Origin of the sequence: Rhizobium brockwellii (assembly GCF_000769405.2) — a bacterium.
Taxonomy (GTDB): Bacteria; Pseudomonadota; Alphaproteobacteria; order Rhizobiales; family Rhizobiaceae; genus Rhizobium; species Rhizobium brockwellii.
In genome coordinates, this window is the sequence record NZ_CP053443.1 from 115,344 (window position 1) to 172,653 (window position 57,310).

Consider the following 57,310-nt stretch of genomic DNA (forward strand, 5'->3'; position numbering starts at 1 on the left):
CAAATAAAGAAAATCCCTCTACGGCCGCCTCTGCCAAGCTGGCGGCAAAGGTTCTGCCATTTTCCGGCAAGCACGGATCGCGGATCGATTTTCGTCGAGCGGCACTGACCGCACTTCGCAACGTCGTTCCGCCAGTCGTCGTGCTGGCACTCATCCTGCTCGTCTGGCAGGTGCTCTGTTCGTCGGCGGATGCGTCTTTGCCCTCGCCGCATCGGGTCTGGCAGGATAGTTATGACCTGATCGCCTATCCGTTTTTCAACTACGGCTCCCAGGATATCGGGCTCGGCTGGCGCGTGCTCATTTCGCTGCAGCGCGTTCTCTACGGCTTTGGTCTTGCCGCGGTCACCGGCGTCATCATCGGGGCGATCATCGGCCAGTCGGTCTGGGCGATGCGTGGCCTCGATCCGATCTTCCAGGTGCTGCGCACGGTTCCGCCGCTCGCCTGGCTGCCGCTGTCGCTCGCAGCCTTCCAGGATTCCAACCCCTCGGCGATCTTCGTGATCTTCATCACTTCGATCTGGCCGGTGATCATCAACACCGCCGTCGGCGTCCGCAATATTCCGCAGGATTACCGCAATGTCGCCGAGGTGCTGCGCCTCAACCAGTTCGAGTTTTTCTGGAAGATCATGCTGCCCTCGGCAGCGCCTTACATCTTCACCGGCCTCAGGATCGGCGTCGGCCTCTCCTGGCTCGCCATCGTCGCGGCCGAAATGCTGACGGGCGGCGTCGGCATCGGCTTCTTCATCTGGGACGCATGGAACTCGTCGCGCCTTCCAGACATCATCGTCGCGCTCGCCTATATCGGCATCGTCGGCTTCGCCCTCGACAAGCTGGTGGCCGCACTCGGCAAACTCATCACCCGCGGCGCCATGGCTAACTGAGGAACGCACCTATGAACGCCTATCTGAAGCTCGACCATATCGACAAACATTTCGATCGGGGTGGCGTGCGCGCTGAGGTCCTGAAGGACATCAACCTGACGATTTCCGCGGGCGAATTCGTCTCGATCATCGGCCATTCGGGCTGCGGCAAGTCCACCCTGCTCAACCTCATCGCCGGCCTGACGCCGGTTTCGGCAGGCGCCGTGCTCCTTGAAAACCGTGAGGTCAACGGGCCTGGTCCGGAGCGTGCCGTCGTCTTCCAGAACCACTCGCTGCTGCCCTGGCTGACGGTCTACGAGAACGTCAATCTCGCCGTCTCCAAACTCTTCAACCGAACGAAGACCAAGGCCGAGCGGCACGACTGGGTCATGGCCAACCTCGACCTCGTGCAGATGGCGCATGCCAGGGATAAGCGGCCTTCGGAAATTTCAGGCGGCATGAAACAGCGCGTCGGCATTGCCCGCGCGCTTGCAATGGAACCGAAGATCCTGCTGCTCGACGAACCCTTCGGCGCGCTCGATGCGCTGACCCGCGCTCATCTGCAGGACGCGGTGATGGAGATCCACGCTCGCCTCGGCAACACGATGGTGATTATCACCCATGATGTCGATGAGGCGGTGCTGCTGTCCGATCGCATCGTGATGATGACCAACGGCCCGGCGGCCCGCATCGGCGAAGTGCTCGATGTGACCATGTCCCGTCCCCGCAATCGCATCGAACTCGCCTCTGATCGGACATATCTCAAATGCCGTGAAGCCGTGCTGAAGTTCCTCTATGAACGCCACCGCTTCATCGAAGCGGCGGAGTAGAGGCTGGGAAATAACCTCGGCGTTTGCCCGGTCGTGGTTTTCTCGCCTTCGTAGCGGGTCCGGCAGCGCCTGATTTTAGGCGTTGCGCCCTCTTTACTCCCCGGGCGTTGCAAAGACCGCGCTAGCATCGCTGACAATTTCCACATGGGAATATGCCGCCTGCCCTGCGGCCGCGGCATCCGCGCGCATGATTGCGGTCACGATCCGGCCGTGCTCCTCATAGGATTTTGCCAGGCGCCCGGGCAGACGGAACTGCGCCCGCCGAAAAGGCGCGAGCCGCGCCCGTGTCTGGGTCACCATCTCAAAGACATGATCATTATGCGCGCCGCGATAAAGCCGGGTATGGAATTCGGTGTTGTGAGCCGAATATTCCTCTTCCGCGCCGGCGTGCACGAGCCTCACCGATGCCCGATGCTCCAACTCCAGCGCGCGCCGCTCGTCGACCGTCATACGCTCGGCCGAGAGCCTGGCGCAGATCGCTTCGAGTTCGGCCATCGCTTCGAACATCGAATGCAGATAAGCCTCGGTGACATTGGTCACGACGGCACTGCGGTTCGGCTCGCGTGCAATCAATCCCATAGCGCCCAACTCACGCAGAGCCTCGCGTACCGGCGTGCGCGAAACGTCGAAACGAACGGCGAGCGACACCTCGTCCAACTTCGCGCCCGGCAGGATTTCACCTGTGACGATCATGTCGGCAATCGCTCGCACCATCTGTTCGACGGTGGTTCCGGTACGGATCACTTCTCTGCGCCTAGTCTGCTTCACGATACGAATCTGCTCACGTCAACATTCTGCATACAGATGCGGTTCGAGACTCGATAAGTCAAATCTAGTGGCGAAGATATTGTTAAATTTTCGCTTTCTGATGCACGAGCACCTCAGGCAATCCGACTTTATGCCAACTGCGCAGCAGCAATGAACAAGAAATATCTATTGATTACTTTCTGTGCAAGGATTCGATCAATCTGCATGCACTTTGCAATACACAAATCTTATCGCGACGAATAAATTATAAAAAACAATAGATTAATTTCTGGCACGTACATTGCATGCACTTTTCTGTACCTGTTCACAACCGGCCCAGCGCCGCAAGGAGCATTCCGATGACCAAACTCCTTTCCATGAACCGCCGCAATTTTCTCCAGGCTTCCGCTGCCGGTGCGCTCGCCGGCGCCATGCCGGGCCTGATCGGCTCCTCCGCCGCAGCCCAAACCGCGCTGACCGTCGGCTTCATCTATGTCGGCCCCAAGGACGACTACGGCTATAACCAGGCGCATGCGGAAGGTGCGGCCGTTATCAAGGCGCTACCGGGCGTGACGCTGGTCGAAGAAGAGAATGTGCCGGAAACCGTCGACGTCCAGAAGACGATGGAATCCATGATCAACCTGGACGGCGCGACCCTGCTCTTTCCGACCTCCTTCGGCTACTTCGACCCACACATGCTGGCCGTGGCCGTCAAACATCCCGACATCCAGTTCCGGCACTGCGGCGGCCTCTGGCAGGAAGGCAAGAACCCGGCCAACACGGGCTCCTATTTCGGCTATATCTTCCAGGGCCAGTATCTGAACGGCATCGCTGCCGGCCATGCGACGAAGAGCAAGAAGATCGGCTTCGTCGCCGCCAAGCCGATCCCGCAGGTTCTACAGAATATCAACGCCTTCCTGCTCGGCGCGCGCACGGTCGATCCTGGTATCACCTGCCAGGTGATCTTCACCGGCGAATGGTCGCTCGCCGTCAAGGAGGCCGAGGCTACTAACGCGCTGGTCGACCAGGGCGCCGACGTCATCACCTGCCACGTCGACAGCCCCAAAGTGGTTGTCGAGACAGCCGCCGGCCGCGGCGCCTTCGTCTGCGGCTATCACGCCAACCAGAGCCCGCTTGCTCCTGAAAAGTACCTTACCGGCGCCGAATGGGCCTGGGGTAACGTCTACAGCGACTTCGTCAAGAAGGCGCAAGCCGGCGAAAAGCTCGGCAACTTCGTGCGCGGCGGCCTGAAGGACGGCTTCGTGAAGATGAGCGCGCTCGGCCCCGCCGTGTCCGCGGAGGGCCGCAAGGCCTTCGAAACCACGCAGGCGGAGATGATGAAGGGCGGCTTCTCGGTCTTCAAGGGACCGTTGAAGGACAATAAGGGCGACACCGTCGTGGCTGCCGACAAGAGCTACGCCGAAGACGCGATCGAACTCGAAAGCATGAATTATCTGGTCGAGGGCGTGGTCGGGTCCACGGCGTAAACCGCGAAGGGAGAAGCGCCATGACCATAGAGGCCAATGATCCCGCAATAGCCATCGTGGAAAAACCGGCTTCGCTGCGCCCCGTCCTCGAATGGATCGCGCGGCGAGCCGAGCCTGTCGTCATCGGCCTTGCGGCCATCCTGATCGGTCTTGCGCTCTTCTCCCTCTTCATCCTGGCGGTCGGCAAGTCGCCGGCCACCCTCTTCCAACTGATGTATACCGGCGGCTTCGGCAGCTGGTTTTCGGTGCAGAACAGCTTAAGTCGTGCCGCACCCCTTCTCCTGACGGCACTCTGCGTCGCCCTGCCCGCCCGTCTCGGCCTCGTCATCATCGGCGGGGAAGGAGCGGTCGTGCTGGGCGGCGTTGCCGCCGCAGCCATGGCTCTGCCGCTCGCCGGCACCGCGCCTGTTTTCCTCACCCTCATTCTGATGGCAATCGCTGCCATGGTGGTCGGCGGCATCTGGATCGGCCTTGCCGGTTTCCTGCGCCACTATCGCGGCGTCAACGAAACCATCTCGTCGCTGCTGCTCTCCTATATCGCCATCGCCCTGATGAATCAGTTCGTCGAAGGGGTGCTGCGCGATCCTGCAAGCCTCAACAAGCCGTCGACCAGGCCGCTGCCGGCGGAATACATGCTCGGCAATATTCCTGGCATGGACGTGCATTGGGGCCTCGTCATCGGCATCCTCGCCTGCATGATCTCCTGGATCGTGATCGAGGCGACGAGCTATGGTTTTGCCGCCCGCATCGCCGGCGGCAATGTGCGCGCCGCGCAGATCCAGGGACTGCCGGTCGGCAGGCTGATTGCCGGATTTACCGCGCTTGCAGGCAGCTTTGCCGGTCTGGCGGGCATGATCGAAGTGGCAGCGGTGCAGGGAAGTGCCAACGCCTCGCTTGCCGCCGGCTACGGTTATACCGGTATCCTCGTCGCTTTCCTCGCCAGGCACAATCCGCTGGCGATCATTCCGGTCGCGATCCTGCTCGGTGGCATCGACGCCTCGGGCGGCCTCATCCAGCGGCGCATGGGCCTGCCGGATGCGACCGTTCTGGTGCTGCAGGGGACGCTCTTCATCGTCATTCTCTTCTGCGAGACCTTCTACGGCCGCTTCAAGATCTTCAATCCCGACCTCTGGAAAAGGAGCCTCTGATGGAAGAGACAGGCATCGGCATCTGGGGCGTGCCGCTGGCGATCTTCGCCGGCGCCATCCGCGTTTCCACCCCCTTCATCTTCGTCAGCCTCGGCGAGACGATCACCGAACGCTCCGGCCGCATCAATCTTGGCCTCGAAGGCACGCTCGTCTTCGGCGCCATGACGGCCTATGCGGTGGCCGTCATGACTGGCTCCCCGACCCTCGGCGTGCTGGCCGCAATGGTGGCGGGCGCGATCTTCGGCCTCATTCACGGCTGGATCTGCAAATTCCCCAAGGTCAACGACATCGCCATCGGCATTGCCATGATGCAGTTCGGTCTCGGCATGGCGTTTTTCCTCGGCAAATCCTTCATCCAGCCGGTGGCGCCGAAACTGCCCTCGATCCCGCTCGGCGGCTGGTCGAGCACTCCGCAGATCCAGGCGGCGCTCAATATCAACGTGCTGTTCTTCATCGGCGCGGCACTTGCCCTCTTTCTGTTCTGGGCCTTCAAGAACACCCGCATCGGCCTGATCCTGCGCGTCGTCGGCGACAGCACCGACGCGGCCCGGGCCATGGGCATCCATCCGGACCGGGTTCGCTTGCTGGCGACGGCAGTGGGCGGTTCGCTGGCGGCAATCGGCGGCGCCTATCTCTCGCTCTACTATCCGGGCTCATGGAACGAAGGCATTTCGTCGGGCCAGGGCCTGATGGCGGTGGCCCTCGTCATCTTCGCCCGCTGGAACCCGATCGGCTGCTTCCTCGCTGCCCTGCTTTTCGGCGGTGCCGGCGCGCTCGGCCCGGCGCTGCAATCGGTCGGCGTCACGCAAGGCTACTACCTCTTTTACGCCGCGCCTTACGTGCTCACCCTCGTCATCCTGATCGCCACCTCCTCGCCCACCCGCTCGCTCGCCGGTGCGCCGGGTGCGCTGTCGCTCACGAAATAACGGAGCCTTCCGATGAACGGACTTGGCGGTCTCAACAAATCCGAACACGGCGTCGGTATCGGCCTGGTGCAGCTCCAGCTGCCGGTGACCGCCACCAAAGCGGACTTGGCAAAACAGACGCAGGTGATCGTCGATCTGGTGGCCAAAGCGCGGCGCAACCAGCCGGGCATGGACCTCGTCGTCTTTCCCGAATACGCGCTGCATGGCCTTTCCATGGACATCAATCCGGAGATCATGTGCACGCTCGACGGCCCGGAGGTCGCGGCCTTCAGGCAGGCCTGCAGGGACAATCGGATCTGGGGCTGCTTCTCGATCATGGAGCTGAACCCTGGCGGCATGCCCTACAATTCCGGCATTGTCATCGACGATCAGGGCGAGTTGAAGCTCTATTACCGCAAGATGCATCCCTGGATCCCCGTCGAGCCGTGGGAGCCCGGCGATCTTGGCATCCCTGTCATCGAGGGCCCGCGGGGCGCCAAGCTTGCGCTGATTATCTGCCATGACGGCATGTTCCCGGAGATGGCGCGCGAATGCGCTTATAAGGGCGCCGAAATCATGATCCGCACAGCCGGCTACACGGCGCCGATCCGCGACGCCTGGCGCTTCACCAACCAGGCCAATGCCTTCTGCAACCTGATGGTTACCGCGAATGTCTGCATGTGCGGTTCGGACGGCACGTTCGATTCCATGGGTGAAGGCATGATCTGCAATTTCGACGGCACGATCATCGCCCACGGCACCTCCGGCCGCGTCAACGAGATCATCACAGCCGAGGTGCGTCCTGACCTGGTGCGCGAGGCCCGGCTCGGCTGGGGGGTGGAGAACAATATCTACCAGTTCGGCCATCGCGGCTATGTCGCCGTCGCCGGCGGCGCCCAGGATGCACCCTACACCTACATGCACGACCTCGTCGCCGGCAAATACCGCCTGCCATGGGAAGACGAGATAAAGGTCAAGGACGGTACGTCCTGCGGATTTGACAAGCCGATGCGCCGCTACGGCGAACCCCTCAAACCTGCCGCGGAATAGGAGAGAGAATGATGGACGCGATGGTCGAAACCAACGGGCATTTTATCGACGCCGATCCGTATCCGTGGCCCTATAACGGCGCGCTGAGGCCTGATAACACCGCCCTCATCATCATCGACATGCAGACGGATTTCTGCGGCAAGGGCGGCTATGTCGACCATATGGGCTACGACCTGTCGCTGGTGCAGGCGCCGATCGAACCGATCAAGAAGGTACTCGCGGCAATGCGCGCCAAGGGCTACCACATCATCCATACCCGCGAGGGCCACCGCCCGGACCTCGCCGATCTGCCGGCCAACAAACGCTGGCGCTCGCAGCGGATCGGCGCCGGCATCGGCGATCCCGGCCCCTGCGGCCGAATCCTGACGCGTGGCGAACCCGGCTGGGACATCATCCCCGAACTCTACCCGATCGAAGGCGAGACGATCATCGACAAGCCCGGCAAGGGTTCGTTCTGCGCCACCGACCTCGAACTCATCCTCAACCAGAAGCGCATCGAGAACATTATCCTCACCGGAATCACCACCGATGTCTGCGTTTCGACGACGATGCGCGAGGCAAACGACCGCGGCTACGAATGCCTGCTTCTGGAGGACTGCTGCGGTGCGACCGACTATGGAAACCACCTCGCCGCCATCAAGATGGTGAAGATGCAGGGCGGCGTCTTCGGCTCGGTCTCCAATTCCGCGGCTCTAGTCGAGGCGCTGCCCTGATGCCGTCATTGCGTGCCCATGTCTTTCGCGTGCCAGCCGACGGCCCCGATGACGTTGCCGGCGTCGAGGCGCTCTTTGCCAGCGGCCTTCAGGCGAACGACGTCGTCGCCGTTCTCGGCAAGACGGAAGGCAACGGCTGCGTCAATGATTTTACCCGCGGTTATGCCACCCGCAGCTTCGAGACATTGTTCAGTAGATATGGCGTCGACGGCGTCTCGATCATCATGTCCGGCGGCACCGAGGGGGCGCTCTCGCCGCATTGGACGGTTTTTGCGCGTGAAACCGTAGAAACCCCGGGCGAACGGGCGCTGGCCATTGGTGTGTCGCGTACCGCCGCGCTGCCCCCCCAACATCTCGGGCGCCGGGAACAGATCCTGCTCGTTGCCGAAGGCGTGAAGTCCGCGATGAGGGATGCCGGCATCGATGATCCCGCCGATGTCCATTTCGTGCAGATCAAGTGTCCGCTGCTCACCTCGCGCCGGATTGCCGAGGCCGAGGCAGCAGGCAGGACGGTCGTAACCCACGACACGCTGAAATCCATGGGCCTCTCGCGCGGCGCTTCGGCTCTCGGCGTCGCCGTGGCACTCGGCGAGATAGATGCGACATCGATCAACGATGCCGACATCTGCACACGTTTCGATCTCTTTTCCCGCTGCGCCTCAACCTCGTCCGGGGTCGAACTCACCGATCACGAAATCATCGTCCTCGGCATGAGCGCAAAATGGTCCGGTCCGCTGTCGATCGACCACGCGGTCATGCGGGATGCGATCGACGCGCATTCCGTCAGGAAAGCCCGCGAACGCCTGCCGGAAAACAGCCGGCTGGCGGCGGTTCTCGCCAAGGCCGAGCCGGACCCGTCCGGCAGGATCGGCGGCAGGCGCCACACGATGCTCGATGACTCGGATATTGCAGGCACCCGCCATGCCCGTGCCTTCGTCGGCGGCGTTCTCGCCGGCATCTTCGGCATTACCGATCTGTATGTGTCCGGCGGCGCCGAACACCAGGGTCCGTCCGGCGGCGGTCCCGTCGCCATCATCGTCGAAAAGGAGCAATGAAGTGAGCACAGTCCGCGACACGCCCCTTCCGCAAGCCGGCAAGGCCGTCGGCATCGAGACGCTCGATATGACCATGCGTTTCGGCAGCTTCACCGCGCTCGACAACGTCTCGATCGCCGTTCCGGCCGGGTCTTTTCACGCGCTTCTCGGCGAAAACGGCGCCGGCAAGTCGACACTCGTCAAATGCATCATGGGCTTCTATCACGCAACGTCAGGCTCGTTGTCGGTCGACAGCCGCGAGGTGGCGGTGGCCTCACCCAAGGATGCCGCGGCCTATGGGCTCGGCATGGTCTACCAGCATTTCACACTGGTTCCCTCGCTCACCGGTGCTGAAAACCTGGTCATCAGCCGTACCGAAGTACCCGCGGTGATCAACTGGGCCAGGGAACGCAAGGATCTGGCGGGTTTCATGGAACGCATGCCGTTCAAGATCCCGCTCGACAGGCCGGTGAGCGAGCTTGCGGCCGGCGAAAAACAGAAACTCGAAATCGTCAAGCAGCTCTATCTCGGTCGCTCCTTCCTCGTGCTCGACGAGCCGACCTCGGTGCTGACGCCGGCCGAAGCCGATGAGATGCTCGGCATTGTGCGCGGGATGACCGAGCGCGGCGAGCTCACCGTGCTGATGATCTCCCACAAGTTCCACGAGGTGACGAAGTTCGCTGATGCCGTCTCGATCCTGCGGCGCGGCAAGCTGGTCGGTACCGGCAAGGTCGGCGAGCTCTCCACCGCCGAGATGGCGGGGATGATGATCGGCGACGTCAAGCTCGCCGAGCTCGACAGCCGTCTGCCGGTGGCGGAAGCGGCCAAATCCGTGCTCACTGTAACCCAGGTGAAAGCTCCGGATCGCTCCGGCCTGAAGACGATCGAGATCGACGCGCTGACGGTCCGCTCCGGCGAGATCGTCGGCATTGCCGGCATATCCGGCAACGGCCAGAAGGAGCTGACGGAAATTCTGGCCGGCCAGCGCCCGACCGATAGCGGCCAGGTCATGGTCAATGGCGAGGCTTACCGCGCTACCCGCGATGAGACCCGCAAGAACAGGGTGCGTTTCATCCCCGAAGAGCCGTTGCAGAATGCCTGCGCCCCCAAGATGACCGTGAGCGAAAACCTTGCGTTTCGCACCTTCGACTTGAAGCTGGACGGCAAGGACGCGATCTGGCTGAACAAGGGCAGCATGAAGAAGCGTGCCTCAGCGCTGATCTCCGACTTCAAGGTCAAGACGGCCTCTTCCTCCTCGCCGATCGCAGCGCTTTCGGGCGGCAACGTGCAGCGGGCGGTGCTCGCCCGCGAACTGACAGGTGAGGTCGATCTGCTGATCGTCTCGAACCCCTGTTTCGGTCTCGATTTCTCGGCGGTCGCCGAAATCCGCGCCCGCATCATGAAGGCACGCAATTTGGGCGCCGCCGTGCTGCTGCTTTCCGAAGACCTCGACGAACTGCTCGAGATGTCCGACCGCATCATGGTCATTTCGGAAGGCAAGCTGGTTTACGAGACACCGGCGCTCTCGGCCGATATCGGCGTGATCGGCGCCCACATGGCGGGGCATCATTGATGGCGAAGCTCAAAGCCGAACCTTTCGCCTTTCCGGTGAAGTACGATGAACTTGCCCTCATCGTCATCGACATGCAGCGCGATTTCGCCGAGCCCGGCGGCTTCGGTGCAAGCCTCGGCAATGATGTCAGCCGCATCACCAGGATCGTGCCTGATGTCAAACGCCTGATCGAGGGCTTCCGCAATGCCGGCCTGCCCGTGATCCATACGATGGAGTGCCACCGGCCGGACCTTTCCGACCTGCCGCCGGCCAAACGCAATCGCGGCGATCCTTCGCTCAGGATCGGTGACGAAGGCCCGATGGGCCGCATCCTGATCTCGGGCGAACCCGGCACGGCAATCCTTCCGGAACTCGCTCCTGTGAAGGGCGAAGTCGTCATCGAAAAACCCGGCAAGGGCGCTTTCTACGCCACCGAACTCGGCACCGTGTTGCAAGAGAAGGGCATTCGTCAGCTCGTCTTTGCCGGTGTCACCACCGAAGTCTGCGTGCAGACGACGATGCGCGAAGCAAACGACCGCGGCTATGAATGCCTGCTCGCCGAGGAGGCGACGGAAAGCTATTTCCCCGAATTCAAAGCCGCAGCCATCGCCATGATCCGCGCCCAGGGCGCGATCGTCGGCTGGACGGCGCATGTCGACGACATTCTGGAAAGTATCGCCCATGCCTGAAACGACCCGCGAACGCCTGACGTCAGGCGGCTGGAACGAGCTGGAATTCGGCCCTTTCCGCGATGCCGTCACCATTCACTGGATCCGCCCCTTCGAGGGCGATCAGCCGGGCGTGGCGCTGCTGAAATATGAGCCCGGCGCCTCCGTCCCCCGTCATCGCCACGAGGGGCTCGAGACCATTCTGGTGCTCGATGGCGTTCAATCCGACGAGACGGGCGATTACATCAGCGGCAGTTATATCGTCAATGCGCCGGGCAGCGAACACTCGGTCTGGAGCGATACCGGCTGTGTCGTGCTCATCCAGTGGGACCGGCCCGTGAAAATACTTGAAGAGGAAATTGCGTAAAGCCGACACCGGCCTTGGAGGTCTGCCCGACGATCCGGAAGGACATGAACGTCACAGCAGCATCGAGGCACCGCGATCGATATAGGTGTCCAGGAATTGTTCGAGCCGGGGGTTTCTCGGTCGTTTGAAGACGTCCTGCGGCGGGCCGGTGAACAGCACCTTGCCGTGATCGAGAAAGATGATCTGCTGGCCGACCGTGGCTGCAAATCCGATCTCGTGGGAGACGACGACCATCGTCATGCCCTCGGCGGCGAGATCGCGCATGACGTTGAGCACCTCGCCGGTCAGCTCGGGATCGAGTGACGAGGTCGGCTCGTCAAACAGCATGATCTTCGGGTTGAGGGCGAGCGCCCGGGCAATAGCGACGCGCTGCTGCTGCCCTCCCGAGAGCTGCGACGGATAGTGCCCAGCCCTTCCCTCGAGGCCGACCTTGACGAGCTGGGCCATGGCCCGCTCCTCGGCATCCTTGCGGCTCATCTTGTGAACGGTCTTCAGCGCCTCGCTGACATTGCCGAGCGCCGTCATATGCGGCCAGAGATTGAACTGTTGAAAGACCATCCCGATCTGCGATCGAATCTGCCGGTTCACCGCCGCCGGCACCCGCTCACGGACACCCTTGGTATTTTCCGCAAAGCCAAGCACCTCGCCGTTGACGGCAATCGTCCCCTTCGTCGATTCCTCCAGAAACGCCATGCAGCGCAGCAGCGTACTCTTGCCGGATCCCGACGGGCCGATGACACAGGAAACTTGTCCCTGCTCGATTTCGAGGTCGATGCCGTGCAGCACGGTGGAACCGCCGAACGTCTTGACGAGATTTTTGACTGCGATCGCAGGAACGCTCATATGTTGAAAAACCTGAATCTGGTGAGTTTCGTTTCGGCGAGATGGCCGAGCCAGCCGGTGATTTCGACCAGTACCCAATAAAATAGCGCAAGGACGAAGAGCGCCTCGACGAAAGCATATTGCTGCGAGCCGATAGCGCTGAGTGTCGCCGTCAACTCCGGCACGGTGATGATGGACAGAACGGCCGTCTCCTTCATCAGGATGATCGTCATGTTGACCGAAGGCGGCAACACCAGCATGGTCATCTCCGGCAGCAATATGCGCCGGATGATCTGCCCTTGTGTCAGGCCAACGCACAGGCCGGCCTCGATATGTCCCTTGGGGACGGCGGCAAAGCCCGAGCGGAATATCTCACTGAAATAAGCCGCACCGTAGATGGAAAGGCCGACGATGCCGGCCGGGATCGGATCGAGCGACAATCCGACGAAGGGGCCGCCATAATAGACGAGGAATATCTGAATCAGGAAGGGCGTGCCGCGCAGCACTGCGATGACAACGCCGAACGCCCTGTCCAGCAGCACGCCGCCAAAACGTCGCGCGACAGCGACAAGGAAACCCAATACGGCAGCTGCAAGAGTGGTGACGATCCAGATGAGGATGGTGACCCACGCACCGTTGAGGATCTCCGGCAAGTTGTTGAAAATCACATTGGTATCGAAGGTCATCGCGGCACTCCTGGCAGGGAGCGTTCGATCAGGCCGCCCGCAAGGGCAACGATCCAATTGATGACGAGATAGATCAGACCCGCGGAAGCGAAAATCTCGAGCGGCAGGAAGGTGCTGCCGGCAAGGTCCTGAGCCATGCGTGTCAGCTCGACGATTCCGACGACGGAGACGAGCGAAGACGCTTTCAGAATAAGGATCGCTTCATTGACGAGCGCCTGGAAAGTCAGGCGCAGGGCGATCGGCGCCCTGATGCGGCGGAAGATCTGAATGGGAGTCATGCCAACCATTTCGGCAGATTCGACTAGGCCTGCGGGAACGCTGGCAAAACCACCGCGCAGATTTTCAGCCTGATAGGCCGCAGTACACAAGGACAGGCCAACGACGGCCGCAACGATGCTCGGCACGTTGATGCCGATCACCGGCAGCAGATTATAGATCAGCAACAGCTGGACCAGCAGCGGTGCACCACGAAAGAAACTGATGAAAATCTGCGCCGGCAGCACGAAAAGCCGTTGCCGTGAAAGCAGCATGGCGGAAATGACGATCGCGATCGCAAAGCCGATCAGGATGGACACCACGCTGATTGTCACCGTGTAGATCGAGGCTTGCAGAAGCAGTTCGAAAAGCTTGATGGACATGAGCGATGTTTGCCTGGGCGCTGCGGCCGTGAACTCTGATCCCACGGCAGATTGCGCCCCGACCACTGGCGGGGCGCGTTCGTTTCACCGGCGGCTAATCAGAATGCCGGGTCCTTGACAGCATCAGGCGTATCGAAAGATGCACCAAACCACTTCTTCTGCAGCTCTGCCATACGCCCGTCTGCCTTGATCTTGAGCATCGCGGCATCGATCGCATCCATCAGGGGTGCATGGTCGGCATCCTTGAGGCCGATGAAGCCGAAATAGGACTTCTTGCCGAATGGCGGCAGAACGACTTCGAACGTACCCTTTCGCTGGCTGGCGACGAAGGCGATATTCGGCAGCGAATTGGCAACGCCGGCAATGCGGCCGGCGGCGAGATCGGCGTAGGATTCGGTAAAGGCTGGATATTCGCGCACGTCGACCTTGGTCGGCAGCGTGGCGGAGAATTCCTTCAACTGGTCGAGCTGCGCAGTTGCCTTGCCGACGCCGATCGTCTTGCCGGCAATATCTTCCGGCTTGCTGATCGTCGTGTCGCCAGCCTTCTTCAGAATGGCAATCGTCGCTTCGGCGATCGGCGGCGTGAAGCGATAGCGCTCCATGCGCTTCTTGGTGATCGTTGCAGGTCCTGCGACGACATCGAACTTGCCGGCCTCGAGCGCGGGGAAGACGCCGTCCCAGGGAAGCGCCACCCACTCGATCTTGACGCCGAGTTCCTTGCCGATCTCGGCAAAGAGGTCGACGTTCAAGCCGGTATGTTCACCAGCATCGATATAGTCGAACGGTGCGAAAGCCGTTTCGGTGCCAACCTTGAGGGTGCCGGCTGCTTTGACGGCGGCCAGCGTGTCGGCTGCATGGGCGGAAACGGCTGCTCCGAGCAGGAACGCAGCGCCGACCAGACCCTTCAGCAGTGAATTTGCCTTCATGATCATCTCTCCAGTTTTATTCCCCCGGCGGAGGAGTTTTGGTTCCCGACTTCGATTTCCTCTGCGCGGATTTCTACGCTCCGCTTTTGACTATACAAATAGATATAGGCGGGCCTAGAGTGTCAATGTAAAAGACGAGGAACGCAAAATTTGTGCCGGATGGCGTCGATCTCGCCGGCATAACCGTTCCGGATCTATGGTCGCTGACGCCGGATGAGGTGCGGGCTTGGTGTCGATTTATCAACGTATTTTCACCGATGTCGAGGCGAAGATCATCAGCGGCGATTGGCGGCCCGGTGACCGTATTCCCGTCGAACACGAACTCGCAGCGGAATATCGGTGCTCGCGGATGACCGTCAGCAAGGCGCTGTCGGCGCTCGCCGAGCGCGGCATGATCGTCAGACGGCGCAAGACAGGTTCGTTTGTCGCATCGCCCCAGATCGACCGCACGGTGATGGATATCCAGGATATCAGCACCGAAGCGGAACTGGCCGGGCACGAACACCGCTTCGAAATCCTCGCCCGCAAGATCGAGCGCCTTGGAGAGGCGGAGGCGCAGCAGCTGTCGGAACCTGCCGATGCGGAAATCCTCAGGCTTCAATGCCTGCATATCGTCGATGGCAGACCGAATGCCATCGAGCGGCGGATCATCATGCTCGATGCTGTCCCACGGGCGAGAGAGGAGAGCTTTGCTTCAATTCCGCCCGGCAAATGGCTGCTTGACGAGGTTCCCTGGTCCAAGGCGAAACATGTCATTCGCGCCGTCTCGGCCGACACCACGACGGCGCGGATCCTGCAGACGGAACGCGGCGAGGCCTGCCTTAGCCTCATCCGCCAGACCTGGCAGAACGGCCGCACCGTGACCTATGTCGAGTTTACCCATCCAGGCGACCGGTTCCAGTTTGCGGGGACGTTTCATCCGGCAGCAAATTGAGTTCGACGCAAATCACGAGAGGTTCTGCAAGTGACCGATGAGCGCCTCAAGGCGATCCCGCTGAAAAGTTTGCAAGCCTTCGAGGCGGTGGGGCGCTGCGGCGGCGTGACGGCCGCGGCACTGGAGCTAAGGGTTTCTCCGGGGGCCATCAGCCAGCAGATTCGCAAGATCGAAAGCTTTCTTGGAATTTCGCTTCTGGAGCGTAGCGGGCGAACCGTCGAGCTGACCGCCTGGGGCCGGCTCTACCATCAGGAGATATCGAAGGGGTTCGAGCAATTTGCGCTCGCCCAGCAACTGTTGGAAAAGGCGCGCAACGAGACGGCACTGGTCCTCAGTGCGCTTTCCTCCGTCGTCAACAAATGGATCGGCAGGCGCATCTTCGACTGGCAGGCGCTTCATCCCGAAGTTCCAGTGAGGATTATCGGACGCGACAAGGAGCCCCGGATCGGCTTCGACGATGTCGATTTCCGCGTCAGTTACGGGTCGGACGTGCTGCAGCACGAACATTATACCGAACTGTTCCGCGATTGGGTGGTGCCTGCCTGCTCGCCTGCGCTGATGCAGGATCGCGCGCATGCGGCTCGCGATCTCTTCGACCAGCCTCTCCTTCATGTCGAGTGGGAACGGCACTTCACGCCCTACCCCAGCTGGGCGGAGTTTGCCGCCAAGGCCGGGGTCTCCTTCGATGCGTCGACGCCCGGCCTTTCCTTCACCCTATCGAGCAGTGCGATTGACGCAGCTGTCAACAAGCGCGGCATCGTTCTCGCGCAGATGTCGATGATATCAGATGAGCTTGCGGCGCAAACGCTCGTCATTCCCGTCGACCTGCGCATTGCACTGCGTGAAAGCTATTTTCTCGCCTGGGACCGTGCGGCCTTGCAGAAGCCCCACGGGCGCGAATTCCGCGATTGGCTCATTACCATTTCCCGTCAGCAGGCTTCGGCATCGGCTCCTGCTGCATAATTTCTCAAATCGGAATCGATTTGAGAAATTATGCATCGATCCAAAAATGTTACAGCGTCCTTTGCGCGTCAGAAAAGACGCGCGGCGCTGTAAGTCAACACTTTAGAAAAACTAAAACGGAACTCAGCTACGCGATATTGATGAAAATTTGCGCCTGGCGATAATTTGCGCAGTCGCCCTCCACCGTTGGCGGCGTGACCGACATAGCAGGAGAGCTCGATGGCGCGAACCGACAAGATGAAACTCGGGACTTTCGTCTATACGTTTGGCTTTCATCCCGCCTCCTGGCTGCATCCGGCAAGCGACGTCAACGGCGCCAACGACTTCGCTCATCTGCTCGATGTCGCCAAACGATCCGAGGCGGCCAAATTCGATTTCATGTTCATGGCGGATTCTCCTGCCGCTGCCGTCGGCGATCCGAAAGCGCTTGCCCGCATTCCGACCAAGATGAATCGTTTCGAACCGCTGTCGCTGCTTTCGGCTCTGGCGGTCACCACCAATGATCTCGGTCTCGTGGCGACGGTATCGACGAGTTATTACGAGCCATACAATGTCGCGCGCCTGTTCGCCTCGATCGACCATCTGAGCAAGGGTCGCGTCTGCTGGAACGTCGTCACCTCCGATCACGACGAAACCGGCTACAACTTCAATCGCGAGGGGCTCGACCCGCATGCGCTGCGTTACGAACGTGGCAACGAATTCGTCGATGTCGTGTTCGGGCTCTGGGACAGCTTCGAGGACGGTGCGCTGCTTCTCGACCGCGAAAACGGCATCTACTACGACAAGGACAAACACCACACGCTCAATCACAAAGGCAAACACTTCCAGGTTCGCGGGCCGCTCAACATTGCGCGAACGCCCCAGGGCCGCCCTGTCATCGCCCAGGCGGGCGGTTCGGAGCCCGGAATGGACATGGCGGCACGCACGGCGGAGATCGTCTTCAGCCTCGCATCGAATATCGACCGCAACCGGGCCTTCTATGAAAACGTCAAGCGCCGGATGCCGGCCCTTGGGCGCGATCCGGACGACCTGAAAATCATGCCGGGCATCGTGATCAACGTCGGTGAAACCGAAGCCGAGGCAAAGGCGAAGGTGGATTATCTGATCGACAAGATGCATCCGGATGTCGGTCGGCTGATGCTCTCTGAATTCCTCGAGGCGGACTTGCGCGACGTCGCTCTCGACAAGCCTTTCCCCATGGATCGGCTGCCGGCGGCGCCAAAGGGATCACGCGCCCTGTTCGACGAGCTGGTCGATTTCGTCAGAAGCGGCCGCACCGTCGGCGAACTCATGCGGCACTACGCCGAGAAGCATACCGGAAATGGCATGACGGGCACGCCGGCCCAGATTGCCGACTTCATGGAGGAATGGTTCGAAACGCGAGCCGCCGACGGCTTCATCCTGATGTTCCCGACCTTGCCGTCCAGTCTCGACGACTTCGTGCGGCTTGTCCTGCCGGAGCTTCGCCGCCGCGGCCTGTTCCGTGAGGAATACGAGGGCAAGACCCTGCGCGAAAACCTCGGTCTTTCGATGCCTGTCAATCGCTTTGCCAAAACGCAAGAGCCGGCGCGATGAGTGTCGAGGCTTTGATCAGCGAAGCGGACTTCAAGCTTTCGATGCGGCATCTGGCGGGTGCGGTCAGCGTGATCACGGTCGGCGACGGGCAACACCGCACCGGCTTCACGGCAACGTCGGTCTCCTCGCTTTCGGCGGAGTTGCCTTCCGTCATCGTCAGTGTCAACCGAGGGTCTTCCTCATGGCCGGTGCTGCAGCGGTACGGCTGCTTCTGTGTCAACGTGCTCGCTGCCGACCAGCAGCAGGTGGCGCAATCCTTTGCCGGTCTTGATGGACGAAAGGGCGCCGAACGCTACAGCGGTGCGGGGTGGTATCGCCTCAAGACCGGCGCGGCGGTCCTTGAAAACGCCCTGACGGTCCTGGACTGCAAGCTCGAAACCGCATTCCACTACAATTCCCATGCCGTTTTGGTCGGACATGTCTGCGCAATGGAAATCCGGCAGGGTATAGGGCCGCTGCTTTACTGGCGCGGCGGCTTTCATAAACTTCCGACGGAGGTTGATCAAAACGGTCTAACGAAGGCGCTCGGACAATAGCCCAATCGAGGCGACATCCGCATTGGCAAAGGCAAGTCTGAGGTAACGCTCCTGGTTCTCGCCGAAATAAGCGCCGGGTAGACAAACGATGCCGGAGTCCTTGGCGAGTTTTTCGGCAACCTCGGAAGACGATTTATCGGCGTGGGGATGGCGGACAAAGGCGAAATAGGCGCCGATCGCTCCAATCTCCCAATTCGGCAGCCCGGAAAAGACCAACCTCAAAGCGTCCGCCCGGCGGGCAATCTCCAGCCGATTGCCGGCCCGCCAATCGGCGAGCGCCGGGATCGCCGATGCAACGGCGACCTGCGCCGAACGCGGCGCGCAGATCTGCATATTGTCCATCACCTTGGCGATCTCGGCGATGAGTTTGGGACCTGCCGTGATTGCACCCAGCCTATGACCGGGAATGCAGAAGGATTTCGAAAAGCTGTAGAGAAGAATGAGCGTGTCCTCCCAACCCGGCTCGGAGAGGAGTGAGTGCGGCCGTCCGTCATCCTCGCCGAGGAAATCGCGATAGGTTTCATCGAGGATCAGCCAGGCGCCATATTTCCGGCAGAGAACGAAAAGCTCGTGAAGCAGGCTTGGTGGGTACACGGCTCCTGTGGGATTGTTGGGTGTCACGACGGCAAGCATCTTCGCGCCGGACGCAAGTGCTGCCTCGGCCGAACGCGGATCGGGAAGAAAGCCGCCGGCGGGGTCGCAATCGACCAATCGCCGCCCGATCCCAAGCATCGATAGCGTCGTGTCGTAGTTGAAATAGAAGGGATTGGTCAGCGCTACCGTATCGCCCGCGCCCGCAAGCGCGATCGCCGTACACATGAACGCCTGATTGCAGCCGGCGGTAATGTGGATATTGCCGGCGGAAAGGTCGGCGCCGTAAAGCTCCGCAAGATGAGCCGCGTAGGCCTTGCGCAACAGAGGTTCGCCTTCGATCGGCCCGTAGCCCGTCATCGCCTGTTGTCCGGCCGCCTCGGCAAGAAGCCGAAGCATCTCCGGATGCGCGGGATAACCAGGCACGGCTTGCGACAAATCGATGAGCGGCCCTTTTTCCCCCTTGTATTCGCGGCTCCAGGCGACGACGGAAGGAATGGGCGGGGCAGAGAGGCGGGCAACGAGGGAATTGGGTTTTGCAGCGATCATATCGATTTCTCTTTGATACCGATTGCTACAACGATACCAATTGTTTTCTCAACCTCTTTGTCTGACGAGACGGACCTGAAGCGGAGACGCATGCATATGGTGTGGGATAAAACGCGGCTCGAACAACTGCGCGCAGAATTTGCAGACGCCAATGGCGGCGAGATATTCGACGAGAAGTTTCGCAAAGTAGCGGAGAAGATCATCTCCAAGAGCGGCACGAGACTGGCGCCATACGCCGGAGTGCCGACCTTCCTCAGCGCACCCTACATGCAGGTCGCGGCCGATGATCCGGATTTCGGCAATCTCCAGGTTGCGATTACCGGAATCCCCATGGATCTTGGCGTCACCAATCGCCCAGGCTCGCGTTTCGGACCGAGGGCACTTCGCGCCATTGAAAGGATCGGCCCGTACAATCACGTTCTCGCCACGGCGCCGGTCTTCGATCTTCGGGTCGCCGATATCGGCGACATATCGTTCCAAAGCCGTTACCGGCTGGAACTCAGCCATGACGACATCGAAAAGCGCATCGGCCAGATCGTCGATGCCGGCGTTGCCCCGCTTTCCGTCGGAGGCGATCATTCCATCAGCCACCCGATTTTGAAGGCCATCGGTCGGCAGCAACCGGTCGGCCTCATTCATATCGATGCTCATTGCGATACAAGCGGCGCTTTCGATCAGACGAAGTTTCATCACGGTGGGCCGTTCCGCAATGCGGTGCTCGACGGCGTGCTCGATCCGACACGGACGATCCAGATTGGCATCCGTGGTTCGGCAGAATATTTGTGGGAATTCTCCTATGCCTCCGGGATGACCGTGATCCACGCAGAGGACATCAGCGGAATGGGGATTCCTGCCGTCATTGCCAAGGCAAAATCCATCGTCGGCGACGGCCCGACCTATCTTTCCTTCGACGTCGACAGCCTCGATCCGAGCTTTGCGCCGGGTACAGGCACGCCCGAGGTCGGTGGATTGACAACGCGTGAAGTCCTTGAACTGATACGCGGGCTGAAAGGGATAAACCTAGTGGGTGGTGACGTCGTCGAAGTTGCCCCGCAATATGACGCAACGACCAACACGGCGCACGCCGCAGCACAAGTGCTCTTTGAGGTCCTGAGCCTCATGGTGTTTAGCCCATCGATCGGCAGGCGCTAAGGCCGACCTCTCGGTTATCTGTGGCAATTGGCCGGACGGGCCAAGACCATGTCATTCGTACCCTAGCAATGATGGGAGCATGGATTATCGCTCCTATGGTCGTCGCCACCGACGCCTCCCATCATGCTGCCACTGTCGGTGGAGGCGATGAGCAGTATTGCGGCGAAGCCTTCATCGTCACGCCAAGCGTTCTAGTCAACGCACCTGAAAAACTCTTCGGTGTCCATGAGTTCGAGCTGCACGGAAAACCGATCGTGCAGAAGTTCCAATGACGCGTCATGCGTATCGTCGGCGCCGCTGCAGACGGCGTCATTCAGCACGATGACCCGATAGCCGAGATCGATTGCGCCGAGCGTCGTGGCAAGCACGCAGACATCCGTTTCACCGCCCGTTATCACAAGCGTATCGACCCGCTCCGACTGAAGGGTCGGATGAAGGCAGCCGTCAATCCAAGGCGAATAAGTGCGTTTGTCGAAGTGCCTTGCCGGCGGAACCAGTGATGCCAGCGATGGGGCGAGATCGATGAAGCCGCGGGGAAGATGTTCGCCCGTCATCATCCACCATTTCCGGTAATAATCCCGCCATTTCCCCGGCATGTCATCTGCACGCTCGGGCGGCAGAAAGCGGGTAAAGATCGTTCGCGACGGGTGCCGCCCGGCCAGCTCTGCGATCTGGGGAGAGATCCGTGCCATCCAGGGAACGTGCCACGGCGTGTCTTCGGCAAACATCCGCTGCATGTCGACGCAAAGGTGCCGCCACTCCCCGACCTCGCCCATCACATCCTCCATTCGGTCTTCGCGCGTCAACCGCGACGCGGGGCGAAAGTTCCCCTAACCTTCGGAAGATCCGACGCCGCTCACGCGACGGCGCCTCGGGCGGTCGTCAGTAACCCAGTGGCGCTCTCAGCTTTCCCGAAACTGTCAAGGTCGCCAAGAGGAACCGGTTTGGAGAAGAAGTACCCTTGGAGGTCGGTGCAGCCGAGGGCGGCCAGAAAGTCGCGTTGATATTCCGTTTCGACCCCTTCGGCCGTCGTCGAGATACCGAGGTTGCGGCTGAGCGCGACGATGGCGCCGATGATTGCCGCCCCGTTGGCTTTCGTGCCGAGCTGCGAGACGAAGGATCGATCGATCTTGATGCGGTCGATATCGAAGCGCAGCAGATGGCTGAGGCATGAAAAGCCCGTTCCGAAATCATCCAGCGAAACCTGAACACCCCGGCTGCGCAGCGACTTCAGCACCGTATAGACGTCCGAGTTGTCCTCGATGAGCGAGGATTCTGTGAGTTCGAGCTCGAGCCGGGAGGGCTTCAGGCCGCTCTCCTCAAGCACGGCGAAGACTTCCTCGGCAAAATTTGGTCTTCTCAACTGGGCAGGAGACACGTTGACCGCAACGAATGTCTCCTCCGGCCATTTGCAGGCAGCTCTGCAGGCTTCGCGCAAGACCCAGAAACCGAGCGCGTCGATGAGGCCGCCCTCCTCGGCGACGGGGATGAAGCTGGCGGGCGTCAGTAGACCGCGCTGACTGTGACGCCAACGCACCAGAGCCTCCGCGCCCGACGCCGCGTATCCGGCCTCAGGGCGATGGACCGTTTGGTAATAGACCTCGAGCGACCCGAAATCCGGCCTGTTTACAATCGGATCGGAGTGTGGACCATCAGCGGATGAGGCCATGCCTTTGGCCAGAACTTCCCGCAATTCGTTCTTGAGAATGTCGCGCGCATTCCGGCCGCCGTCCATGGACGGTGAATAGAGACGCCACTGGCCTCTGCCCCCCATCTTTGCCTGGTAAAGCGCGACGTCGGCGTAGCGCATGATGTCATCGGCATTCCGCCCCGCATCCGGCACGACGGTCACGCCGATCGAGCCGCCGACGCGCGCGACCGCCTCGCCGCTCAAGAGCGGGAAGGGTTTGCCGAGTTCGGCAACGATCGCTTCGCATATTGCCGGCAAAACGTGGTCATGGTCTTTGATGTCCCGGAGAAGCAGGGCAAATTCATCGCCTCCGAGTCGGGCAAGCGTATCGCCCGGACGAAGCAGGGAGCGGATCCGCTCCGCAGCCATCCTGATGAGTTCATCGCCGGCGGCATGACCGAACGTGTCGTTCACCGCTTTGAAGCGATCGAGGTCGAGAAGTGCGACCGCCGAGCGCTCGGTCGAGTTCTGCGTCTCGGCCAGGCACTCGTCGAACCTCATGGCGAACAAAGCGCGGTTGGGAAGGTCGGTCAGTACGTCATGCAAGGCAAGCTGCCTTGCATGCAGCTCGCTTTTCTTCAACTCGCCGAGACTGCTTCGCAGGCGCACCAGCAAGACCGAGAACAGGATCGCGATCACCAAGGCGGCAATCGAAAGCGCCGGCATCAATCGGCCGATCACCCTCGAGCCCGGAAGATCGGGCCGCCATACGATGAAGCCGATCGGTTCGCCGTTCGCCGTGGCGTCAATCTGGAACGCAACTTCGTTTTCGTCGGCATCGGCCGTTCGCGCGAAGCGTGCGCCGTTGAGACCCTGTTGCCGGCTCAATTCGTCCAGCGCCGCACCATCGATAAACCGCACGACGATCAGGAATTGCCGCATCGTCTGCCGTTGCCCCTCATCGGGTTCGTTGATGGCGACGACGCCGACGATCGTCGGCCGACCTTCCAGCCGCATCAGATTGGCGAGCGCAGTGTTGAAGCGTCCTGGGCTCGCAAGGCGGCTTTCCATTGAGGACGGCGTTCGTTCGTTGGAAACCGTGCCTTGTCTCACCCCAAGGCGGGCATCCTGAAGCAGAGGCAGAAAGAGAGGCCTCATCCAACGGTAACGCTTTTCCGTTTGGGCGTCCGCCAGCATCAGCAGTTGCGCCTTCTCGTCGACGACAAAAGCCTGATCGTAGCCGAAGGCGGACATTGTGGTCTGGCTGATCGCACTCCCGGCCGCCGCCGTCAGAACCGCATCGAGGCTGGAGGAACCTCCGCTTGACCGGGCCGCCGGATAAACACGCGTGAGATAGCCGTTGCCGAACTGGCCGATAACATGCGCGACTTGATCGACCTGCTCCAGCAGGCGGGCATTCACAAGCTGGCGCTGTCGATCGAGGGCGGCAGCATCGCTTTCGGTTCCTGCCCAGAGCGCCGAGAGTACGACAAGCCCGATCGCTCCAAGCCCGCTGACAGCAATCAGAAACAGAATTCTTCCCGAAGCAATCCAGGATTGCTGAAACGTATTGGAGCTGGAAGGAAGAACGATCTGCAAGCCTAGACCCCTGAACACCACGACACGGGCGCATTCGTCGACGCTAACAAAGAAGCGTTCACGTAGAATTAAAAGCTCCGGCCCACTATGGTGCGAGATCGACTATGCCCCAAGGAGCTCCCGACGATGTTGCGCATATCCATTCAGACTATACTGCGCGGAGCGCTGATGGCGGGCGGGATCGGCGTCTTTTTGGCGGCGGCCGCGCCGCTCGAGGTGGCTGCGCAGGATCGCATGCCGATGAGAATTGCCGTCGAAGGTGCATTTCCGCCCTTCAACTATCTCGATGCAAACAACAAGCTTCAGGGCTTTGATATCGATATTGCCAATGCGCTGTGCGAGGTCGGCAAGTTCGAATGCCAATTCATCATCGAGAAGTGGGACGACATCATCCCCGATCTCGTTGCCGACAAATACGACGCGATTATCTCATCCATGTCGATGAGCCTTGAGCGGCGTCAAAAGGTTGCCTTCACTGGAAAATACTACAACAGCCCGTCGGTGTTCATCGCCCGGAAGGACTCGTCGATCAGCGATGTCAGCCCCGCCGCCCTCAGCGACAAAATTCTTGGGGTGACGTCGTCGACCGCGCAGGAATCCTATGCCAACCATCTTTATCCGGAAATGAAAAAGACGGTGTTTCGGTCATCGCCGGAATTGTACAAGGGTCTGGCGGATGGGAGCGTAGACATTATCCTCGAGGATAAACTGGCCATCTACGATTGGATTGCCAACACCAAGGCGGGAAGCTGCTGTGAGTTCAAGGGGCCGGATCTGGTCGACGTCACCTATTTTGGCGAAGGCGCCGGTATAGCGCTGCGCCTGGATGACAAGGAGCGTCTGACGCGCTTGAACGAAGCTTTGAAGAGCATCCAGGCGGACGGGACCTACGACATGATCAACGCAAAATATTTCCCGTTCAGCATCCAGTAGTTCGCCGGCCAATTTTGGAGAAATGTGGAATGGCCGGGTTTTCGCCCGGCCATTCCTATGTCTGCAGTCATAAGCGCTATGCGGCTTTCGCCACCTCGCCATGCGGATCGAGGACATATTTCGTCGCCGCTCCCTGGTCGAAGCTCTCATATCCATTGGCGGCATCGTCGAGCGGGATGACCTTGGCGTTGACGATATCGGCAATTGGCAGCCGGTCGTGGAGGATCGCCTGCATGAGTTGACGATTGTATTTGATCACCGGAGTCTGGCCGGTGTGGAAGGACTGCGCCTTGGCCCATCCGAGGCCGAAGCGGAGCGAGAGATTGCCGTGTTTGGCGGCATTGTCGACGGCGCCCGGATCCTCGGTGACGTAGAGGCCGGGAATACCGATCGAACCGGCGGCACGGGTAATCTCCATCATCTGATTGAGCACGATCGCCGGCTGTTCCCCGCCCGAGTGGCCGCGGGCCTCGAAGCCGACCGCATCGATGGCGCTGTCCACTTCGTTGGTGCCGACGACCTGCGCGATCATGTCGCCAAGACGGTCACTCTTCGACAAGTCGATCGGTTCGAAACCGACCTTTGCCGCATGCGCCAGACGGTCCTGATTGAAATCGCCGATCATCACGACTGCAGCGCCAAGAATGCGAGCCGAAGCCGCAGCCGCAAGGCCGACCGGGCCGGCGCCTGCGACGTAGACGGTCGAGCCGACGCCAACGCCCGCACGTACTGCACCATGGAAGCCGGTGGGCAGAATGTCGGAGAGCATGGTGAGATCCCGGATCTTTGCCATTGCCTTGTCCCGATCAGGGATTTTCAGCAGGTTGAAATCTGCGTAGGGAATGGTGACGTAGCGCGCCTGTCCGCCGATCCAGCCGCCCATGTCGACATAACCGTAGGCGCCACCGGCGCGGGCCGGATTTACCGTCAGGCAGACACCGGTATCCTGAGACTTGCAGCAGCGGCAGCGGCCGCAGGCGACATTGAAAGGCACTGAGACGATATCGCCGATTTCGAGCATCTCGACATCGATGCCTTTCTCGATGATCTCGCCGGTGATTTCATGACCAAGGACCAGGCCCGGCATCGCCGTCGTGCGGCCGCGGACCATGTGCTGATCGGAGCCGCAGATATTGGTAGAAATCACTTTCAGAATGACGCCGTGTTCGATCCGGCGGCCGTCGGGCGCTTCCAGCTTCGGGTCGTCGATGTCGCGAACTTCAACCTTGCCCGGCCGGAGATAGACGACGCCTCTATTTTTGCTCATGAATTCCTCCCACTTGTTTGAATGCCTCGATCTGCAACCGATGCAGCCGATGGCAACCTTCCCTCCGGCCTGCCTCCTCTGCAGCCCGGTGTCCACAACACGAGGATACCGCCGCATCGGGCGATATTCGGATTTTGCAAAAGGGACAGATTGAATGGAGAAGAGGAGTAAACGCCATGGCTTTCGGTCGTTCCGCTCGTGCTCGTCTGCCTGCAATCCGTCGATTTGCTCTGCCAAGAGCTGGTTTCCAGCTCCAGAATCTCCTTTCGATCCATCTCGATATCTTTCCGGATGTCCATCCGGCGATTTCCTTGAGGATTTCAGTTCTTCTACCGCTGCGGGGCAGCGCCGGCGTCGACCGGCTTGCCGATGGTCCATTTCGCCGGTTTGCGAGATAGCGCCTTGAACACCACAAGCAAACCATGCCTGACGGAAAACAGCGATCAAGAAAACGACATGGGTGCAACTCAAAGACGACAGTCGGCAAAGTCGCCATGGCTCGCTGCGCAGGGGAAATAATTGATCCCGCGAATACGGCGGTTTTCCGGATCGTCCCGGAAGATTGATCGCCGCCTAAAGGCTTTAGGCGCGATGCGGTCGCCGGCTGCGGCTGACGTCGATGGCTGTGTGCCAGATCACCGCGCCGAGGATGATCGCGCCGCCGAAAAAAGTGGCGACGGGCGGCTCTTCGGAAAACAACAGCCAGACCCAGAAGGGCGTGAGCACGATTTCCATCGTGCCGATCAGCGCCGCCTCGGTCGGCGGCATCCGCTTCGCCCCGGCAAGGAAGAGCACCAGCGCCAGGGAGAAATTGGTCGCGCCGAAGGCAGCGAGAACGACCCAGTTGTGCAGGTCGAGCGAGCCGACCGAACCGAACGGCGCGAAGAGTGCAAGCGTCAGGAAAGCGCTGACCACGGTCGGCGGCAGGCTCGGCACGTCGGGACTGATGCGCGGAATGATGATGACGAGCGCGAAGGACGCCGTCATGCCGAGTGCCAGCAGGTCGCCCCATCCGGTGCCGCCGCCGATCGACGAGGCGACGATAACCGCGACGCCGAGGAGCGAGATGCCGCCGGCAATCAGCGTCCGCCTGGCAACCCTCTCCCTGAGGATGAGCCAGCCGAACAACGCTGCGATAAAGGGCGCGGTCGCATAGATCATCGTCACGTTGGCGACGGTGGTCATGTAAAGCGCCCCGATGAAGCAGCCCTGACTGAAGGTCTGGCAGGCGATCATCGCAAGGCTGGACGGATGGAAGATGGAACGCCATTGCTGCCGTGAAATACCCCCTTCGAGGAAAAGGCAGGGGATCAGCAGGAACAGGCCACCGAACAACGATCGCCAGGCGATCGCCGTCCATACGTCGGTCGTCAGGAGACGCGAATAGACGCCGCTCGCGCTCCAGGCAAGTGTCGCGGCAACGATGAGAAGCACACCCTTCTCATGCTCGCTGCCTGCGAGGCGTCTGGCCGGATTTTCAATTGTCACGCAGATATTCTCAAAGAAGGAAGTCGAACGCGGGCCATTTGTGCGCCCAGAATTGACATCAGACAAACGAATAGTAGAGATAGCTATCATCGATTTTTTCTATGGCTGGACATGCACGAGCCGATTGAGAGCGACCTGCTGAGAACCTTTCTTGTCGTCGCCGAGACGTCGAACTTCTCCGCGGCCGCTCAGCGCATCGGGCGGACGCAGTCGGCCGTCAGCAGCCAGATCAAGAGGCTGGAGCAGACGATCGGGGAAACGCTGTTCGAGCGCGGCGCCCGCGGCGTGCTGCTCACACGCCAAGGCATACAGCTGGTGCCCTACGCCCGCAGGATCATCGACCTTTTGAACGAGGCCGCCGCGACGATCCGCAGCAAACCGCTGGATGGACCGGTGCGTATCGGAATTCCCGAGGAATACAGCCAGACGGTACTGCCGGCGGCGCTCGCGGCTTTCGCCGTACGCCACCCGGCCGTCGAGGTGACCGTGTCCTGCGATTATACCGTCCGCAACCTGGCCGCCCTCGAGCGGGGCGAACTCGATCTGGCCGTCGTTTTCGATTGGAGCGATGAGACGAAAGGCGAGGTCATCTGCATTGATCCCACAGTCTGGGTGACGTCGATGGTCCACCGGCTGCACGACATCAATCCCCTGCCGATTGCGACCTATCGCAACTCCACCTGGTCGCGCGATTTTGCGCTCCGGTCGCTGGAGCAGATCGGCCGCAATTACAGGATCGCCTTCATCGCCGATACCGGCTCGGGGCTGAAGAATGCCGTGATTGCCGGCCTTGCCGTGACTACGCTTTCCCGCAGCAATATACCGCCCGGCTGCCGGGAGCTGACCGCCGAAGACGGTTTCCCGCCGGTCGATTCCTCCAAGGTCGTGCTCCGCCGAAGCACCTACCGTTCCAGCGAGGCCGTTCGGGAACTTGCTGAGATGATACGGGACGCGTTCCAGCCTATACCAGCATCTCCGATGACGTGATGCGGCGGCGCAAGCGGCGCCGGGTGTCCGACGGGCTCTCGGAAAAACTCGCCCGGTAGCTTCTCGCAAAGGCCGACGCCGAGTTGAAGCCGGTCGCGGCGGCGATGTCGGCGAAAGATGCTGTCGTCTCGATCACCTTGCGGCGCGCCGCATTCAGGCGCAGCGCCAGATAGTGCACATGCGGCGGCGCGCCGATGCTCTGCTGGAAGAGATCCTGCAGATGCCGGGCGCTGATTCCCACCCGGCGGGCGAGCCGTGCCAGGACCAGAGGCTGCTCGATATGCTCCTCCATCAGCCGTACTGCCTGCGTCACGCGGGGATCGTGCATGCGCAACCCGGCTGAGGCTGCGGAAAGCGGCTCATCGGCATGAAAGGAAGGCTGCTCGTAACGGAACAGCCGGCTGACCTCCAGCGCCAGGGAATAACCCTGCCTTCGTCGGATCACCTCCAGCATCAGGTCGACGGTCGGAAGCGAACCCGAGGTCGTCAGCCGTTTGCCGTCGATGACGAAACGATCCTTGACGGCTCGCACCTCAGGATAAGCCAGCGCAAAATCCTCGTAGTCCTCCCAGTGGACAGTCGCCGGCAGTCCGTCGAGCAGGCTGGCTTCGGCCAGCAGCCAGGTGCCGGACTCGATGCCGGCAATCACCGTGCGATAGCGGGCGGCCTGGGAGAGCTGCATCTTTAGCGCCGGCGTAGCACTTCGGCGCCAGTTGTAGCTGGCCAGCACGAACAGCGGCGCATCCTCGGTCGTCGCCATGAAAGTGCCTTGCGCGGGCACGGCAATATTGCTGGTGGTCAGAACCGGCGCTCCGTCCGGCGTCAGCAGCCGCCAGCGATAGAGTTCGCTGCCGGAAATGCGATTGGCGCCACGCAGCGGCTCGATGACCGAGGCGATCAGGATCAGGTTCGCGTCCGGCAGGACGAGAAGGTCGATATCGAGCCGTTCCGTCGATCGCTGCAGCAAGATCCCCTCCTGTGAGCTCCGATAATGTATCGATTGCTTCCGAAATTGCAACGCATCGCCATCCATCCTGTCGCGTAATGCGGATAAGACGAGGGAGAACAAAAACATGCCTCTTGCGATGAACCGCGATGTCTTCATCACCTGCGCCGTCACCGGCGCCGGCGACACGGTTTCCAGATCCAGCCACGTGCCGATCACTCCCAAGCAGATCGCCGATTCCGCCATCGACGCGGCAAAGGCCGGTGCTGCGGTCGTTCACTGCCATGTCCGCGATCCGGAAACGGGTGCCGCCAGCCGCCGTAACGATCTCTACAGGGAAGTCACCGACCGCATCCGCTCGGCGGATGTCGACGTCGTCCTCAATCTCACCGCCGGCATGGGCGGGGATCTGATCTTCGGGGATGTCGAGAGTCCCCTTCCCCTCAATCCGAAGGGAACGGACATGGCGGGCGCCACCGAGCGCGTCAGTCATGTCGCCGAATGCCTGCCCGAGATCTGCACGCTCGACTGCGGCACGATGAACTTCAACCTCGGCGACTATGTCATGACCAACACGCCGGCCATGCTGCGGGCGATGGCGAAGAAGATGACCGATCTCGGCGTCCGCCCCGAGATCGAGGCCTTCGACACCGGCCATCTCTGGTTTGCCAAGCAGCTTGCCGAGGAAGGTCTGATCGAAGACCCGGTGCTGATCCAGCTCTGCATGGGCATTCCGTGGGGCGCGCCCGACGATCTCAACACCTTCATGGCGATGGTCAACAACGTGCCTGAGAGCTGGACCTTCTCAGCCTTTTCGATCGGCCGCAACGCCATGGCCTATCCGGCGGCAGCCGTTCTCGCCGGCGGCAACGTGCGCGTCGGCCTGGAGGACAACCTCTTTGTCGGCAAGGGCCAGCTCGCCACCAATGCTGAGCTCGTCGAAAAGGCCGTGCAAGTGGTCGAAGGCATGGGCGCCCGGATCATCGGTCCGGAAGACGTCCGCAAGAAACTCAAACTGACGAAGCGCTGAGGACGGCATGACAGGGATCAACAAGGCAGCATGCATCGGCGGCGGCGTCATCGGCGGCGGATGGATCGCGCGTTTTCTGCTGGCCGGCATCGACGTGAACGTGTTCGATCCGCATCCGGAAGCAAGCCGCATCGTCGGCGAAGTCATCGCCAACGCCGAAAAAGCCTATGCCATGCTGACCGGCGCACCGCTGCCGCCGCGCGGCAGGCTGACCTTCTGCGACACGCTGGAGAAAGCTGTCACCGGCGCCGACTGGATTCAGGAGAGCGTGCCGGAAAGGCTCGATCTCAAGCGTGGCGTGCTGACGCAAATCGATGCCGTGGCACGGCCGGACGCGCTGATCGGCTCTTCCACGTCAGGCCTGCTACCGACCGATCTGCAGCGCGACATGAAGCATCCCGAGCGCCTCTTCGTCGCCCATCCCTATAATCCCGTCTATCTGCTGCCGCTCGTCGAAATCGTCGGCGGCGAGAAGACTTCGGCTGCGACCATCAAGGCAGCGATGGAACGCTTGCCGCCGATCGGCATGAAGGGCGTCCACATCGCCAAGGAAATCGAGGCCTTCGTCGGCGACCGGTTGCTCGAAGCTCTGTGGCGCGAGGCCCTGTGGCTGATCCACGACGATATCTGCACCGTCGAGACGCTTGATGACGTCATCCGCTACTCTTTCGGCCTGCGCTGGGCGCAGATGGGCCTGTTCCAGACCTACCGCATTGCCGGCGGCGAGGCCGGGATGCGCCACTTCCTCGCCCAGTTCGGCCCCTGCCTTGCCTGGCCCTGGACCAAGCTCACCGATGTCGTCGATCTCGACGATGCGCTGATCGAAAAGATCGGCCGGCAATCCGACGAACAGGCGGCCGGCCTGTCGATCCGCGAGCTCGAACGCATCCGCGACGAAAATCTCGTCGGCATCCTGCAGGCTCTCAAGGGCGGCCACGACGGCAAGGGCTGGGGCGCCGGCAAGCTGCTGAAGGACTTCGAGCAATCGCTCTGGGCGCAAGGCGGCAGGGCGACCACGTCTTTCGACCCGTCGAAGCCGCTGCGGCTCGTCGAGACGAAGGTCGGCCCCGCCTGGGTCGACTATAACGGCCATATGACCGAACACCGCTACCTGCAGGTTTTCGGCGATACCTCAGATGCGCTGCTACGCCTCATCGGCGTGGATCTCGCCTATGTCGAGGCGGGTCACAGCTACTACACGGTGGAAACCCACATCCGCCATCTCGGCGAGGCGAAGCTCGGGCAGGCGATCCATTCGACCTGCCGGATCCTTGATGTCGACGACAAGCGGCTGCACGTCTTCCACACGCTCTATGACACGGTGACGGGCGAGGCTCTGGCAACCGCGGAGCACATGTTGCTGCATGTCGACAGCAAGGCCGGCAAGGCCACGCCGGCGCCGGCCGTCATTCTCGACAAGGTCAAGGCGATCGCCGAAGTGCATGCGAGTTTGGCTGCGCCTGAAGGTGTCGGCCGTCACGTCGGCCAGAAGCGCTAGGAGGATCGGCATGGATTTCGGACTGAGCGAAGAACAGGAAATGATCGTCGAGACGGTCCGCGCCTTCGTCGAGACCGAAATCTATCCGCATGAGAACGAGGTCGAGCGCAGCGGTATCGTCCCGCTGGGGCTCGGAGACGAGATCCGGCGCAAATGCATCGATCTCGGCTTCTACGCCTGCAATTTCCCGGAAGAAGTCGGCGGCGCCGGCCTCGACCATGTCACCTTCACTCTGGTCGAGCGGGAGCTCGGGCGCGGCTCCCTGGGGCTGACGGTTTTCTTCGGCCGGCCCTCCGGCATCCTGATGGCCTGCGAGGGCGAGCAGCGAGAGCGCTACCTCCTACCCGCGGTGCGCGGCGAGAAGATCGATGCGCTCGCGATCACCGAACCGGACGCCGGGTCTGACATGCGCGGCATGAAATGCGCCGCCCGCCGCGACGGCGGCGATTTCGTCCTCAACGGCACGAAACATTTCATCTCGCATGCCGATGTCGCCGATTTCGTCATCGTCTTTGCCGCGACGGGCGAGGAAGAAACGCCGAAAGGCATCAAGAAGAAGATCACAGCCTTCCTGGTGGATCGCGGCACGCCGGGCTTTGAAATCCTCAAGGGCTACGAATCCGTTTCGCATCGCGGCTACCACAACTCAACGCTCAGCTTCGACGATTGCCGGATTCCCGAAGCCCAAGTGCTGGGCGAGGTACATCGCGGCTTCGATATCGCCAATCAATGGCTCTACGGCACGCGGTTGACGGTAGCCGCCACCTGTGTCGGGCGGGCACGGCGCGTCTTCGACATGACGCTGCCCTATGCCGCCGAGCGCAAGCAGTTCGGCAAGCCGATCGGCGCCAATCAGGGCGTGTCGTTCAAGCTTGCCGACATGATCACCGAGATCGACGCGGCCGACTGGCTGACGCTCGCCGCCGCCTGGCGGCTCGATGCCGGGCTCTCGGCAGATCGACAGATCGCCTCGGCCAAGCTCTACTCCTCCGAAATGCTGGCCCGGGTCACCGACGAGGCGATCCAGATCTTCGGCGGCATGGGCCTGATGGACGACCTGCCGCTCGCCCGCTTCTGGCGCGACGCGCGCGTCGAGCGCATCTGGGACGGCACCTCTGAAATCCAGCGGCATATCATCAGCCGCGATCTGCTTCGACCTTTGGGAGCGTGAGCCGATGACGCCTCGCCTGCTCGACCGCCTGCTCAGACCGCAAACGATCGCCGTCTTCGGCGGCCGTGAGGCGCGCAGGGTGATCGAGCAGTGCGACCGCATGGGTTTTGTCGGCGAGATCTGGCCCGTCCATCCCAAACTCGACGAGGTGCTCGGGCGGTCCTGTTATCGCTCAGTATCCGACCTGCCTTCGGCGCCGGATGCCGCCTTCGTCGGCGTCAATAGGACGCTGACCGTCGAGATCGTCCGCAGCCTTTCTGAGGCCGGTGCCGGTGGGGCGGTCTGTTATGCATCGGGTTTCAGCGAGGCGACGGCGGAACTCGGGGACGGCGCCGAGCTGCAGCAGGCCCTGCTGGAGGCAGCCGGCGACATGCCGATCCTCGGGCCGAATTGCTATGGGCTGATCAACGGTCTCGACGGTGCGCTGCTCTGGCCCGATCAGCACGGTATGCAGCGTATCGAAGGTGGCGTCGCGATCCTCACGCAGTCCTCCAATATCGCCATCAACCTGACCATGCAGACCCGCGGCTTGCCGATCGCCTATGTGGTCACGGCCGGCAACCAGGCACAGACATCGCTTGCCGATGTCGCCTGCGCACTGATCGACGACCCGCGTGTCACGGCAGTCGGCCTTCATGTCGAAGGTTTCGGCGATCTCGCTGCACTCGAACGCCTGGCCGCCCTTGCCCGGCAGTCGAGAAAGCCGGTCGTCGTGCTGAAGGTCGGCAGATCGGAGCAGGCACAACGCGCGGCGGTGTCGCATACCTCCTCGCTTGCCGGCAGCGATGCGGTCGCGGATGCCGTGCTCGCCCGCCTCGGTATTGGCCGTGTCCAGACCTTGCCGGCGCTCCTCGAAACCCTGAAGCTGTTGCATGTCGCCGGTCCGCTCGCAAGTCATTCGATCTCGTCGATGAGCTGTTCCGGTGGCGAGGCCTCGCTGATGGCGGATGCCGCCGTCGGTCGCAATGTGGAATTCCCGGCGCTGCAGCCGCAACAATTGCCACGGCTGCGGCAGGTCCTCGGCGAGATGGTGACTCTTTCCAATCCGCTCGATTACCACACCTTCGTGTGGGGTGATCTTGCACGCCAAACTGAAGCCTTCTGCGCCATGTTCGAAGGCGGCTATGCCCTCAATCTCGTCGTCCTCGACTTCCCCCGCGGTGACCGCTGCGATGCGTCCGAATGGGCGATGACCGCAGATGCGGTCATGACGGCCGCCGCCGCAACCGGTGCGCTGGCCGGCCTTCTGGCAACCCTTCCGGAAAACATGCCGGAGCCTATCGCCGATCGGCTGATGGCAAATGACATCATCGCCTTCTGCGGTATCGACGAGACCATCACGGCAGCGGAAGTTGCCGCCGGCATCGGCCAGGCGTGGGATCGCCCGCCTCCCCTGCCGCTGCTCGATGTGTCCTTTATGGATGGCGAGATCGAGACGTTGACGGAAGCCGATGCGAAGGCAGAGCTGGCCGCCTTCGGTCTTCCGGTTCCGCAAGGCCTGTTGGCCTCCTCTCCCGGTGAAGCGGCCGAGCAGGCTGAGCGGCTCGGCTTTCCCGTCGTGCTGAAAGCGCTCGGCATCGCACACAAGACCGAGGCCGGAGCCGTCGAACTCAACCTAAAGGATACTAAGGCGGTGTCGAATGCGGCGGCGGCAATGCCGCCGAATGCCGGTTATCTCGTCGAGAAAATGGTTGATCCGCCGGTTGCCGAGCTCATTGTCGGCGCCATCCGCGACCCTGTCTTCGGATTGTCGCTCACGCTTGGAGCAGGCGGAATCTTCGTTGAATTGCTTGAAGATTCCATCGTCCTGCCCCTTCCGGCGACGAAAACTGACATTCACGCAGCGATTTCGCGTCTCAAACTTGCAAAACTGATCTATGGCTATCGCGGGCGGCCAAAAGGCGACCTCGAGGCCGCTGTCGGCGCTATCTCAGCAGCGGCAGATTATGTCGTAAGGAACGCGGCATGTCTGGAGGAACTGGACATTAATCCGTTGATGGTTCTTCCCGAAGGGCTTGGCGTTGCCGCAGTCGATGCGCTTATCAGGCGAAGGAGGTAGCATAGGTTGAGCGACCACATTCGCACACGACATGACGGCGGAGTACTCGAAGTCGTCATCGACCGGCCGAAGGCGAATGCCATCGATCTTGCGACCAGCCGTGCCCTGGGGTTGATTTTCCGAGATTTCCGCGACGATCCGGCATTGCGTGTCGCCATTGTGTCAGGCACAGGCGAGAAGTTTTTCTGCGCCGGATGGGATCTCAAGGCGGCGGCATCAGGCGATGCGGTCGACGGAGATTACGGCGTCGGCGGCTTCGGTGGGCTGCAGGAACTGCGCGACCTCAACAAGCCGGTCATCTCAGCGATCAACGGTATCTGTTGCGGCGGCGGTCTGGAGATCGCGCTGTCGACCGACCTGATCCTCGCCGCCGAACATGCGACCTTTGCCCTGCCGGAAATCCGCTCGGGCACGGTTGCCGATGCGGCTTCCATCAAGTTGCCGAAACGCATCCCCTACCACATCGCCATGGACATGCTTTTGACCGGGCGCTGGCTCGACGTTCACGAGGCGCATCGCTGGGGTTTCGTCAACGAGGTCCTGCCGGCCGAGCGGCTGATGGAGAGAGCATGGGAGCTTGCCCGGTTGCTGGAGAGCGGGCCGCCGCTCGTCTATGCGGCCATCAAGGAAATCGTGCGCGAAGCGGAGGGTTCGACGTTCCAGACTGCCATGAACAAGGTCACCAAGCGGCAGTTTGCGACGGTCGACAGACTCTATTCGAGCGAGGACCAATTGGAAGGCGCACGGGCCTTCGCCGAGAAGCGAAGCCCCATTTGGAAAGGAAAATAACCAGGCGGCAGCAACCGCACTGTTTTCCCGCATGATGCGGGCACCGGAGGTGGAGAGGAAACCGCCTGCGGACCTGCCCGGAAGTTCTGTCAACGCACCACAAAGAAGGAACTGGGGAATGAACGACTATACGAAATATCTCACAAGCCGTGTCACCGCTGGCGGGCTCAGCCGCCGCGAATTCATGGGACGCGCTATGGCGGCGGGCATCACACTTACCGTCGCCGACAAGCTCTTTACCGAAAGTGCGCAAGCCGCCGAACCGAAGCGCGGCGGCCACCTGAAGCTCGGCCTCGAAGGAGGTGCGGCCACCGATTCCAACGATCCGGCAAAATTCCTGTCGCAGGTGATGTTCTGCATCGGCCGCTGCTGGGGTGACATGCTGGTCGAATCCGATCCGCTGACGGGTGCTGCCGTGCCGGCGCTCGCCGAATCCTGGGAGCCGTCAAAGGATGCGGCGACCTGGACCTTCAAGATCCGCAAGGGCGTCAAGTTCCACAATGGCAAGGAACTGACGATCGACGACGTCGTTGCGACGCTGAAGCGTCATACAGATGCGAAGTCGGAATCCGGTGCGCTCGGCGTTCTCGGCTCGATCAAGGAGATCAAGGCCGATGGCGGCGATCTGGTGCTGACGCTCAGTGAAGGCAATGCCGACATGCCGCTGCTGTTGTCGGACTACCATCTGGTCATCCAACCGAATGGCGGCGTTGACGATCCTCTCGCCTCGATCGGCACCGGCCCCTACAAGATGACGAGCTTCGAGCCCGGCGTCCGCGCCACCTTCGAAAAGAACAAGGACGACTGGCGCTCCGACCGAGGTTATGTCGATTCGATCGAAATCATCGGCATGAACGATGCGACCGCCCGCATCGCGGCATTGTCGTCCGGCCAGGTGCACTACATCAACCGTGTCGACCCGAAGACCGTCAATCTGCTGAAGCGCGCCCCGAACGTCGAGATCCTCTCGACCGCCGGCCGCGGTCACTACGTCTTCATCATGCACTGCGACAAGGCGCCGTTCGACAACAACGACCTGCGCCTGGCTCTCAAATACGCCATGGATCGCGAGACCATGGTGCAGAAAATCCTCGGCGGTTACGGCAAGGTCGGCAACGACTTCCCGATCAACAGGACCTATGCATTGTTCCCCGAAGGCATCGAGCAGCGCGCCTACGATCCCGACAAGGCCGCCTTCCACTACAAGAAGTCGGGCCATAGCGGCTCGGTCCTCCTGCGAACCTCCGAAGTCGCCTTCCCCGGCGCCGTCGATGCGGCCGTTCTCTATCAGGAAAGCTGCAAGAAGGCCGGCATCGAAATCGAGGTCAAGCGCGAACCGGGCGACGGTTACTGGACCAACGTCTGGAACGTACAGCCCTTCTCGACCTCCTACTGGGGCGGCCGCCCGACCCAGGACCAGATGTATTCCACCGCCTATCTCTCGACGGCGGACTGGAACGACACCAGGTTCAAGCGTCCCGACTTCGACAAGCTGCTGCTGCAGGCTCGCTCAGAGCTTGATGAAGCCAAGCGCAAGGACATGTATCGCACCATGGCGATGACGGTGCGTGACGAGGGCGGCGTGATCCTGCCGATGTTCAACGACTTCGTGAACGCCTCCACCAAGCAGGTGAAGGGCTATGTCCACGACATCGGCAACGACATGTCGAACGGCTACGTCGCGACCCGCGTCTGGCTGGACGCCTGATGGCAAGGGGGCGTTTGCCCCTCCGATCTCCAACGAAGCCGGGACCGTGGGATGAAACCCCGCGGTCCTCCCGACGTTTTAGCGCGAGGTCCTCGCCATGACCAATCCTGCCCCAAGCATCTTGCCCGGCCTCAGGTTCCGGCAGCGTTTTCCGCTGCTTGCCCTCATCCTCGAGCGCTTCGTGCTCAGTCTCCTTCTGCTTTTTGCCGTTTCCATCCTGATCTTCGGCGGCCTGGAAGCCCTGCCCGGCGATTTTGCGACCACCTATCTCGGTCAGTCGGCGACGCCGCAGGCCGTTGCCAATATTCGTCAAGACCTCGGGCTGAACCGCCCGGTGACGACACGTTACGTCGAATGGCTCGGCAACGCCGTTCAGGGTGATTTCGGCACCTCCTGGGCCAGCAAGAATTCGGTGAGCGAACAGATCGGCAAACGACTTGGCAACTCGCTCTTCCTGGCCGGTTTCGCGGCGATAATATCCGTGCCGCTCGCGGTCGGCCTCGGCATGCTGTCGGTGCACTTCCGCAACCGCCTACCTGACAAGATCATCAATGTGATTTCGCTGGCGGCGATCTCGCTGCCGGAATTCTTCATCGGCTACCTGCTGATCCTGTTCTTCGCCGTGAAGTTCGGAATGGCCACCTTTCCGGCGACCGTCTACGACAGCATGGGCTTCGTCGAGCGCCTGAAGGCAATCGCGCTACCGACCGCAACCCTCGTGCTCGTCGTGCTCGCTCACATGATGCGCATGACGCGGGCCGCGATCCTCTCCGTCATGTCCTCCGCCTACATGGAGACCGCGGAGCTGAAGGGCATCGGCGCCTTCCGCGCGATCGTTAAGCACGCCGCTCCCAATGCGCTGGCGCCGATCATCAATGTCATCGCATTGAACCTTGCCTATCTCGTCGTCGGCGTCGTCGTTGTCGAAGTGGTCTTCGTCTATCCCGGCATGGGGCAATATATGGTCGATGCGGTCACCGTGCGCGACATGCCTGTCGTGCAGGCCTGCGGCCTGATCTTCGCGGCCGTCTATATATTCCTCAACATGACGGCCGATATCCTCGCGATTATCGCCAATCCCAGGCTGAGGCATCCGCGATGAGATTGAGAGAAATCCCCATCACCGCCTGGATCGGCATGGCCGGTATCGCCGTCGCCTTCATCTTCGCGATCTTCGCACCCTGGCTCGCTCCCTATGGCGAGACGCAGGTCGTCGGCGACGTCTGGCAGTTGCCTGACAACCAGTATATTTTCGGTCTCGACAATCTCGGCCGCGACATCTTCTCGCGCCTGATCTACGGCGCGCGCACGACGCTGACGGTCGCATCCGCCGCCACCATCATCTCCTTCTCGCTCGGCATCATCCTCAGCTTCACCGCAGCCGTCTCACGCGGCGTTATCGACACCGTCCTGTCACGCTTCAACGATCTGATGATGTCGATCCCGACGCTGATCTTCGCGCTCGTGGTTCTTGCGGTGCTACCGCAAAACATCGTCGTGCTGATCCTTGTCATGGCGATCCTCGATTCCACCCGCGTCTACCGCCTCGGCCGCGCGGTGGCCCTTGATGTCGCCGTGATGGAATTCGTCGAGGCGGCGACGCTACGCGGCGAAGGCAAGCTCTGGATCATATTCCGCGAAATCCTGCCGAACACGCTGTCGCCGCTGCTAGCCGAATTCGGGCTGCGCTTCGCCTTCTCGATCCTCTTTCTTTCGACGCTCTCCTTCCTCGGCCTCGGCATTCAGCCGCCTGCAGCCGATTGGGGCGGCATGGTCAAGGACAACAAGGACGGCATCATCTTCGGCATCTCGGCGGCACTCGTGCCGGGCACGGCGATCGCCGTGCTTGCCGTCTGCGTCAACCTCGTCGTCGACTGGCTCCTGAAACGCACATCCAGCCTCAAGGGAGGGCGCGGCGATGCCTGAGCTTCTTTCCGTTCGCAATCTGAAGATCGAAGCAACCAGCTATCCGCCGGGCGAACCGCCGAAGCGGGTCACGATCGTCGATGGCGTTTCCTTCGTCCTCAAGAAGGGCAAGGTTCTCGGCCTGATCGGGGAATCGGGCGCCGGCAAGTCGACGATCGGCCTTTCCGCACTCGCCTATGGCCGAGGCGGCGCCGAAATCACCGGCGGCGAGGTCTTGCTCGACGGCGACAATATCCTCGCGCTCGGCAAGAACGGCATCCGCCAGATCCGCGGCGCGCGGGTCTGCTATGTCGCGCAGTCGGCGGCGGCTGCCTTCAATCCGGCGCATCGGCTCGGCGATCAGGTGATCGAAGCTTCGGTCAAACATGGATTGATGACCAAGGACAAGGCGCGTGAGCGAGCGCTTTATCTATTCGGGGTTCTCGGCCTGCCCAATCCCGAAACCTTCGGCGAGCGCTTTCCCCATCAGGTCTCCGGTGGCCAGTTGCAGCGGGCGATGACGGCGATGGCGCTCTGCTCCAACCCCGAACTCATCGTCTTCGACGAGCCGACGACAGCGCTTGACGTCACCACGCAGATCGACGTGCTGGCGGCGATCAAGCATGCCATCGAGGAAACGCACACGGCCGCCCTCTATATCACCCACGACCTTGCCGTCGTCGCCCAGATCTCGGACGACATCATGGTCCTGCGTTATGGCAAACAAGTCGAATACGGCAGCGTCCAGCAGATCATCGAGGCGCCGCAGGAGGACTATACGCGCGCCCTCGTCAACGTCAGGCAGGCCTATCGTGAGGAAGCCGCCGACCAATCTGCAGCACTTCTCAAGATAGAGAATGTCAGCGCCGAATATTCCAACGGCTTCAAGGTGCTGCACGATGTCTCGCTGCATGTGCCGAAAGGGCAGACGCTTGCGGTCGTCGGCGAATCCGGTTCGGGCAAATCGACCCTTGCGCGCGTCATTACCGGCCTCTTGCCGCCGAGCAGCGGGCGCGTCGTCTTTAATGGCAAGCCACTGATGCCGGGTCTGAAGAGCCGGCCGAACGACGACCTGAGGCGTATCCAGTTGATCTACCAGATGGCCGATACGGCGATGAACCCGCGACAGACGGTCCGCGACATCATCGGCCGCCCGCTGACCTTCTATTATGGTCTGAGAGGTGCCGAGAAGACGGCAAGGGTTAAGGAACTGCTCGACCAGATCGAAATGGGCAAGGGCTTTGTCGATCGCTACCCGGCCGAACTATCAGGTGGCCAGAAGCAGCGCGTCGCGATCGCAAGGGCGCTTGCCGCCAAGCCCGAACTCATCCTCTGCGACGAGCCGACCTCGGCGCTCGATCCGCTGGTGGCGGAGGGTATCCTCAAGCTGCTCCTGCGCCTGCAGCAAGAAGAACAGCTGTCTTATGTCTTCATCACTCACGACATCGCGATCGTCCGGGCGATCGCCGACAGCGTGGCGGTGATGCATCGTGGCAAGCTGGTACGATTCGGTCCGAAATCGACGGCGCTGTCGCCGCCCTTTGACGACTACACCGATCTGCTGTTGAAATCCGTACCGGAAATGGAAATCGGCTGGCTGGAACGGATGCTTGCGACGCGTCGCATGGAGAGCGCCGGCAACTGACTTGACGAGGGTAAACCTTCGTCTCACGGAATGTGCATCAAGGAATGAGCATGACCTCGCGCGGCTTCACCACCATCGAGAATGAATGGATTACGCTGAAGGATGGGACGCGGCTTGCCGCGCGCATCTGGATGCCGGATGGCGCTAGGGAAGATCCCGTTCCCGCCGTCTTCGAATTCCTGCCCTATCGCAAACGGGACGGAACCTGCCTCAGGGACGAGTCGACCTACCCAGTATTCGCGGCCGCAGGCATTGCCGGCGTGCGCGTCGATATCCGCGGATCCGGAGAATCCGACGGCGTCATCGACGGCGAATATACCGAATGCGAGCTTGCCAATGCCTGCGAGCTGATCGCCTGGATTGCCGCGCAGCCATGGTCGAACGGCTCGGTCGGCATGATGGGCATCTCCTGGGGCGGCTTCAACAGCCTGCAGGTCGCAGCATTGCGCCCGCCGGCGCTGAAGGCCGTCATATCGATCGCCTCGACCGTCGACCGCTACAATGACGACATCCACTACAAGAACGGCTGCCATCTCTCCGCCCAGCTCTCATGGGCGGCAACGATGCTCGGCTACCAGTCGCGGCCGCCCGATCCTGGGCTTGTCGGCGAACGCTGGAAGCAGATGTGGCTGGAACGCCTGGCAGGCGAACCCTTCTTCATGGAAGAGTGGTTGAGCCACCAGCGGCGCGACGATTTCTGGCGTCACGGCTCGATCTCAGAGGACTTTTCGAGCGTGGAGATCCCTGCACTGGTGATTGCCGGCTGGGCGGACGGCTACCGCAATACGCCTCTGATGGCGGTCGAAGGCCTGGGCGGCAAAGCGAAGGCGCTGATTGGTCCGTGGGTTCACAAATATCCGCACTTTGCCTGGCCGAAGCCGCGCACGGATTTCCATGGCGAAGCGATCGCCTGGTGGAACAAATGGCTGCGGGGCGAGGACAATGGGATCGACAGGCTGCCGCAGGCCCGCGCCTATATTCTCGATGCCGTCCGCCCTGCCCCGCGACGTGACAGCGATCCGGGCTTCTGGGTCGCCAAGGACGTCTGGTCGCCGCCACAGATGCAGTGCTTCTATGTCGAGCAGTTCGGCAAGCTGACGGAAGGCATGCCGATCCCGCATGCGCCCGAACATCCCGTCTATCTCCGCTCTCCGCTCGACACCGGGACGGCATCCGGTGAATATTTCACGCTGAAGCCCGACGCCGAAATGGCGATCGATCAGCGCTCGGACGATGCCGGCTCGCTGGTCTTCGATACGACGCCGCTTACTGGCGATTACGACTATCTCGGCCGGCCCGTGCTCACGCTTGCGCTGCGCTCTCGGGCGGCGGGCGGAAATCTCTGCGCCCGGCTCATCGATGTCCATCCGGATGGCACGGCAACACGTGTCGCCTTCGGCGTCGTCAATCTCACTCACCGGGACGGCAATGCAGATCCCAAGCCGCTGACCTCAGGCGAGAAGGTGTCGATCCGGCTCGTGCTCGATGCTTGCGGTTATCGCTTCCGCAAGGGGCATCGCATCCGCCTTTCGCTCTCCACCGCATATTGGCCGATGATCCTGCCGCCGCCTGATGACGAAGGCATCGAGGTCGATATCGCGGCACTCGGCTTAGGGCTGCCGATGCTCGGCGAGCACCAGCGGATCGACATCAAGGAACCGGCCAATGCCGATCCGCTGCCGAAATATATCGAGCACGCGGCGGCCGCGACGAAGCGGCAGGTCGTCCGGAATCTCTCGGCCGCCCGGACGGACTATCACATCCACGAGGATACCGGGCTCACCGAACACCCGCAGACAGGTCTCTCCACCCGGCAATTGCGGGAGGAAGTCTGGTCGATTGCGCCCGATAATCCGCTGTCGATGACCGGGGTCTCGACCTGGACCTGCGACATGCGCCGCCCCGGCTGGTTCGCCCGCACGGTGGCGACCGCGCGGATTGCCTGCACCCGGACCGATTGGGTCATCAGCGCTGTCGTCACCGCTTTCGAGGACGACGTGCAGATCTTCGAAAAGGTCTTTGCGGAAAAGCGGATCGCGCGCGACCTCATGTGATCATCAGCCGATCGCCAAACGCCGAATGGCCTCGCAGACGGCACGGAAGCCGTCGCGGGCGCCATCGCTCATGTGGCGGGCGCGGAGCCACGCGTGCACCATCTGCGGCTCCTCCCGGAACCAGACTTCGACGCCCTCCGCGGTGAGCCGGGCGGCATAGTGCCGGCCGTCGTCCCGGAGCGGATCGAAATGCGCGACCGTGATGAAGGACGGCGGCAGCCCGGCAAGCGAAGCTGCCTGCAGCGGTTCGGCAATCTCGTTGCCTGCTGGCGCCTGCAAGATCTCGCGATAATAGGCGACATCCGCCGTCGTCAATCCGGGGACCGCGGCCATTTCGACATAGGAGCCTCCAGTAAGGTCTCCGCCGAGCGCCGGATAGATCAGGACTTGGCCGACGACGCCTGACAGGCCCTCGTCGCGCGCGCGCAACGCAAGCCCCGCCGCCAGATTAGCCCCAGCGCTGTCGCCGATCAGCACGACCTTGCTGTTGGCGGAAAGCAGATGCTTCAACACGGTAAAGCCGTCATCCGTCTGCGCCGGCCAGCGATATTCAGGGGCCAGCCGGTAATCGACCGAAACGAGTTCCGCGCCGGCAAAATCGGCGATCTCGGCGCAGATGGCATGATGGCTCTCGAGCGAACCGACAACGAAGCCGCCGCCATGAAGATAGAGAAGAATGGTGCGCGTGCTGATTTTCCGCGGACGGTAACGCCGGATCGGTATGCGCTGCAGCATCCCGTCCGCAAAGATCATCTCCGGGGGCAGCGGGCGGTCGAAACGCGCGCAAAGAGCGTCGTACCAATGTCGCTGCTGTTCGATCGATGCTTGAACGGCGTCTGGCGGATAGAAGGAATCGCAAATCGCCAGAAACTGCAGGATGCCCCTTTCGGTGGGGGCAGGTGGTTGAGCGGACATGGAGGTCCTTTCGCGATTTGGGACATGACAGATCATGTCCCTGGCCGACTCTGTCCTCATCATGCGCCTCTGTGACACGGACGATCTGTCTGGCCGCGACCCGTGAATGTCGCGCCAACTCAAAATTCCTGATAATTTTTTCGCCATCGGCCCAAGGAAAGCCATCCGAGAAGCGTCTCAATCTGGAAATAGCATCTTGCTTGGTAGCATGGGGTAGGTGCGGAATTGGACGCGGAGCTCATCGAACGAGCGCAGGGCGGTGACCGGGAGGCCTTTGGGCAACTGGTCTCGCGCCATTATGACTTCGTCCACGCGACGGCGTGGCGGTGGTCTGGCAGTTCCGCGGATGCCGACGACATCGCCCAGGAGGTTTGCGTCAAGCTCGGCGCGGCCATCCGCAGCTTTCGCGGCGCCAGCCGCTTCAGGACATGGCTCTATACTCTGACGCTCAACGCCGCCCGCGACCATAGACGCAAGCTTGCACGAGAGGAGCAGACATTCCGCGCCTACGCCGCCGAACCGCAGCAGGATAAGCCGGCCGGAAATGACGACGAGCTATCGAGCGAATTATGGGCCGCCGTGCGCGCCTTGCCGGAAAGGCAATGCGACGCGGTGCTGCTCGTTTACGGCGAAGGTCTCAGCCATTCTGCCGCAGCCGATGTCATGGGCTGCTCGGAGGCGACCGTGTCCTGGCAGGTTCATGAGGCGCGCAAGAGGCTGAAGGCCGTGCTCGGCAAGGAAGAGGTATGACCGTGGACAAGGAACTCGAAAAGCTCTCCCGTCTCCCGCCCCCGGCACCCGATCCGGAGGCGCGCTCGCGTGCGCTTGCTGCTGCGATGCAGGCTTTCGACACCGCGGAAAATAATGCGACGGTGCCCCAAGGAAATACGAAAGGCTGGCGTCAAAGCTCCATCATCAACTGGATATGGAGCCCTGTCATGAACAAGAAATTCCTCGCCGGTTCAGCCCTTGCGACGCTGCTGGTCATTCCGGCCGCCGGTTATCTCGCGATCGAGCTGACCCGCAACGGATCGCCGATCGTCGACCAGACGGAGATTGCCGGTAACCTTTCGAAGAATAACGCGCCGAAACCGATCGACGAAGCGGCGCGCCAGTCTGCGAAACCCATTACGGTTGTGCCTCAGCTTCGGCCGGCAACCCCCGAAACGAGCGGACTTGCCGAACAACCCGCTGCTGACAGCGCGCAAGTTTTGCGGGACAAGGAGCGGCAAGCCGCCGCGAAATCGGCTGCGTCGCAGCTTCCTGATTTCAGCGCCGACGAGATATCCACTCTCCTGAATAAATCGGAAGGTTCTGCCGCCGCACTCGGAGGGGCCAAACGCTCCGTGCCTGCCACACCAGGCATCGTCCCCCAACGGCAATTGGCCGAACCGATGGCCGCCATTGCCCCCTCGCCTGCGCCGCCTGCGGAGGGGCGTGTCCAGATTCAGCTCGATCCCAATCGCGAGCGCTTTGCCAATGCGGCGGCAAATCCGATCAAGAGCGTCGCGACAGATCCGGTCTCGACCTTCTCCGCCGATGTCGACAGCGCGTCCTATGCCTTCGTCCGCCGGTCGTTGACAGGCGGGGCGATGCCCGATCCGCAATCGGTCCGCGTCGAGGAGATGATCAATTATTTCCCCTATGACTGGCCGGGTCCCGATAATGCCGATCAGCCTTTCAAGGCGACCGTGACGGTGATGCCGACGCCGTGGAACCACGACACGGAATTGATGCATGTGGCGATCAAGGGCTATGACATCGCGCCGGTGACCACGCCGCATGCCAATCTTGTCTTCCTGATCGACGTGTCGGGCTCGATGGACGAGCCGGACAAGCTGCCGCTGCTGAAGAGCGCCTTCCGGCTGCTGGTCAACAGGCTGAAACCCGACGATACCGTCTCGATCGTCACCTATGCCGGCAATGCCGGCACGGTGCTCCAGCCGACACGCGTGGCGGAGAAATCGAAGATCCTCTCGGCAATCGACGGACTGGAGCCCGGCGGCTCGACCGGTGGCGCCGAAGGCATCGAGGCGGCCTACAATCTTGCCAAGCAGGGCTTCGTCAAGGACGGCGTCAACCGGGTGATGCTGGCGACGGATGGCGATTTCAATGTCGGCCCGTCGAGCGACGAGGATTTGAAGCGCATCATCGAAGAGAGGCGCAAGGACGGCATCTTCCTCACCGTTCTCGGTTTCGGGCGGGGCAATCTCAACGATTCCCTGATGCAGACGCTCGCCCAGAACGGCAATGGCAGTGCTGCCTATATCGACACCTTGGCGGAAGCGCAAAAGACGCTGGTCGAAGAGGCCGAATCGACGCTGTTTCCGATCGCCAGCGACGTCAAGTTCCAGGTCGAGTTCAACCCGGAACGGATCGCCGAATACCGGCTGATCGGCTACGAGACGCGGGCGCTGAAGCGTGAGGACTTCAACAATGACCGTGTCGACGCCGGCGATATCGGCTCCGGCCACAGTGTCACGGCGATTTACGAGATTACGCCGAAGGGAAGCCCCGCGGTGATGAATGACGATCTGCGGTATGGCGCAGCCGATAAGGCGTCGGCCGAGGTCTCCGACAGCGCCCATCAAGGCGAGCTTGCCTTCGTCAAGATGCGCTACAAAAAGCCGGGAGAGGACAAGAGCGCTCTCATCACCACGCCTGTCGATGACGGCAACGCGGTCGCCACCGTCGATGCCGCGCCGCAGGATGTCCGCTTCTCGGTGGCCGTCGCAGCCTTCGGCCAGAAACTCAGCCATGTCGCGGCCGTCGACACCTATTCCTATCAGGCAATCGCCGATCTCGCCGCGGCATCGCGAGGGGTGGATAGCTTCGGTTACAGGTCGGATTTCCTCGGTCTCGTTCGGCTGGCGGCCGGCCTCAGTCAACGGTGAGGCAAGAGGCACAAAACTGTACCAAACGAGAGGCCGTCCCAAAGGGGCGGCCCCTGCTTAGTGATCATCCCAGTCTCGACCCGTTGGCTGTGAGATAAACAGCGTAGAGAGACGTGCTCGCGGTGATGAAGAGACGGTTCAATTTCTCTCCGCCGAAAGTGACGTTGGAGACAAGCTCGGGAATATGGATCTTGCCGATCAACGTTCCATCCGGATCGTAAGCGTGCACACCATCGCCGGCGCTCGTCCATATCCTGCCCTTCCGATCGACGCGAAAACCATCGAACAGGCCTGAGGTGCATTCTGCGAAAACGCCGAGATCGCTCAGCCTTCCCTCATTCGAGACTGCGAGCTTTCTGATATGACGCGGACCGCCGGGCAGGTGCGTTGCGCCGGTGTCGGCAATGTAGAGCAACGTCTCATCCGGGGAAAAGGCCAGTCCGTTCGGCTTGACGAAGTCGGAGGTCACCTGATCGGTCGTGCCTTTTGCCGGATCATGCCGGTAGACGTGGCATCCGCCGATTTCCGCCTCGCCATAGTCGCCCTCGTAGTCGTGGAGGATGCCGTAGCTCGGGTCGGTGAACCAGATGGTCCCGTCGGACTTGACGGTGACGTCGTTTGGCGAATTGAGCCGTTTGCCTGCAATTCGATCGGCCAGAACGGTGATCCTGCCGTCGAAATCCGTGCGCGTGACACGGCGCGTCAGATGCTCGCAGGTGATCAGCCGGCCCTGATTGTCGACGGTGTTGCCATTCGAGTTGTTGCTGGGCGAGCGGAATACTGACGTCTGACCGCTGGTATCGTCGTAGCGCATCATCCGGTTGTTGGGGATATCCGAGAAAACGAGATACCGCCCGGCCGCAAACCAGGCCGGTCCCTCCAACCAGCGTCCGCCGGTCCAAAGCCGCTCGACGCGGGCGTGACCGACGAAGCAGCTTTCGAAACGCGGGTCGAGAACCTCAAACCCCGTACCGTCAATTTGCCCGAACATGATGCTCCTCCATTTCCTTAAATTGTTATCGATATCATCTTGCCGTGTTCTGATGGCTTCGTACAGATAGCGATCTGCCGAGCTTTGCGAAAATGCCTCTGGAATCTTGGTTTTTGGACGGTGGAATGGTGAATTCCTGCAATAATATCGATTGTGCGATGATAGCGATAACTTTATCGTGTCTTGAATTCGGAAGCTTTGTGAAAGCGGAGATCAGTGAAAAACGAGGATGAGCCGAAAGACAAGCGTCTCAAGCCGGGAGAAGCTCAAAAGCTGACGATGGCGGAGGTCGCCAAATATGTCGGTGTGTCTGCCATGACCGTGTCGCGTGCCTTTCGTCAGGATGCGAGCGTTTCCGAGGAGACCCGGAAGCGCATCATGGAGGCCGTCGACGCACTCGGCTATGTGCTCGACCTGTCTGCCGGCAGTCTTTCGTCGCGGCGGAGCGGCTTCATCGCCGCCCTGGTGCCCTCGATCAACAATTCGAATTTTTCTGACACCGCCCGCGGCATGACCGATGCGCTGCAGAATACCGGCCTTCAGCTCCTTCTCGGCTATACCGACTATTCGGCGGAGAAGGAAGAAGAGTTGATCGAGGCGATGCTGCGCCGCCGTCCTGAAGGCATCATCCTGACCGGAGGTTCGCACACGGCGCGCGCGCGGCGCATGCTGGCAAAAGCCGGCATTCCCGTTGTCGAGACCTGGGAGCTTCCGGAAAATCCGATCAATCAGGTCGTCGGCTTTTCCAACAGCGAGGCGATGGCCCTGCTGGTGCGGACGCTTGCCAGTCAGGGATATCGGAAGTTCGGCTATATCGGCGGAACGACGGCGCGCGATACGCGCGGCAGCCAGCGGCGCAGCGGTTTCCAGAAGACTGTCGAAGAACTCGGCCTCGGACCGGGACGGATGATTTCCTTCGGCGTGCCGCCCATCACCATGGAACAGGGTGGCCAGGCGATCGTCAGCCTGCTGGAGCGCTGGCCGGACACGGAGGTGGTTCTCTGCGTCTCCGACCTTTCCGCCTTCGGCGCCATCATGGAATGCACGCGCCGGGGAATGAAGGTTCCAAAAGATATCGCCATTGCCGGTTTCGGCGATTACGAGATCTCATCCATCTGTCATCCGCGCATCACGACCATCAATGTGGACTGTTATGGCATCGGCCGCCAGGCGGCCGCCCGCCTGATGGATGCCCTCCATACCGGCGAGGCGACCGGCGATGAGATCACATTGACGGGCTACAAGGTTGTCTTGCGCGAAAGCACGGACCGGAACGGCGCGCCGACCGTTTGAGACTAAAGCGCCGCGCGTCTTTTCGGATGCGCGGCGCTGTAACGTTTTGAATAGCTGGATAATTTTATCCTCAAATCGATTCCGATTTAAGGAATTATACGGCCGGTCAAAAGGCGATCTGGACTTTCATGGACTTGCTGCGATCGCCCGCCAGCTCGAAGGCGGCGACGGCCTCTTCGATCCCAAAGACACCTGTCAGCAGCGGCTTCAGATCGACGCGACGCGCGTTGATCAGTTCGACGGCCAGCGCAAATTCCTCGTGAAAACGGAATGTGCCGCGCATCTCGATTTCCTTCGCAACGATCATGTTCTGCGGAATGGAAACATCGCCGCCAAGGCCGAGCTGCACGAGAACAGCGCGGGGCTTAAGCGTCTCCAAGCCGGCGCGCACCGCCCGCTCATTTCCCGACGCTTCGAACATGACATCGAAATATCCCTTTTCGGCACTGTAGGCCGCGAGGTCGGAAGCATGTGTGGCAACATTGATCGTTCGGTCGGCGCCGCTGGTGCGGGCAATCGCCAGAACGCTGTCGGTCACGTCGGTCGCGACGATCTCACGGGCGCCGAGGACGCGCGCCGCGACGATCGCCAACATCCCAATGGGGCCGCAACCGGTGACCAGCACCCGTTTGCCCAGCAGCGACCCGGCGCGGTTTGCCGCATGCAGCGTCACCGCAAAGGGTTCGGCAAAGGCGGCCTCGTGAATGGAAATGCCGTCCGCGACCTTGTGGCACTGCCAACGCTCCGCCACCAGCCGCTGGCGAAAGCCGCCCTGAATATGCGGCATCGGCATGGCACTGCCGTAAAACCGCATGTTGAGGCAGTGGTTTTGCTGTCCCTTCAGGCAATATTGGCAATGGTTGCACGGACGGCTCGGAGAAACCGCGACACGGTCTCCGACGGCGAGGTCGGCGACGCCGGAGCCCAGCGCCTTGACCGTCCCGGCGATCTCATGGCCGAGGATCATCGGTTCGCGCAGGCGAACCGTACCAAACCCACCATGGTTGTAATAATGCAGGTCGGAACCGCAGATGCCGCCGGCTTCGATGGCAATCTCCACCTGCCCGGCGCCGGCAACCTCCGGCTCGCGCTCTTCGATCCTCAGATCCTTTGCGGCATGAATGACGATGGCTTTCATATCGGGACCCTCACACGACGGGAGTTGGAAGCGGGCTACCTGCAAAATGCGCAGCGAGATTGTCTCTGACCAGTTGGCCCATGGCCTTGCGGGTCTCGACAGTGCCAGAGCCGTGATGGGGCTGCAACACGGCGTTTTGAAGCGTCAGGAAACGTGCATCGATCCGGGGTTCATTCAGGAAGACATCAAGGCCCGCAGCCTGAATAGTGCGGTTTTGAAGGGCTGCGATCAGAGCCCCTTCGTCTACGGTCGTTCCGCGCGAGACATTGATCAAGATGCCGTTCGGACCGAGCGCATTAAGCACTTCAGCGTTGATGATCTTCATGGTCGCCTCCCCGCCGGGGACGATGACGATCAGAAAATCGGCCCAAGCGGCAAGCGCGATCAGGTCGGGCTCGTAGGTGTAGGCAACATCCTGGTGATCATTGCGAGCGAAATAGGAGATGTCGCAGCCGAAAGCGGCAGCCCTCTTGGCGATTGCCTTGCCGATCCGCCCCATGCCGGCGATCCCCACCTTCTTGCCCGAGACGCGCGTCACCAGCGGCATGGCGACACTGCCCCACTGGCCGGAGCGGACGAGAACATCGGCCTGCGGGACCTGCCTTGCCGTCGCAAGCAACAGTCCGATGGCGATATCGGCGACATCCTCGGTGAGCACATCAGGCGTGTTGGTGACGCGAATGCCGTTGGCGCGGGCATAGGACAAGTCGATTGCATCGGTGCCGACGCCGTAACAGGAGACGATTTCCAGTTTCGGCAATTGCGCCATCAACTCTGCGGAGGCTCCGAGCTCGCCACGGGTCGCTATGGCGCGGATATCCTTGCCGACCCTTGATATCAGCTCCTGTCGGTCTGCCGCTTCCCAGAGGCGATGGACGCGGTAGTTCGCCTCCAGATCCACCATGTCCCATTCCGGATAAGCTCCGGCCATCAAGATTTCTACCTTAGGCATTCCGTTTCCATCCCGCATTTTGACAGTTGATTATGTTATCGATAACATATAATTCGGAAATGGGATGTCAAGTGAGTTTCACCGTCAGCGGCAGTTGAAGCCGTCACCCGCGGCGAAACCGGAGGAGTTATTTGCATGAAGAACTTGTTCGATCTTACCGGACGGCGTGCCCTGATCACCGGCTCGAGCCAGGGGATCGGCTATGCGCTGGCTGAAGGCCTGGCGCAGTATGGCGCCGAAGTCATCATCAACGGCCGCACGCCCGAAAGCGTCAACCGCGCGGTCGAGAGCCTCAAGGATCAAGGCCTGTCTGCCCATGCGGCGATCTTCGATGTGACCAGCAAGGACGCTGCCAAAGCGGGTATCGACGCAATCGAAGCCGATATCGGGCCGCTCGACATCCTGATCAACAATGCCGGCATGCAGTTTCGCACGCCGCTGGAAGATTTCCCGGCGGACAAATGGGAGCTGCTGCTGACCACCAATATTTCGAGCGTGTTCTACGTCGGCCAGGCAGCGGCCAAACCCATGATCGCCCGCGGACAGGGCAAGATCATCAATATCGCCTCCGTTCAAAGCGAACTGGCGCGCCCCGGCATTGCTCCCTACACCGCGACCAAGGGCGCGGTGCGCAATCTGACCCGCGGCATGTGCGCCGACTGGGCCAAGTACGGCCTGCAGATCAACGCGATTGCGCCGGGCTATTTCAAGACGCCGCTCAATCAGGCGCTCGTCGACAATCCCGAGTTCTCGTCCTGGCTCGAGAAGCGAACGCCGGCCGGACGCTGGGGCAATGTCGAGGAACTGGTCGGCGCCGCCGTTTTCCTGTCGGGCCGGGGCTCGTCCTTCATCAACGGGCACACGCTTTATGTCGACGGCGGCATCACGACCTGCCTCTGATAGAGACGAGACCATGGATTTCGAGCAAAAGGCATCGCCTCTGGCCATTGTTGTCATGGGCGTCAGTGGCTGCGGCAAATCCTCGGTTGGAGAACGTGTCGCCGCTCAAAACGGCATGGTGTTTCTGGAGGGTGACCAGCTCCATCCCGCTGGAAATGTCGAGAAAATGGCGCAGGGCATACCGCTGACTGACGACGACCGCCTTCCTTGGCTCGACCGGATCGGCGAGGAAATAAAGACCGCGCAAGAAACGTCGCAAGGATTGGTGGTTTCCTGTTCGGCTCTCAAGAGAAGCTATCGAGATAGGTTGAAGCAGGCGGCGGACGGGCGGCTGGTCTTTGTTTTCCTGGAGGGATCCCGCGACCTGTTGCTGTCGCGGATGCAGGCCCGTCAGGGCCATTTCATGCCCGCGACTTTGCTCGACAGCCAGTTGCAGACGCTGGAGCCGCCGACCGGTGAAGCTGGTGTTGTGACGGTGGCGATCGATAATGCCTTGGATGATATTGTGGCACTGGCTTGCAAGGGACTGAGCGGCATGGCCGTCAAGGGAGGAGATTAACATGCAGGATGACTACAGAGCAGATGTCGCCGTCATCGGTGCCGGCATCATGGGGACGGCGATCGTCACCCGATTGATCGAAACCGGGCATAAGGTCTCGGTCTTCGACCTGGATACCGAAAAAGTCGCGGCTTTGCAGGCCAAGGGCGCGCGCCCGGCCGGCTCCGTGGAGGAAGCGGTCTCACGGTCGGCGTTTTGTGTGTTGAGCCTCAATCACGCCAGCATCGTCCGCGCCGTCGTCTTCGGTGAAAAGGGTGTTGTGGCGGCTGCCAATGCCGACAAGCTGCTGATCGACATGTCGTCGATCGACCCGGCCGACACGGCCGACATGGCGATGCGGTTGCGTCGGGAAACCGGCATGGCATGGGTGGATTGCCCGCTCTCCGGCGGCGTGCCGGGTGCGCTAAGCGGACGCCTGACGATCATGGCCGGCGGCAGCGCTGAGGATTTTGAACGGGCGCGAGTGGTGATGCGGCATCTTGCCGCCAATTACACGCTGATGGGTGCATCGGGCGCCGGTCAGACGACGAAGCTGATCAATCAGCTGTTTTGCGCAGTGCTGTTTCAGGCCGTCGCAGAGGCGGTCAAGCTCGCTGAAGCCGGCGGCGTCGATCCGGCCGCCATTCCGGCCGCCCTTGCCGGCGGCAGGGCGGACAGCCGCATCTTGCAGGAATTCATGGCGAAATTCGCCGCCCGAGATTTCTCGCCGACAGGCAGAATCGACAACATGTTGAAGGACCTGGATTCGCTTCAAGCCTTTGCGCTGAAGACGAAGACGCCATTGCCTATGACCGGCTCGGTGGTCGAGATTCACCGCCTGCTCTGCGCTGCCGGCCTCGGGCCGAAGGACTCCGCCGAGATGATGCGCCTTCTCGATGGATTTCAGGCCGACTGACGTCAATCCCTGCGAGAAATTCGAGATCGTCATCTTTCCGCTTGACCATCCATAAATGTTATCGATAACATACATCCATGACAACCGCAGCTTTGGGAGGAGCCACAGTGGAAGCCAAGAGACTGCTGGAGTTCCAGTCGATCACCAAGAGTTTCGGCGGCACGCAAGCGCTGCGTGACGTCTCGATCGATCTGCGCGAGGGGGAAATTCTCGCGCTGCTCGGGGAAAACGGCGCCGGCAAATCGACGCTCATCAAGACGCTTGCGGGTATCTACAAGCCCGATACCGGCGACATCCTGTTTCGCGGCCAGAGCTACCATCATCGTCCCCCCAAGCCGAACGAGCGGCAGCCGGTTGCCTTCATCCACCAGGATCTCGGTTTGATCGAGTGGATGACGGTCGGCGAGAACATGGGTCTGTCGCAGGGCTTCTCGATGCGTCGCGGCCTGATCGATTGGAACAGGACGCAGGCGCGTGCCAAGGAAGCCTTGAAACTGGTCGGCTGCGACTTTGACCCCACGACGCGAGTCTCGGCGCTGTCGCGCACCGAAAAGTCGCTTGTCGCCATCGCCCGTGCACTTGCCGTCGAAGCTGACGTGCTGGTGCTCGACGAGCCGACGGCGAGCCTTCCCGCCGATGAAGTCGATCGGCTGTTCAATGCGATCCGTCCGTTGAAGGATCGCGGAGTCGGCATGATCTACGTTTCCCACAGGCTGGACGAAATCTTCCGGATTGCCGATCGGGTCGCCGTTCTGCGCGACGGATGCATGGTGGGACAGAAGCCCGTCAGCGAGACCACCCCCGAAGAGCTGGTGACGATGATCATCGGCCGCAGCGGCGACAGCCTCTTTTCCAAGACGGCGATCACGCCCGGCAAGGCGATCGTCGAGGTCCGCGATCTCGTCTGCGCCGGCACAGGCCCGATATCCTTCGATATCCGCGAGGGCGAGCTTCTGGGATTGGCTGGATTGCGCGGCGCCGGTCAGGAACGGATCGGCCGCGCCCTGTTCGGTTGCGAGCCCTTCGACGGCTCGGTTCTTCTGCATGACGAGGCCCCCGACCTTTCCAGCCCACGAGGGGCAATGGCGTCGGGCATCGGCTTGATTGCCCGTGACCGGACGGAGGAATCCGTGGCGCTCTCGCTGTCCATTCGGGAAAATACCTACCTCAATCCGGGAGCCGTCGGGCGTGGGCTCTTGTCCTTCCTGTCGCCGCGCGGCGAAGCCGACCTTGCCCATAAGATCGGCCATTCCGTCGGCCTGCGGCCGAACGATCCGGATCTGCCGGTGGAGGCCCTGTCGGGCGGCAACCAGCAGAAAGTGGTCGTCGGCCGCTGGCTGGCGACCGGCCGCAAGCTGCTGGTCGCCGAAGATCCGACCGCCGGCGTCGACATCGGGGCGCGTGCGGAGATCTACCGTCTGATCACCCAGGCGCTCGAGGCCGGTCTCGCGGTTGTCGTGGTGTCGACGGACTTCGAGGAAATCGCCCATATCTGCCACCGCGCGCTGGTCTTCTCGCGCGGGAAAATCGTCAGCGAACTGACTGGAAGCGCTCTGACGACGGAGGCGGTCATCACGGCCGCATCCGCATCGGAAGCCGCTTGAGCCATCGGGAGAACAGCCATGCAATCCATTGAATCCACGGCGCTGGAGCCGACCAAGAGCGAAATGGCCGGTCTGTCCACAGGACAGAAGATCGGACGCCTGATCCCGGTTTACGGGCTGGTGATCCTGACCGTCGGCCTGATCGTGATCTTCTCGATCCTTCTGCCCGATACGTTTCCGACCCTGTTGAATGTCCGCTCGATCGTGTCCGACAAGGCAATCATCGCGCTTCTATCATTGGCTGCGATGATCCCGATGGCGTCGGGTCGCATCGATCTGACCGTCGGTTATGGCATCGTGCTTTGGCACATTCTCGCCATCAGCCTGCAGACGGCTTACGGCCTGCCCTGGCCGGTCGCGGTCGTCATCGTGCTCGCGCTCGGTGTTCTGACCGGCTGCATCAACGGCCTGCTGGTCGAGGTTGCGAAAATCGACAGCTTCATCGCGACGCTCGGCACCGGAACGGTCCTCTACGCGCTTGCGCTCTGGCACACCGGCGGCCGACAGGTGGTCGGCGTCCTGCCTGATGCTTTCTATGCGCTGAACGGCACCACGCTGTTCGGCCTGCCGATCACCGGCTTCTACGTGCTCCTGATCGCCATCTGCATGTGGATCGTGCTCGAATACCTGCCGATCGGCCGTTACCTCTACGCCATCGGCGCCAATCCGAAGGCTGCGGCCCTCAATGGCATTCCGGTCCGCAAATTCGTGATCGGCGCATTCGTCACCTCGGGGCTGCTCGCGGCTCTGACCGGGGTTCTGCTCGCCTCGAAGCTGCGCATCGGCCAGGCGAGCGTCGGCCTCGAATATCTCCTGCCGGCGCTTGTCGGCGCGTTCCTCGGATCGACGACGATCAAGCCCGGACGGGTGAACGTCTGGGGCACCTTGATCGGCGTCATCATCCTGGCGGTCGGAATATCAGGAATTCAGCAATTCGGCGGATCGTTCTTCGTCGAACCGCTGTTCAACGGCGTCACCCTGCTGATTGCCATCGGCATAGCAGGCTACGCCCAGCGCAAGCGCGGAGCTGTGAGGAGGATCACACCCGCATCCAAATGAGGATGCCGGTTTACCCCCGGCATTTCACAACAAACAAAATGGAGGAGTGAACATGAAGCGCAGAACATTATTGCAGGCAACGGTCGCAACCGTCGCCGTTATGCTCAGCATGCCGGCATTGGCCGATTCGATGGCTGACGCCAAGGCCGTGGTCGAAAAGTATGCTTCCAAGGTGAGCGCCTGGGATGGCCCGACGAGCGGCCCCAAGGGCGCTGCCGGAAAGAACATCGTCATTCTGGCCGGTGATATGAAAAACGGCGGCATCCTCGGCGTGGTCAATGGCGTTCAGGAAGCGGCAGGCGCGCTCGGCTGGACGGTGAAGGCGCTTGACGGCGCCGGCTCGATCGGCGGGCGGACCGCGGCCTTCGGCCAGGCCATGGCGCTGAAGCCGGATGGCATCATCATCAACGGCTTTGACGCGGTCGAGCAGAAGCCGGCGATGGAAGCAGCCAAGGCTGCTGGTATTCCGATGGTTTCCTGGCACGCCGCCTCGGCCGTCGGTCCGGTTCCCGAAGTCGGCGTCTTCGCAAACGTGACCACCGACGCGATGGAAGTGTCGAAGTCCGCGGCGGACTGGGCCTTTGCCGATGCCGGCGGCAAGCCGGGCGTCATCATCTTTACCGACTCCACCTATGCGATCGCGATTGCCAAGGCCGATCGCATGAAGA

52 protein-coding genes and 1 riboswitch (2 of these 53 only partly in view) are annotated in these 57,310 nt (G+C 61.4%); of the genes, 37 read left to right on the forward strand and 15 right to left on the reverse strand.

Going from position 1 to position 57,310, the window contains the following annotated elements; all coding sequences use genetic code 11:
- Together ntrB and RLCC275e_RS32105 are read left to right on the forward strand one after the other, a co-directional pair.
- Window positions 1-881: the 3' portion of a nitrate ABC transporter permease gene (gene ntrB, locus RLCC275e_RS32100; RefSeq protein WP_003555561.1), read on the forward strand. 13 nt of this gene lie to the left of the window's left edge; 881 of the gene's 894 nt are visible here — the last part of the coding sequence; its start codon lies beyond the left edge, outside the window; it ends in the stop codon at window positions 879-881.
- An 11-nt stretch (window positions 882-892) separates the two neighbouring features.
- Window positions 893-1,690 carry an ABC transporter ATP-binding protein gene (locus RLCC275e_RS32105; protein WP_033184192.1) on the forward strand — a complete coding sequence of 266 codons (798 nt, stop codon included), beginning with the start codon at window positions 893-895 and terminating at the stop codon, window positions 1,688-1,690.
- A 93-nt stretch (window positions 1,691-1,783) separates the two neighbouring features.
- On the opposite strand, the gene RLCC275e_RS32110 is transcribed toward RLCC275e_RS32105, so the two are convergent.
- Window positions 1,784-2,458: a GntR family transcriptional regulator gene (locus RLCC275e_RS32110; RefSeq protein ID WP_027683086.1), complete on the reverse strand. Its 675-nt coding sequence runs from the start codon at window positions 2,456-2,458 to the stop codon at window positions 1,784-1,786.
- A gap of 338 nt (window positions 2,459-2,796) precedes the next feature.
- Here RLCC275e_RS32110 and RLCC275e_RS32115 point away from each other — a divergent pair, with 338 nt between their 5' ends.
- From RLCC275e_RS32115 to RLCC275e_RS32155, 9 genes are read left to right on the forward strand one after another with little or no spacing between them, the layout of a single operon-like run.
- Window positions 2,797-3,924: a BMP family ABC transporter substrate-binding protein gene (locus RLCC275e_RS32115; protein WP_033184191.1), complete on the forward strand. Its 1,128-nt coding sequence runs from the start codon at window positions 2,797-2,799 to the stop codon at window positions 3,922-3,924.
- A 20-nt stretch (window positions 3,925-3,944) separates the two neighbouring features.
- Window positions 3,945-5,072: an ABC transporter permease gene (locus RLCC275e_RS32120; protein ID WP_033184190.1), complete on the forward strand. Its 1,128-nt coding sequence runs from the start codon at window positions 3,945-3,947 to the stop codon at window positions 5,070-5,072.
- Window positions 5,072-5,998 carry an ABC transporter permease gene (locus RLCC275e_RS32125; protein ID WP_033184189.1) on the forward strand — a complete coding sequence of 309 codons (927 nt, stop codon included), beginning with the start codon at window positions 5,072-5,074 and terminating at the stop codon, window positions 5,996-5,998. The genes RLCC275e_RS32120 and RLCC275e_RS32125 overlap by 1 nt, the downstream gene beginning before the upstream one ends.
- 12 nt (window positions 5,999-6,010) lie before the next feature.
- The gene (locus RLCC275e_RS32130) at window positions 6,011-7,027 is read left to right on the forward strand and encodes a formamidase (protein WP_033184188.1); all 1,017 of its coding nucleotides are present in this window, start codon (window positions 6,011-6,013) and stop codon (window positions 7,025-7,027) included.
- A gap of 11 nt (window positions 7,028-7,038) precedes the next feature.
- Window positions 7,039-7,740, forward strand: coding sequence for a biuret amidohydrolase (gene biuH / locus RLCC275e_RS32135; RefSeq protein ID WP_003555553.1), 702 nt, complete (start codon window positions 7,039-7,041; stop codon window positions 7,738-7,740).
- Window positions 7,740-8,795, forward strand: coding sequence for a cyanuric acid amidohydrolase (atzD, locus tag RLCC275e_RS32140; protein WP_033184187.1), 1,056 nt, complete (start codon window positions 7,740-7,742; stop codon window positions 8,793-8,795). Before biuH ends, atzD begins: the two co-directional genes overlap by 1 nt.
- 1 nt (window position 8,796) lies before the next feature.
- Complete coding sequence (locus tag RLCC275e_RS32145) at window positions 8,797-10,347, forward strand: ABC transporter ATP-binding protein (RefSeq protein WP_033184186.1); 1,551 nt, start codon at window positions 8,797-8,799, stop codon at window positions 10,345-10,347.
- Window positions 10,347-11,015 carry a cysteine hydrolase family protein gene (locus RLCC275e_RS32150; RefSeq protein ID WP_033184185.1) on the forward strand — a complete coding sequence of 223 codons (669 nt, stop codon included), beginning with the start codon at window positions 10,347-10,349 and terminating at the stop codon, window positions 11,013-11,015. The genes RLCC275e_RS32145 and RLCC275e_RS32150 overlap by 1 nt, the downstream gene beginning before the upstream one ends.
- Window positions 11,008-11,361, forward strand: coding sequence for a cupin domain-containing protein (locus RLCC275e_RS32155; RefSeq protein ID WP_033184184.1), 354 nt, complete (start codon window positions 11,008-11,010; stop codon window positions 11,359-11,361). Before RLCC275e_RS32150 ends, RLCC275e_RS32155 begins: the two co-directional genes overlap by 8 nt.
- A 51-nt stretch (window positions 11,362-11,412) precedes the next feature.
- On the opposite strand, the gene RLCC275e_RS32160 is transcribed toward RLCC275e_RS32155, so the two are convergent.
- From RLCC275e_RS32160 to RLCC275e_RS32175, 4 genes are all read right to left on the reverse strand, one after another.
- Window positions 11,413-12,204 (reverse strand): amino acid ABC transporter ATP-binding protein, encoded by a 792-nt coding sequence (locus RLCC275e_RS32160; RefSeq protein ID WP_033184183.1) that lies wholly within the window; start codon window positions 12,202-12,204, stop codon window positions 11,413-11,415.
- Window positions 12,201-12,869 (reverse strand): amino acid ABC transporter permease, encoded by a 669-nt coding sequence (locus tag RLCC275e_RS32165; RefSeq protein WP_027683075.1) that lies wholly within the window; start codon window positions 12,867-12,869, stop codon window positions 12,201-12,203. The genes RLCC275e_RS32160 and RLCC275e_RS32165 overlap by 4 nt, the downstream gene beginning before the upstream one ends.
- Entirely contained in the window at window positions 12,866-13,507 is a 642-nt protein-coding gene (locus RLCC275e_RS32170) for an amino acid ABC transporter permease (protein ID WP_033184182.1), read from the reverse strand. The genes RLCC275e_RS32165 and RLCC275e_RS32170 overlap by 4 nt, the downstream gene beginning before the upstream one ends.
- 98 nt (window positions 13,508-13,605) lie before the next feature.
- Window positions 13,606-14,433 carry a transporter substrate-binding domain-containing protein gene (locus RLCC275e_RS32175; protein WP_033184332.1) on the reverse strand — a complete coding sequence of 276 codons (828 nt, stop codon included), beginning with the start codon at window positions 14,431-14,433 and terminating at the stop codon, window positions 13,606-13,608.
- 226 nt (window positions 14,434-14,659) lie between these two features.
- On the opposite strand from RLCC275e_RS32175, the gene hutC reads away from it, so the two are divergent.
- The 4 genes from hutC (at window position 14,660) to RLCC275e_RS32195 (ending at window position 18,441) form a co-directional block, all read left to right on the forward strand.
- Complete coding sequence (hutC, locus tag RLCC275e_RS32180) at window positions 14,660-15,367, forward strand: histidine utilization transcriptional repressor HutC (RefSeq protein WP_033184181.1); 708 nt, start codon at window positions 14,660-14,662, stop codon at window positions 15,365-15,367.
- 30 nt (window positions 15,368-15,397) lie between these two features.
- Complete coding sequence (locus RLCC275e_RS32185) at window positions 15,398-16,330, forward strand: LysR family transcriptional regulator (RefSeq protein WP_033184180.1); 933 nt, start codon at window positions 15,398-15,400, stop codon at window positions 16,328-16,330.
- A gap of 219 nt (window positions 16,331-16,549) precedes the next feature.
- Entirely contained in the window at window positions 16,550-17,905 is a 1,356-nt protein-coding gene (locus RLCC275e_RS32190) for an LLM class flavin-dependent oxidoreductase (RefSeq protein ID WP_033184179.1), read from the forward strand.
- Window positions 17,902-18,441, forward strand: coding sequence for a flavin reductase family protein (locus tag RLCC275e_RS32195; RefSeq protein WP_033184178.1), 540 nt, complete (start codon window positions 17,902-17,904; stop codon window positions 18,439-18,441). Before RLCC275e_RS32190 ends, RLCC275e_RS32195 begins: the two co-directional genes overlap by 4 nt.
- On the opposite strand, the gene RLCC275e_RS32200 is transcribed toward RLCC275e_RS32195, so the two are convergent.
- Window positions 18,418-19,581 carry an aminotransferase gene (locus RLCC275e_RS32200; protein WP_130671235.1) on the reverse strand — a complete coding sequence of 388 codons (1,164 nt, stop codon included), beginning with the start codon at window positions 19,579-19,581 and terminating at the stop codon, window positions 18,418-18,420. The genes RLCC275e_RS32195 and RLCC275e_RS32200 overlap by 24 nt on opposite strands.
- A 96-nt stretch (window positions 19,582-19,677) precedes the next feature.
- Here RLCC275e_RS32200 and speB point away from each other — a divergent pair, with 96 nt between their 5' ends.
- Entirely contained in the window at window positions 19,678-20,733 is a 1,056-nt protein-coding gene (speB, locus tag RLCC275e_RS32205) for an agmatinase (RefSeq protein WP_033184177.1), read from the forward strand.
- A 191-nt stretch (window positions 20,734-20,924) separates the two neighbouring features.
- On the opposite strand, the gene RLCC275e_RS32210 is transcribed toward speB, so the two are convergent.
- Together RLCC275e_RS32210 and RLCC275e_RS32215 are read right to left on the reverse strand one after the other, a co-directional pair.
- A complete protein-coding gene (locus RLCC275e_RS32210) occupies window positions 20,925-21,509 on the reverse strand; it encodes a cysteine hydrolase family protein (RefSeq protein ID WP_033184331.1) in 585 nt (194 codons plus the stop codon).
- 80 nt (window positions 21,510-21,589) lie between these two features.
- Window positions 21,590-23,983 carry a putative bifunctional diguanylate cyclase/phosphodiesterase gene (locus RLCC275e_RS32215; protein WP_033184176.1) on the reverse strand — a complete coding sequence of 798 codons (2,394 nt, stop codon included), beginning with the start codon at window positions 23,981-23,983 and terminating at the stop codon, window positions 21,590-21,592.
- Between the two features lie 105 nt (window positions 23,984-24,088).
- Here RLCC275e_RS32215 and RLCC275e_RS32220 point away from each other — a divergent pair, with 105 nt between their 5' ends.
- Window positions 24,089-24,895 (forward strand): ABC transporter substrate-binding protein, encoded by an 807-nt coding sequence (locus RLCC275e_RS32220; protein WP_033184175.1) that lies wholly within the window; start codon window positions 24,089-24,091, stop codon window positions 24,893-24,895.
- Window positions 24,896-24,971: 76 nt separating this feature from the next.
- Here the strand turns inward: RLCC275e_RS32220 and fdhA are convergent, their stop codons facing one another.
- Window positions 24,972-26,162, reverse strand: a complete 1,191-nt coding sequence (fdhA, locus tag RLCC275e_RS32225; protein WP_033184174.1) for a formaldehyde dehydrogenase, glutathione-independent — start codon at window positions 26,160-26,162, stop codon at window positions 24,972-24,974.
- 221 nt (window positions 26,163-26,383) lie between these two features.
- Window positions 26,384-26,582: riboswitch (cobalamin riboswitch) on the reverse strand.
- Window positions 26,583-26,744: 162 nt separating this feature from the next.
- Complete coding sequence (locus RLCC275e_RS32230; RefSeq protein ID WP_033184172.1) at window positions 26,745-27,650, reverse strand: DMT family transporter; 906 nt, start codon at window positions 27,648-27,650, stop codon at window positions 26,745-26,747.
- 111 nt (window positions 27,651-27,761) lie between these two features.
- On the opposite strand from RLCC275e_RS32230, the gene RLCC275e_RS32235 reads away from it, so the two are divergent.
- A complete protein-coding gene (locus RLCC275e_RS32235) occupies window positions 27,762-28,637 on the forward strand; it encodes a LysR substrate-binding domain-containing protein (RefSeq protein ID WP_033184171.1) in 876 nt (291 codons plus the stop codon).
- Here RLCC275e_RS32235 and RLCC275e_RS32240 read toward each other — a convergent pair.
- Entirely contained in the window at window positions 28,612-29,670 is a 1,059-nt protein-coding gene (locus RLCC275e_RS32240) for a GlxA family transcriptional regulator (protein ID WP_082229864.1), read from the reverse strand. The two genes, RLCC275e_RS32235 and RLCC275e_RS32240, sit on opposite strands and share 26 nt — an antisense overlap.
- Window positions 29,671-29,710: 40 nt before the next feature.
- Here RLCC275e_RS32240 and bcoG point away from each other — a divergent pair, with 40 nt between their 5' ends.
- The 10 genes from bcoG (at window position 29,711) to RLCC275e_RS32290 (ending at window position 43,442) form a co-directional block, all read left to right on the forward strand.
- Entirely contained in the window at window positions 29,711-30,613 is a 903-nt protein-coding gene (gene bcoG / locus RLCC275e_RS32245; protein ID WP_033184169.1) for a 3-dehydrocarnitine:acetyl-CoA trimethylamine transferase BcoG, read from the forward strand.
- 7 nt (window positions 30,614-30,620) lie between these two features.
- A complete protein-coding gene (locus tag RLCC275e_RS32250; RefSeq protein ID WP_033184168.1) occupies window positions 30,621-32,111 on the forward strand; it encodes a carnitine 3-dehydrogenase in 1,491 nt (496 codons plus the stop codon).
- A 10-nt stretch (window positions 32,112-32,121) separates the two neighbouring features.
- Window positions 32,122-33,282, forward strand: a complete 1,161-nt coding sequence (locus RLCC275e_RS32255; protein ID WP_033184167.1) for an acyl-CoA dehydrogenase family protein — start codon at window positions 32,122-32,124, stop codon at window positions 33,280-33,282.
- Window positions 33,283-33,286: 4 nt separating this feature from the next.
- On the forward strand, window positions 33,287-35,341 hold the full coding sequence (locus tag RLCC275e_RS32260; RefSeq protein ID WP_033184166.1) for an acetate--CoA ligase family protein: 2,055 nt from the start codon (window positions 33,287-33,289) through the stop codon (window positions 35,339-35,341).
- A gap of 6 nt (window positions 35,342-35,347) precedes the next feature.
- Window positions 35,348-36,130: a carnitinyl-CoA dehydratase gene (locus RLCC275e_RS32265; RefSeq protein ID WP_033184165.1), complete on the forward strand. Its 783-nt coding sequence runs from the start codon at window positions 35,348-35,350 to the stop codon at window positions 36,128-36,130.
- Between the two features lie 118 nt (window positions 36,131-36,248).
- Window positions 36,249-37,838: an ABC transporter substrate-binding protein gene (locus RLCC275e_RS32270; RefSeq protein ID WP_033184164.1), complete on the forward strand. Its 1,590-nt coding sequence runs from the start codon at window positions 36,249-36,251 to the stop codon at window positions 37,836-37,838.
- A 97-nt stretch (window positions 37,839-37,935) separates the two neighbouring features.
- Window positions 37,936-38,940 (forward strand): ABC transporter permease, encoded by a 1,005-nt coding sequence (locus RLCC275e_RS32275; protein WP_033184163.1) that lies wholly within the window; start codon window positions 37,936-37,938, stop codon window positions 38,938-38,940.
- The gene (locus tag RLCC275e_RS32280; RefSeq protein ID WP_033184162.1) at window positions 38,937-39,764 is read left to right on the forward strand and encodes an ABC transporter permease; all 828 of its coding nucleotides are present in this window, start codon (window positions 38,937-38,939) and stop codon (window positions 39,762-39,764) included. Before RLCC275e_RS32275 ends, RLCC275e_RS32280 begins: the two co-directional genes overlap by 4 nt.
- Complete coding sequence (locus RLCC275e_RS32285; protein WP_033184161.1) at window positions 39,757-41,388, forward strand: ABC transporter ATP-binding protein; 1,632 nt, start codon at window positions 39,757-39,759, stop codon at window positions 41,386-41,388. Before RLCC275e_RS32280 ends, RLCC275e_RS32285 begins: the two co-directional genes overlap by 8 nt.
- Before the next feature lie 50 nt (window positions 41,389-41,438).
- A complete protein-coding gene (locus tag RLCC275e_RS32290; protein ID WP_033184330.1) occupies window positions 41,439-43,442 on the forward strand; it encodes a CocE/NonD family hydrolase in 2,004 nt (667 codons plus the stop codon).
- Window positions 43,443-43,445: 3 nt separating this feature from the next.
- Here RLCC275e_RS32290 and RLCC275e_RS32295 read toward each other — a convergent pair whose 3' ends face one another.
- Window positions 43,446-44,357: an alpha/beta hydrolase gene (locus tag RLCC275e_RS32295; RefSeq protein WP_033184160.1), complete on the reverse strand. Its 912-nt coding sequence runs from the start codon at window positions 44,355-44,357 to the stop codon at window positions 43,446-43,448.
- Between the two features lie 225 nt (window positions 44,358-44,582).
- Between RLCC275e_RS32295 and RLCC275e_RS32300 the strand changes: the two genes are divergently transcribed.
- The gene (locus RLCC275e_RS32300; RefSeq protein WP_033184159.1) at window positions 44,583-45,107 is read left to right on the forward strand and encodes an RNA polymerase sigma factor; all 525 of its coding nucleotides are present in this window, start codon (window positions 44,583-44,585) and stop codon (window positions 45,105-45,107) included.
- On the forward strand, window positions 45,104-47,251 hold the full coding sequence (locus RLCC275e_RS32305; RefSeq protein ID WP_033184158.1) for a vWA domain-containing protein: 2,148 nt from the start codon (window positions 45,104-45,106) through the stop codon (window positions 47,249-47,251). Before RLCC275e_RS32300 ends, RLCC275e_RS32305 begins: the two co-directional genes overlap by 4 nt.
- Window positions 47,252-47,315: 64 nt before the next feature.
- Here the strand turns inward: RLCC275e_RS32305 and RLCC275e_RS32310 are convergent, their stop codons facing one another.
- The gene (locus tag RLCC275e_RS32310) at window positions 47,316-48,242 is read right to left on the reverse strand and encodes an SMP-30/gluconolactonase/LRE family protein (RefSeq protein WP_029873603.1); all 927 of its coding nucleotides are present in this window, start codon (window positions 48,240-48,242) and stop codon (window positions 47,316-47,318) included.
- 216 nt (window positions 48,243-48,458) lie between these two features.
- Here RLCC275e_RS32310 and RLCC275e_RS32315 point away from each other — a divergent pair, with 216 nt between their 5' ends.
- A complete protein-coding gene (locus RLCC275e_RS32315) occupies window positions 48,459-49,535 on the forward strand; it encodes a LacI family DNA-binding transcriptional regulator (protein WP_029873602.1) in 1,077 nt (358 codons plus the stop codon).
- Between the two features lie 106 nt (window positions 49,536-49,641).
- On the opposite strand, the gene RLCC275e_RS32320 is transcribed toward RLCC275e_RS32315, so the two are convergent.
- Both RLCC275e_RS32320 and RLCC275e_RS32325 read right to left on the reverse strand, forming a co-directional pair.
- A complete protein-coding gene (locus RLCC275e_RS32320; RefSeq protein WP_033184157.1) occupies window positions 49,642-50,673 on the reverse strand; it encodes an L-idonate 5-dehydrogenase in 1,032 nt (343 codons plus the stop codon).
- 10 nt (window positions 50,674-50,683) lie between these two features.
- A complete protein-coding gene (locus RLCC275e_RS32325; protein ID WP_033184156.1) occupies window positions 50,684-51,625 on the reverse strand; it encodes a 2-hydroxyacid dehydrogenase in 942 nt (313 codons plus the stop codon).
- A gap of 135 nt (window positions 51,626-51,760) precedes the next feature.
- On the opposite strand from RLCC275e_RS32325, the gene RLCC275e_RS32330 reads away from it, so the two are divergent.
- From RLCC275e_RS32330 to RLCC275e_RS32355, 6 genes are all read left to right on the forward strand, one after another.
- Window positions 51,761-52,525 carry an SDR family oxidoreductase gene (locus RLCC275e_RS32330; RefSeq protein ID WP_033184155.1) on the forward strand — a complete coding sequence of 255 codons (765 nt, stop codon included), beginning with the start codon at window positions 51,761-51,763 and terminating at the stop codon, window positions 52,523-52,525.
- Window positions 52,526-52,538: 13 nt separating this feature from the next.
- Window positions 52,539-53,084, forward strand: coding sequence for a gluconokinase (locus RLCC275e_RS32335; protein WP_033184154.1), 546 nt, complete (start codon window positions 52,539-52,541; stop codon window positions 53,082-53,084).
- 1 nt (window position 53,085) lies between these two features.
- Window positions 53,086-53,979: an NAD(P)-dependent oxidoreductase gene (locus tag RLCC275e_RS32340; protein ID WP_033184153.1), complete on the forward strand. Its 894-nt coding sequence runs from the start codon at window positions 53,086-53,088 to the stop codon at window positions 53,977-53,979.
- A 107-nt stretch (window positions 53,980-54,086) separates the two neighbouring features.
- Window positions 54,087-55,583 (forward strand): sugar ABC transporter ATP-binding protein, encoded by a 1,497-nt coding sequence (locus RLCC275e_RS32345; protein ID WP_033184152.1) that lies wholly within the window; start codon window positions 54,087-54,089, stop codon window positions 55,581-55,583.
- An 18-nt stretch (window positions 55,584-55,601) separates the two neighbouring features.
- Window positions 55,602-56,642: an ABC transporter permease gene (locus tag RLCC275e_RS32350; RefSeq protein WP_033184151.1), complete on the forward strand. Its 1,041-nt coding sequence runs from the start codon at window positions 55,602-55,604 to the stop codon at window positions 56,640-56,642.
- 52 nt (window positions 56,643-56,694) lie between these two features.
- Window positions 56,695-57,310: the 5' portion of an ABC transporter substrate-binding protein gene (locus RLCC275e_RS32355; protein ID WP_029873594.1), read on the forward strand. 482 nt of this gene lie beyond the right edge of the window; 616 of the gene's 1,098 nt are visible here — the first part of the coding sequence; it begins with the start codon at window positions 56,695-56,697; its stop codon lies beyond the right edge, outside the window.

Excerpts from the sequence above, each read along its gene's own strand:
- RLCC275e_RS32105 (WP_033184192.1), top strand. The coding sequence starts at position 893 with ATGAACGCCTATCTGAAGCTCGACCATATCGACAAACATTTCGATCGG.
- RLCC275e_RS32115 (WP_033184191.1), top strand. The coding sequence starts at position 2,797 with ATGACCAAACTCCTTTCCATGAACCGCCGCAATTTTCTCCAGGCTTCC.
- RLCC275e_RS32120 (WP_033184190.1), top strand. The coding sequence starts at position 3,945 with ATGACCATAGAGGCCAATGATCCCGCAATAGCCATCGTGGAAAAACCG.
- RLCC275e_RS32125 (WP_033184189.1), top strand. The coding sequence starts at position 5,072 with ATGGAAGAGACAGGCATCGGCATCTGGGGCGTGCCGCTGGCGATCTTC.
- RLCC275e_RS32130 (WP_033184188.1), top strand. The coding sequence starts at position 6,011 with ATGAACGGACTTGGCGGTCTCAACAAATCCGAACACGGCGTCGGTATC.
- biuH (WP_003555553.1), top strand. The coding sequence starts at position 7,039 with ATGGACGCGATGGTCGAAACCAACGGGCATTTTATCGACGCCGATCCG.
- atzD (WP_033184187.1), top strand. The coding sequence starts at position 7,740 with ATGCCGTCATTGCGTGCCCATGTCTTTCGCGTGCCAGCCGACGGCCCC.
- RLCC275e_RS32150 (WP_033184185.1), top strand. The coding sequence starts at position 10,347 with ATGGCGAAGCTCAAAGCCGAACCTTTCGCCTTTCCGGTGAAGTACGAT.
- RLCC275e_RS32155 (WP_033184184.1), top strand. The coding sequence starts at position 11,008 with ATGCCTGAAACGACCCGCGAACGCCTGACGTCAGGCGGCTGGAACGAG.
- RLCC275e_RS32160 (WP_033184183.1), bottom strand. The coding sequence starts at position 12,204 with ATGAGCGTTCCTGCGATCGCAGTCAAAAATCTCGTCAAGACGTTCGGC.
- RLCC275e_RS32165 (WP_027683075.1), bottom strand. The coding sequence starts at position 12,869 with ATGACCTTCGATACCAATGTGATTTTCAACAACTTGCCGGAGATCCTC.
- RLCC275e_RS32170 (WP_033184182.1), bottom strand. The coding sequence starts at position 13,507 with ATGTCCATCAAGCTTTTCGAACTGCTTCTGCAAGCCTCGATCTACACG.
- RLCC275e_RS32175 (WP_033184332.1), bottom strand. The coding sequence starts at position 14,433 with ATGAAGGCAAATTCACTGCTGAAGGGTCTGGTCGGCGCTGCGTTCCTG.
- RLCC275e_RS32190 (WP_033184179.1), top strand. The coding sequence starts at position 16,550 with ATGGCGCGAACCGACAAGATGAAACTCGGGACTTTCGTCTATACGTTT.
- RLCC275e_RS32195 (WP_033184178.1), top strand. The coding sequence starts at position 17,902 with ATGAGTGTCGAGGCTTTGATCAGCGAAGCGGACTTCAAGCTTTCGATG.
- RLCC275e_RS32200 (WP_130671235.1), bottom strand. The coding sequence starts at position 19,581 with ATGATCGCTGCAAAACCCAATTCCCTCGTTGCCCGCCTCTCTGCCCCG.
- speB (WP_033184177.1), top strand. The coding sequence starts at position 19,678 with ATGGTGTGGGATAAAACGCGGCTCGAACAACTGCGCGCAGAATTTGCA.
- RLCC275e_RS32210 (WP_033184331.1), bottom strand. The coding sequence starts at position 21,509 with ATGGGCGAGGTCGGGGAGTGGCGGCACCTTTGCGTCGACATGCAGCGG.
- RLCC275e_RS32220 (WP_033184175.1), top strand. The coding sequence starts at position 24,089 with ATGTTGCGCATATCCATTCAGACTATACTGCGCGGAGCGCTGATGGCG.
- fdhA (WP_033184174.1), bottom strand. The coding sequence starts at position 26,162 with ATGAGCAAAAATAGAGGCGTCGTCTATCTCCGGCCGGGCAAGGTTGAA.
- RLCC275e_RS32235 (WP_033184171.1), top strand. The coding sequence starts at position 27,762 with ATGCACGAGCCGATTGAGAGCGACCTGCTGAGAACCTTTCTTGTCGTC.
- RLCC275e_RS32240 (WP_082229864.1), bottom strand. The coding sequence starts at position 29,670 with ATGGATGGCGATGCGTTGCAATTTCGGAAGCAATCGATACATTATCGG.
- bcoG (WP_033184169.1), top strand. The coding sequence starts at position 29,711 with ATGCCTCTTGCGATGAACCGCGATGTCTTCATCACCTGCGCCGTCACC.
- RLCC275e_RS32250 (WP_033184168.1), top strand. The coding sequence starts at position 30,621 with ATGACAGGGATCAACAAGGCAGCATGCATCGGCGGCGGCGTCATCGGC.
- RLCC275e_RS32255 (WP_033184167.1), top strand. The coding sequence starts at position 32,122 with ATGGATTTCGGACTGAGCGAAGAACAGGAAATGATCGTCGAGACGGTC.
- RLCC275e_RS32260 (WP_033184166.1), top strand. The coding sequence starts at position 33,287 with ATGACGCCTCGCCTGCTCGACCGCCTGCTCAGACCGCAAACGATCGCC.
- RLCC275e_RS32270 (WP_033184164.1), top strand. The coding sequence starts at position 36,249 with ATGAACGACTATACGAAATATCTCACAAGCCGTGTCACCGCTGGCGGG.
- RLCC275e_RS32275 (WP_033184163.1), top strand. The coding sequence starts at position 37,936 with ATGACCAATCCTGCCCCAAGCATCTTGCCCGGCCTCAGGTTCCGGCAG.
- RLCC275e_RS32280 (WP_033184162.1), top strand. The coding sequence starts at position 38,937 with ATGAGATTGAGAGAAATCCCCATCACCGCCTGGATCGGCATGGCCGGT.
- RLCC275e_RS32285 (WP_033184161.1), top strand. The coding sequence starts at position 39,757 with ATGCCTGAGCTTCTTTCCGTTCGCAATCTGAAGATCGAAGCAACCAGC.
- RLCC275e_RS32290 (WP_033184330.1), top strand. The coding sequence starts at position 41,439 with ATGACCTCGCGCGGCTTCACCACCATCGAGAATGAATGGATTACGCTG.
- RLCC275e_RS32295 (WP_033184160.1), bottom strand. The coding sequence starts at position 44,357 with ATGTCCGCTCAACCACCTGCCCCCACCGAAAGGGGCATCCTGCAGTTT.
- RLCC275e_RS32305 (WP_033184158.1), top strand. The coding sequence starts at position 45,104 with ATGACCGTGGACAAGGAACTCGAAAAGCTCTCCCGTCTCCCGCCCCCG.
- RLCC275e_RS32310 (WP_029873603.1), bottom strand. The coding sequence starts at position 48,242 with ATGTTCGGGCAAATTGACGGTACGGGGTTTGAGGTTCTCGACCCGCGT.
- RLCC275e_RS32320 (WP_033184157.1), bottom strand. The coding sequence starts at position 50,673 with ATGAAAGCCATCGTCATTCATGCCGCAAAGGATCTGAGGATCGAAGAG.
- RLCC275e_RS32325 (WP_033184156.1), bottom strand. The coding sequence starts at position 51,625 with ATGCCTAAGGTAGAAATCTTGATGGCCGGAGCTTATCCGGAATGGGAC.
- RLCC275e_RS32330 (WP_033184155.1), top strand. The coding sequence starts at position 51,761 with ATGAAGAACTTGTTCGATCTTACCGGACGGCGTGCCCTGATCACCGGC.
- RLCC275e_RS32335 (WP_033184154.1), top strand. The coding sequence starts at position 52,539 with ATGGATTTCGAGCAAAAGGCATCGCCTCTGGCCATTGTTGTCATGGGC.
- RLCC275e_RS32340 (WP_033184153.1), top strand. The coding sequence starts at position 53,086 with ATGCAGGATGACTACAGAGCAGATGTCGCCGTCATCGGTGCCGGCATC.
- RLCC275e_RS32350 (WP_033184151.1), top strand. The coding sequence starts at position 55,602 with ATGCAATCCATTGAATCCACGGCGCTGGAGCCGACCAAGAGCGAAATG.